The following is a 56438-nucleotide window of genomic DNA, read 5'->3' as shown; positions in this document are numbered from 1 at the left end:
AGATCCCCCCGCCCGGCGGCGCGCAGCCCCGCCAGGACGGCCGGCACCGCCGCCAGGTGCGAGCCGGAGAGGACCGAGAGGCCGACCAGGTCCACATCCTCCTCCACGGCGGCGGCCACGATCTGCCCGGCGGTCAGCCGAATGCCTTGATAGACCACCTCGAAGCCGGCGTCCCGGGCCCGGACCGCGATCTGCTCGGCACCGTTGGAGTGCCCGTCCAGACCGGGCTTGCCGACCAGCAGCCGCAGCCGTCCACCGCCCAGTTGCCGGGCGGTGGCGACGACCCGGGCCCGGACCGCCGACAGCGGGCCGTCCGCGCCGGAACCGACCGCCCCGGCTAGGCCGGTGGGGGCCCGGTACTCCCCGAAGACCTCCCGCAGCGCGCCCGCCCACTCACCGGTGGTCACCCCGGCACGTACGCAGTCGAGCGTGGCCCACATCAGGTTCGTGGTGGACGCGGCGTCCGCGCGGAGCCGGGCGAGCGCGGCGTCCACAGCCACCGTGTCCCGGCTGGCCCGCCAGTGGCGTACGGCGGTCGTGGCGGTCGCCTCCACCGCCGGGTCGACCTGTTCGATCGCGGCGGCGCCGGCCGCGGTCAGCGGGGAGGGTTCGGTCTCGGTGAACCGGTTGACGCCAACCACCACATCGGTGCCGGCCTCCATCCGGCGACGCCGGTCGGCGAGCGAGGCGACCAGGGCGCTCTTCAGGTAGCCGGTCTCGACCGCGGCGACCACACCCCCCATCTCCAGCACCTTCTCCAACTCGACCCGGGCTCCGGAGACGATCTCGTCAACCAGCGCCGTCATCAGGTGCGAACCGTCGAACAGGTCGGGGTACTCCAGCAGGTCCGACTCGTACGCGAGCACCTGCTGCATCCGCAGCGACCACTGCTGGTCCCATGGGCGGGGCAGACCAAGTGCCTCGTTCCAGGCGGGGAGTTGTACCGCCCGGGCCCGGGCATTCCGGGAGAGGGTCACGCCGAGCATCTCCAGCACGATGCGTTGGATGTTGTTCTCCGGCTGCGCCTCAGTCAGCCCCAGGGAGTTGACCTGGACGCCGTAGCGAAACCGACGCTGCTTCGGGTTCGCCACGCCGTACCGGTCGCGGGTGATCTCGTCCCAGAGCGCACCGAAGGCACGCATCTTGGCGATCTCCTCGACAAAGCGCACGCCGGCGTTGACGAAGAAACTGATCCGCTGGACCACATCCCCCATCCGCTCGGCCGGCACCTGGCCGGAGTCCCGGACGGCGTCGAGGACGGCGACCGCGGTGGCGAGCGCGAAGCCGACCTCCTGGACCGGGGTGGCGCCGGCCTCCTGAAGGTGGTACGAGCAGATGTTGACCGGATTCCACCGGGGCATCTCCCCCAACGTGTACGCGATGAGGTCGGCGGTCAGCCGCAGGGACGCTGCCGGCGGGAAGATGTAGGTTCCGCGGGACAGGTATTCCTTGATGATGTCGTTCTGGGTCGTGCCGGCGCAGCGGTCGAGCTGCGCCCCCTGCTCGGCGGCGACGGTGCGGTAGAGGCCGAGCAGCCACATCGCCGGCGCGTTGATGGTCATCGAGGTGTTCATCTCGGCCAGGGGAATGCCCTGGAAGAGGGCCCGCAGGTCGCCGAGGTGCGCCACCGGCACCCCGACCCGGCCGACCTCCCCGGCGGCGAGTTCGTGATCGGGGTCGTACCCGGTCTGGGTGGGCAGGTCGAAGGCGACCGAGAGCCCGGTCTGCCCCTTCGCCAGGTTGCGGCGGAAGAGCGCGTTGGTCGCGGCGGCCGAGCTGTGCCCGGCATAGGTTCGCATCACCCACGGACGGTCCCGCTCGGGCAGCCGACCTGGGGGGGCCTTCTCGTCCATGGCGGGAGTTTAAGTTACTGACGGGTAAATCGGGTTGTGGAAAATTCCACAGCGACCACCACACCCCGGCGCTCGACCGATTGCGCGGGGGCAGCACACTTGTTGCATGGACAACGAGCTCGCGATCGTCGCGCGGGGGCTACGCAAGGCGTACGGGAAGAACGTGGCCGTGGCGGGGGTGGACCTGGAGGTCCGCCGAGGTGAGGTGTTCGCCCTCCTCGGCCCGAACGGCGCCGGCAAGACGACCACCGTGGAGATCCTGGAGGGCTACCGGCGGCGCGACGCCGGCGAGGTCTCGGTGCTCGACAGCGACCCGGCGGCCCCCGCCGCGAGCTGGCGCAACCGGATCGGCATCGTCCTCCAGGGCGTCGGTGAGTTCGACGAGCTCAGTGTCTCCGAACTGGTCCACCACTTCGCCGGCTTCTACGCCGACGCCGACGATCCGGAGAAGGTGATCGCCCGGGTCGGGCTGGCCGGCAAGGCCCGGGCCCGCACCCACACCCTCTCCGGCGGACAGAAACGCCGCCTGGACGTGGCGCTCGGCATCATCGGCCGGCCCGAGCTGCTCTTCCTCGACGAACCGACCACCGGCTTCGACCCCGAGGCACGGCGCGAGTTCTGGCAGCTAATTCGGGATCTGGCGGCGGCGGGGACGACGATCGTGCTGACCACGCACTATCTCGACGAAGCGGAGGCGCTCGCGGACCGGGTGGGGGTGATCGCCGGCGGCCGACTGATCGAGGTAGCCGCACCCGAACACCTGGGCAACCGGCAGCAGGCCCAGGCGACGGTCTCCTGGCGTACGCCCGAGGGGCTTACCGAAAGCACGGAGAGCGCGACGCCCACCGAGCTGGTGACGGAGTTGGCCACGCGCTTCGGCGGTGAGGTGCCCGGGCTCACGGTTACCCGGCCAACCCTCGAGGACATCTACCTGAAGATGATCGGACACCGATGACCACCACGTTGAAGCCCGCCACGGCCGCCCGAGCAGCCGGCCACCAGCCCGGCCCACTCGCCCTCGCGCTGCGGCAGGGCCGGCTGGAGCTCACCCAGTTCCTGCGCAGCCGGGAGTCCGTCGTGTTCACGATGGGATTCCCGGTCGTCATGATCCTGATCTTCGCCGCGGTCTTCGACGGCGAGATAGCGCCCGGGGTGAGCTATCCGCAGTACTTCATCACCGGCATGATCGCGACCGGTCTGATGACGGTGAGCTTCCAGAACCTCGGTATCTGGATTCCGATCGAACGAGACCGCGGGGTACTCAAGCGCTACCGCGGCACACCGATGCCGAAGTGGGTGTACTTCGCCGGCAAGGTGATCATGGTTGTGGTGATCAGCGTCGTCGAGACAGCGCTGCTACTCGCCGTCTCGGTCGCCGTGTTTGACCTACAACTACCGGGCACCGCCACGAAGTGGCTGACCTTCGGCTGGGTCTCCGTCCTCGGTATCACCGCCTGCACGCTCTGCGGCATCGCGGTCTCCTCGTTGGCGCGGACGTCGCGCAGCGGATCGGCGGTGGTCACCCCGATCGCCCTCGTCCTCCAGTTCACCTCCGGGGTGTTCTTCGTCTTCACCGAGTTGCCGAGCTGGATGCAGCAGGTGGCCGCGCTCTTCCCGCTCAAGTGGATGTGTCAGGGGCTCCGCTCGGTCTTCCTACCGGGCGCCTTCGCCGGGCAGGAGCCCGGTGGCTCGTACGAGCTGGGTCGGGTCGCCCTGGTGCTGGCCGCCTGGTGCGTGATCGGGCTGCTGCTCTGCCTCGGCACCTTCCGCTGGACCACCCGCCGCGACGGCTGAGGGCGAGCCCGGATCAACCGATGGAGGCGGGCCCCTTCGGATCACTGCCACGAAGGGGCCCACCCGGCCGGTCGGCTCGGGCTAGCCGTACGAGTAGAAGCCCTGGCCGGTCTTGCGGCCCAGGTCACCGGCGGTGGCCATCCGCTGGAGCAGCTCCGGGGGGAAGAACTTCTCGTCGGCAGTGTCGGTGTAGATGTTGCGGGTGGCGTTGAGCAGCACATCCACCCCGGTCAGGTCCACCGTCGCCAACGGGCCCATGGCGTGGCCGAAGCCCAGCTTGCAGGCATTGTCCAGATCCTCGGCGGAGATCACGCCGGATTCGACCAGGCTGACCGCCTCCATCGCCAACGCGCAGATCAGCCGGGTGGTCACGAAGCCGGCGATGTCCCGGTTGACGACCACGACCGTCTTGCCGATCTCCTCGGCGAACGCCCTCGCCGTGTCGATGGTGGCGTCGCTGGTCTTGTAGCCACGGACCAACTCGCACAGCTTCATCATCGGCACCGGCGAGAAGAAGTGGGTGCCGACCACCGACTCGGGGCGTTCGGTGGCGGTGGCGATCTGGGTGACCGGGATCGCCGAGGTGTTGGTGGCCAGCACCGCATCCGCCTTGCAGATCTTGTCCAACGCACGGAAGACCTCGTGCTTGAGCTCAAGCTTCTCAAAGACCGCCTCGACGACGATGTCCGCATCGGCGGCCGCCGCCAGGTCGGTGGTGAGGGTGATCCGGCCGAGCGCCGCCTCGACATCGGCCGACGAGATCTTCCCCTTTTCGGCGAACTTCTCCAGCGACCGCTGGATGCCCGCCAGGCCCCGCTTCGTGGCCGTGTCGTCCAGGTCCCGCAGCGTCACCTGCCAGCCCGCCTGCGCCGCGACCTGGGCGATTCCCGAACCCATCAGTCCAGCACCGACGACCGCGAGTCGACCCGCCATCTGCTTACTCCCTCACTGCGATTGGTGTCTGCCTGCACCCTAACCGGCACACCTGAACGCAGCTTAAGGGCAGGGCGGCGGTCGACTGCGAACCCGTGAGGCCCACCGTGACACCCTCACCGTCCGAGCGAGATGCCCGCGTCGGCAGCGCCACCCCGCTCCACCTCGACGCCGAGGGCCCGCAGGTCCGCCACGAAGTCCGGGTAGCCCCGATCCACGTGGTGCACCTGGGAGACCTCGGTGATCCCGTCGGTGCAGAGCCCGGCGATCAGCAGGCCCGCTCCGGCCCGGATGTCGGTTGCCCGGACCAGCGCCCCGGAGAGCCGCTGTCGCCCCCGGACCACGGCGTGGTGACCATCGGTCTGAATGTCCGCGCCGAGTCGCATCATCTCGTTGGCGAACATGAACCGGCCGTCGAAGATGTTCTCGGTGATCAGGGAGGCACCGTCGCTGACCGCCGCCAGCCCGATCGCCATTGGTAGCAGGTCGGTGGCGAACCCGGGGTAGGGCAGGGTGACCACATCCACCGCACGGGGGCGCTCCTCCATCCGGACCCGGAAGGCGTCCCGCCGGGTCTCCACCAGTGCGCCGGCGGAGACCAGCTTGTCCAGGGCGATATCGAGGAAGGCCGGGGAGGCGCCGGTCACCGTCACGTCGCCCCGGGTCATCGCCGCGCCGAACGCCCACGTACCCGCGACAATCCGGTCGCCCACGGTGGCGTGCCGCACCGGATGCAGCCCCGGCACGCCGACGACGGTCAACGTCGAGGTGCCGGCACCGTCGATGAGCGCACCCATCTGACTGAGCATCGTGCAGATGTCCACAATCTCGGGCTCCCGGGCGGCGTTGTCAATGACCGTGGTGCCCTGGGCGAGCACCGCCGCCATCACCAGGTTCTCGGTGGCGCCAACACTCGGGAAGTCCAACACGATCTCGGCGCCGCGCAGCCCGCGCGGAGCCGTGGCGACCACGCAGCCGCCTTCCCCGGAGATCTCGGCGCCCATTCGGGTGAGCCCGGAGATATGCATGTCCAACCCGCGCGAACCGATCGCGTCGCCCCCCGGTTGGGCCACCCGGACAGATCCCCGACGCGCCAGCAGCGGACCGAGGACGCAGATCGACGCGCGCAGCCGACGAACCAGATCGCAGTCCGCGTCGATGTCGGGACGCTCCGGCACGTCAATGATCACCGACCGGGAGCGGGGAACCCCGCCGTACGCCACCATCGGGTCCACCGGATCGTCCGCGTCGAACCGAACCCCGCAGCCGAGCCGACGCAGCACCTCACCCATGATCGCGATATCGGTGATCCGGGGGACGTTGGTGATGACACTCCGGCCCGGCGCCAGCAGTGCAGCCGCCATGAGTTTCAAGGCCGAGTTCTTGGCGCCCACCACGTGCACGGTGCCGGCCATCTGGATGCCACCACGCACCCGAATGACATCGTCACCCGGCACCCCACCGGCATCGCCCGGGCCGGTCAGCCAGGCGGGGTCCGGCCGGTCCGGGATCATCAGATCCGGTGTCCGTAGGCTGTGCGTCATGGCCGTCCACCTCACGCGCATCTACACCAAGGCCGGCGACGCCGGCACAACCAGGCTGAGCAACAACGAGCAGGTTCCGAAGACCGACCCCCGGATCGCCGCGTACGCGGACGTAGACGAGTGCAACGCGGCGATTGGCGTGGCGCTCGCCCTCGGGCAGCTCAACGAAGAGCTGCGCACGATCCTTGAAGCTATCCAAAACGACTTGTTCGACGTGGGGGCCGACCTGGCGACGCCGGTCGAGCCGAACCCGAAGTACCCGCCGCTGCGGGTCACCGAGGCGTACGTCGAGCGCCTTGAGGCCTGGTGCGACGAATACAACGCACGCCTGAGCAAGCTCGACTCCTTCACCCTCCCCGGCGGCACCGCCGGCGCGGCGCTACTGCATGTTGCGCGGACGGTAGCCCGGCGCGCCGAGCGTGCGGCTTGGGCCCTGATCACCCAGGACCCCGACCGAACCAGCACGCTCCCGGCAAAGTATCTCAACCGGCTCTCCGATCTACTCTTTATCCTGTCAAGGACGGCAAATCCGGCCGGAGATGTGCTATGGGTACCCGGCGGCAAACACTGACCGATCAACCGTCCGACGCGCCGGTGTGGGAGCCGGCGCGCCGCACCGAGGTCTGCATACCCGACCTGCCGGATACCATCCGCGCCCAAGGACAGCGGCTCGACGGGGAAAACAGCAGAATTGTTCGGCCGGGTTCTCCCCGTGCCATTCGGCGGGGTTTCCCGGCGCCGGTCGGCGGGTTTCCCGGTTCCGTTCGGCCGGGGTTCCGTACCGCTCGATTGATGCTCCGCACCGGCGCTGCGTCCCGGGCAGCTCCGTACCGGCCCGCGACGGGCGCGCTAGGCCGCCGGCCAGTCCTGGGCGGTTAGATTCGGCGAGGCCGCCCCCGGAGGAGCGGCCTCAAGCCAGGAGAGAAACCCGGTGACGGTCGAGCGCGCCATAGCGATCTCGACCGGGGCGCGGTGGCTGGTGCAGCGGAGAATGATCCAATCGGCGGGCATCGAGAACCGCTCCTGCCCTTCCGGCAGCCGACGGCGTTCCACCGCGAGGCCCTTTCGGGAGAGCGTCCGCCGGGGACGGAGGGCGAGACTGAACATCCGGTAGAGGCGAAGCTCGTCCCCCACAAAACGGCCGAAGCCGGGGGCCCAGCCCCGGCCATCGAGCATCGCGGAGGTCCGAACGCTGAGCCGGATAACTCCCCCGCTGCGGGTGACCAACGCCCGCCGGACGAAGAGAATCAGGAGCGCGCCGACGACAACGGCGATGCCGATCCCGACCCCTTCGACGATCCCCATCGCCGGGTGGCGCTCAGCTACCCTGCGCGGCCCGGACCGGGCTGGCGCTCTCGGCCAGGACGGTGACGCCCTTGTTGCTCACGGAGAGGAAACCGCCAGCCACCTCGTAGGAGAGCTGGTCGCCTCCGGGGACCTTGATCCGAACCTGGCCGGACTCCGCGAGCTGGCCGAGCAGGGGAGCATGCCCTGGCATCACACCAAGCTCACCCTCGGTCGTCCGGGCCATGACCATCTCGGCCTCGCCGGACCATACCGTCTCCTCGACGGCTACGAGCTCGACGTGAAGCTGCTGTGCCACGCTGTCTCCTTGCTGCGGCGGCGGGTTGCCGAAATTCTAGTCTCGCCATCGGGGGACCGGTAACGCGGGTGGCGAGACGTACGCCACTCGGGTTCGGATTTGGCCCGATGCGGTCAGATCTTGTTCTGGAAGTCCGGGTGCTCCAGCAGGAACGCGTCGAGCTGCTCATCCTGCAGCGCCTGGAAGAAATCCTGAACGGCCGGCTCGAAGCGTTCACCGCGGTATTGCCCGCCGTCCATGATGCCACCACCCGGTAATTTGATCATCTGAATGTTGCCCGGCCGGAGGTCCTTCAGAGCGAGGCCGAAATCAATCACGCTATGCCCCCGACCGTTGAAGACCAGTGACTCACCGGCCGCCCGAAGCACCGAGTCCAGCTTGATCGGGTTGGTCACCACATCAGCGCTGAGGGCCTGGCTCGCCATGGCCTTGACAAACTGTTGCTGGTGCCGCTGGCGGCCGTAGTCACCGTCTGGCACACCGTTCTTGGGGTAGCGCTGACGGACGTAGTCCAGCGCCTGCCAACCCTCGAGGAGTTGCTCCCCCTCCGGGTAGACCGCCTGCTCACCGACGTACCCCCCACCGCCGGGGCGCAGTTCCCGGTGTGTGCCGTCGGGGTGGCGATGCTCCGAGCGGACCTCACGCTCAATGTCCATGGTGACGCCACCCATCGCGTCCACAATGTTGATGAAGCCACCGAAGTTGATGATCGCCCCGGCGTCGAACCGCTGGATGCCGGTGATCGACTGGACCGTCTTGGCGAGCAGTTCGAAGCCCTGCGCCGTGCTGGGGTTCTCCCCCGCAACCCGGCTGCCATAGGACATCGCCGCGTTGAGCTTGTCCGCGCCGCCACGGAATCCGGCCTTGTCGAAAGCGGGAATCTCGACGTAGAGATCCCGAGGCATCGAGAAGAGGTAGGCCTGGTCGAGCCCTTCCGGCACATGCAGCACCATGATCGAGTCAGCCAGCGGTAGCTGCTCCTCTTTGCGCGGGTCAACGCCGACGAGCAGGATGTTGAGCGGGCCCTTGATGTCGCTCGTGCGCTCACTGGCTCCCGCCGCCTGGTCCCCGAACAGGTCCGCCTTGCCCACCGCGCCCTCGTACCGAGCCACCAGCGCCTCGACGCCGACCAGTGCCACGCCACTGACGAACATCAAGACAGCGCCGAAGACGGTGCACACCTGGGCCCACCGCGGCACGCCCGCCCACACCGACGGCTTCTTCTTACCGCCTTTGCCGGCCTTACCCACGATCATCTCCGTTCGTCAACGTCTGTCGGGACGGGCGTACGTCAGCGAATGATTGCACGAATGCGCGCACGGTCAGCGCGACGCGCGTGAACGGTACCGCGCCACGCATCAAGATCACCTACCGTCGATACGAGGCCCGCGATCACAAGGGCGGCAACGGATGCACCGAAAGGCCGCCCCGGCGTCAACCAGAGCGGCCTTTCGTCGCTGCTCGCGCAGTCCGCGGCGGTAGCCGCAGCGGGGCAATCAGCCCTCCGCCATCAGCTCCTTGGCCTTGTTCTCCAGATCGTCCAGGCCACCGCACATGAAGAAGGCCTGCTCGGGGAAGTGGTCATACTCACCCTCACTGATCTTCTTGAACGCCTCAATGGTCTCCTTGATCGGGACCGTCGAGCCCTTCATGCCGGTGAACTGCTCAGCGGCGTAGGTGTTCTGCGACAGGAAGCGCTCGATCCGACGCGCCCGGCCGACCGTGAGCTTGTCCTCCTCGGAGAGCTCCTCAATACCCAGGATCGCGATGATGTCCTGCAGGTCCTTGTACCGCTGCAGAATCCGCTTCACCTCGGTGGCCACCGTGAAGTGCTCCTGGCCGACGAACTCCGGGGCGAGAATCCGAGACGAGGACGCCAGCGGGTCCACCGCCGGGTAGATGCCCTTGTCGGAGATCGATCGCTCCAGGTTGGTGGTCGCGTCCAGGTGGGCGAAGGTGGTGGCCGGCGCCGGGTCAGTGTAGTCGTCGGCGGGCACGTAGATCGCCTGCAGCGACGTGATCGCCTGACCCCGGACCGAGGTGATCCGCTCCTGGAGCTCGCCCATCTCGTCGGCGAGCGTGGGCTGGTAACCCACGGCGCTCGGCATCCGGCCGAGTAGCGTGGAGACCTCGGAGCCGGCCTGGGTGAACCGGAAGATGTTGTCGATGAAGAGCAACACCTCCTGCTTCTGCACGTCCCGGAAGTACTCCGCCATGGTCAGCGCGGAGAGGGCGACGCGGAGGCGGGTGCCCGGCGGCTCGTCCATCTGGCCGTAGACCAGCGCGGTCTTGTCGATCACGCCGGACTCGGTCATCTCGGCGATCAGGTCGTTACCCTCGCGGGTGCGCTCACCCACCCCGGCGAAGACCGAGGTACCACCGAAGTTCCGGGCAACTCGGGTGATCATCTCCTGGATCAGCACCGTCTTGCCCACGCCGGCGCCACCGAACAGACCGATCTTGCCACCCTTGACGTACGGGGCGAGCAGGTCGATGACCTTGATGCCGGTCTCCAGCATCTCCGTCTTCGGCTCCAGGTCCGCGAAGGCCGGGGCCTTGCGGTGGATCTGCCAGTGGTCGTCCGGGCTGAGCGTCTCACCCGGCTCCAGGTTGAGGCACTCACCGATCGCGTTGAACACGTGGCCCTTGACCGTGTCACCCACGGGCACCGTGATCGGCGAACCGGTGTCACGCACCTCGACCCCGCGGACCAGGCCGTCGGTCGGCTGCATGGAGATGGCGCGGACCAGGTTGTCCCCCAGGTGCTGGGCGACCTCCAGGGTCAGCGTCTTCTTGCCGCCGGAGAGGGTCACGTCAACATGCATGGCGTTGAACAGGTCCGGCATCGCGTCGCGCGGGAACTCGGCGTCGACGACCGGGCCGATGACCCGGACCACGCGACCGGTGGCCGCGTTGGTGCCGGCCGGCCCATCAGCAGTAGCGGAAACAGTCATCACACTTCACTTCCCGACGCGGCCAGCGCGTTCGCGCCGCCGACGATCTCGCTGATCTCCTGGGTGATCCCGGCCTGGCGGGCCGAGTTCATCTCGCGGGTGTACTTCTCGATCATCTCTTCGGCGTTGTCGGTGGCGCTCTTCATCGCCCGCCGCCGCGACGCCGACTCGCTCGCCGCCGACTCGACCAACGCCGCGTAGATCCGCGTGTTGATGTACTTCGGCAGCAGCGCGTCGAGGAGCGCCTCCGCCTCCGGCTCGAATTCGTAGGCCGGCAGCGCACCCTCGGAACGGGGCCGGTCCTCGATCTCCATCGGTCCGAGGATCCGCGGTACCGGCACCTGGGTCATCAGGGACTTGAACTCGGTGGAGACGATGTGCAACTCGTCCACACCGAAGACCCCGTCCGGCCCCGGATCCCCATCGCCGTCGTCCACGCCGGCGGTGAACGCCTTGATCAGCGTCTCACCCACCTCCCGGGCATCGGCGAAGGTCGGCTGCTCGGAGAAACCGGTCCAGCACGCCGCCATCGGCCGGTTGCGGAACCGGTAGTACTGCACACCCTTACGACCGATGACGTAGAGCGAGGGCTCCTTGCCGTCGGCGCGCAGCCGGGCGAGCAGCGACTCCGCCGTCTTGATGGCGTTGGAGCTGTAGCCGCCGGCCAGGCCCCGGTCACTGGTGACCAGCAGCACACCGGCCCGCCGCACCCGCTCCCGGGGGGTGAGTAGCGGATGGTCGATCCGCGTGTTGGACGCCAGCGCCGTGAGCACCTCGGTGATAGCCCGGGAGTAGGGCAGGGAGGCCGCCACCTGCTCCTGGGCCTTGGCGATCCGGCTCGTCGCGACGAGCTCCATCGCCTTGGTGATCTTCTTCATCGACTTCGCCGCGCGGATGCGTTGGCGGAGTACGCGTACCTGGGCGGCCATCGGTCAGCTTCCAGCCGGACGGTCGGTCGGCTCGTCCTGGAACCGGGTAACCGTCTCCCGGTCCTCCGCACCAGCCAGCGGCTCGGCGGCCGGCTCGTTGATCCGCCGCTCGTCCTCCTTGCCCAGGAAGAGCTTCTTGAAGTCGCTGATCGCCGCGTCCAGGGAGGCGATGACCTCGTCACCCCAGGTGCCGTCGGCGATCTGCGCGAGGATCCCCTCGTGCTTGTGCCGCAGGTACTGCAGGAACTCGGACTCGAAGCGACGGATCTCGCCGACCGGGATGTCATCCAGCTTGCCCTCGACACCGGCCCAGACCGAGACGACCTGCTCCTGCACCGGGAAGGGCGAGTAGTTCGACTGCTTCAGCAGCTCGACCAGGCGGGCACCCCGATCCAACTGGGCGCGGGAGGCCTTGTCCAGGTCCGAGGCGAAGGCGGCGAACGCCTCCAGCTCACGGTACTGGGCCAGGTTCAGCCGCAGCGAGCCGGAGACCTTCTTCATCGGCTTCACCTGCGCGGCACCGCCGACCCGGGAGACCGAGGTGCCGACGTTGATGGCCGGCCGAACGCCCTGGTTGAACAGGTCCGTCTCCAGGAAGATCTGGCCGTCGGTGATGGAGATGACGTTGGTCGGGATGAACGCCGAGATGTCGTTCGCCTTGGTCTCGATGATCGGCAGACCGGTCATCGAGCCGCCGCCCATCTCGTCGGAGAGCTTCGCGCAGCGCTCCAGCAGCCGGGAGTGCAGGTAGAAGACGTCGCCCGGGTACGCCTCGCGGCCCGGCGGGCGACGCAGCAGCAGCGACACGGCCCGGTACGCCTCGGCCTGCTTGCTCAGGTCGTCGAAGACGATGAGGACGTGCTTGCCGCCGTACATCCAGTGCTGCCCGATCGACGAGCCGGTGTACGGGGCGAGGTACTTGAAGCCGGCCGGGTCGGACGCCGGGGAGGCCACGATGGTGGTGTACTCCATCGCGCCCGCCTCCTCCAGCACGCCCTTGATCGAGGCGATCGTGGAGGCCTTTTGGCCGACGGCGACGTAGATGCAGCGGACCTGCTTCTTCGGGTCGCCGGAGCGCCAGTTGTCCCGCTGGTTGAGGATGGTGTCCAGGGCGACGGTGGTCTTACCGGTCTTCCGGTCACCGATGATCAGCTGACGCTGGCCCCGGCCGATCGGCGTCATCGCGTCGATGGCCTTGATGCCGGTCTGCAGCGGCTCATCGACCGACTTCCGGGACATCACGTTCGGGGCCTGGAGCTCCAGCTCCCGGAAGCCCTCGTTCGGGATGTCGCCGAGGCCGTCGATCGGCTCACCGAGCGCGTTGACCACCCGGCCGAGGAAGGCGTCGCCGACCGGGGCCGAGAGCACCCGGCCGGTGCGCTTGACGCGCTGCCCCTCCTCGATGCCGGCGAAGTCGCCGAGGACGACGACACCGATCTCCCGGACGTCGAGGTTCAGCGCCACACCGATCGTGCCGTCTTCGAACTCGAGCAGCTCGTTGGTCATGGTCGAGGGCAGGCCCTCGACGTGGGCGATGCCGTCGCCGGCGTCAGCGACGGTGCCGACCTCCTCGCGGGACACGCCGGACTTGTAGGAGGAGACGTAGCGCTCCAGGGCGCCGCGGATCTCCTCCGTCGAGATGGTCAGCTCGGCCATCCTCTGCTTCCTTAAGTATCAGGGGCCCGGGATACCTAGTACCGACCGGTCCGAATGACGTCTGGTCAGGGCGCTGGCGCGGCAGTTCCGGCTCAGCGCTTAGCGAGCGCGTTACGGGATTCGTTGAGGCGGCGCAGGACGGTGCCGTCGTACAGGTCGGAGCCGACCTGGACGCTGACCCCACCGAGGACCTCGGGGTTGACCGACTGCTTGACGGTCACCTCGCGACCGTAGATGGCGGAGAGGCGGGCGACCAGGCGCTGCTCCTCCTCCGCACCCAACGGGGCCGCGACGGTCACGTACGCCACCTGTCGGTCTCGCTGGTCGGCGGCGAGCTCGACCAGCCGGGTGAGCGCCCCGACGAAGGAGCGCCCGCCGAACCCGCCGAGCGCCACCTCGACCAGCCGGACGGTGACCGGGCGGGCCTTACCGGCGAGCAGCTCACCAGCGAGGGTGGCCCGCTGCGCGGCCGGGGCCGCCGGGTCCGACAGCACGTTGGAGAGCGCCGACTGGCCGGCTACGACCTGACCGAAACGGAACAGCTCGTCCTCGACCTCGCCGAGGTCGCCCGCCTTGTCGGCGGCGGCCAGCAGCGCGGCCACGCCGAGCCGCTCGGTGCCGTCGAGAAGTTCCGACGGGGCCGACCAGCGGTGGGAGACCAGACTGGTCAGCAGGTCGAGTGCGTCCCCGCCGACCTTCCCGCCGAGGATTCCGGCGAGTAGGTCGGCCCGGTCCGCACCGGAGCGGGCCGGGTCAACGAGGGCCCGGCGCAGCCGTGGCTCACGCCGGAGCAGGTCGGCTACGGAGAGAAGGTCTTCGGCGGTGGCGGCCACCGCCGGAGACTCCGCGCCCCGGACGTACTCGTCGAGGCGGTCGGCCGCGATCTTGTACGACTCCCGGCTGGTGGCGGCCTGCATCAGCGGGCCCCCGCGCTCTCGAGGCCGTCCAGGAACCGGTCGACCGTGCCGGCGCGGCGCGCCTCGTCGGCGAGCGACTCACCAACGATCTTGCCGGCCAGATCCACCGCGAGCGTGCCGACCTCGGTGCGCAGCTCGCGCACGATCGTGGTCCGCTCGGCGACGAGCTGCTCCTTGCCCGCGGCGATGATCCGGTCGGACTCCTCCCGCGCCTTGGCGAGGATGTCCTGCCGGACACCCTCCGCGTCGGCCCGGGCGTCGTCCCGGATCCGGGCCGCCTCGGTACGCACCTCGGCCAGCTGGGCCCGGTACTGCTCGAGCAGCTGGTTGGCCTCGGCCTGGGCAGCCTCGGCACGCTTGAGGCCACCCTCGATCGCGTCCACCCGCGCCTGGTACATCGTCTCCATACGCGGCATGACGAACTTCAGCAGCACGAAGACGAGTAGGGCGAAGGCGATGGTCCCGACGACGAGCTCTTGCCAGATCGGCAGGATTGGATTGTGCGAGCCTTCGGCGGCGAGATACATGTCAGACCTCCGGGTCGGGGAAGGGCGCTCGTCAGCCGCCGATGGCGAAGGCGAGCACCAGGCCGAAGAGGGCGAGCGCCTCGACCAGGGCGAAGCCCAGGACCAGCCAGGTGCGGTTGAAGCCGGCGGACTCCGGCTGGCGGGCGCTGGCCTGGATGTAGGCCGCGAAGACCAGCGCGACACCGATACCGGGGCCGATGGCGGCGAGGCCATAGCCGACGGTGTTGATGCTGCCTTCGAGGGCGAGAACGTCCATTGCGGGTATTCCTCCTAGCTCACACGTGAGGGCTCACGCGTTCGGGGTTTGTACCAGAAGCTTGGTCGGGCCGGGCAGCCCGCCGAGCGGGATCTCAGTGCTCCTCGGCCAGCGAGGTGCCGACGTAGTTGGCGGACAGCGTGACGAAGACGTACGCCTGCAGCACGGCCACCAGCGCCTCGAAGAAGGCCATCACGATCGCCATGACGAAGGAGAAGACCGAGGTCACCTGAACGAAGAGGTTGTCCGCGGAGAGCATCACGAAGCCACCGACGGTGAAGACCAGCAGGAGCAGGTGACCGGCGAACATGTTGGCGAAGAGCCGGAGGGCCAGGGTAACCGGCCGCACGACGAAGTTCTGCAGGAACTCGATCGGGATCAGCAGGAAGTGCATCGGCCACGGCACGCCCGGCAGGATCAGGCTCATCTTGAGGTACTTGAGGAGACCGTGCTTGCGGACCCCGACAGCGAGGTAGAGCACGTAGGAGATCGCGGAGAGCACGATCGGGAAGGCGATGTGCGCGTTCGGCGAGATCTGCAGCCCGGGAACGATGCTGAAGATATTGGTGACCAGAATGAAGCTGAACAGCACCGTGAAGTAGGGGGCGAACCGGATGCCGGCATTGCCCATCTGCTCCCGGGCGATGTTGTCCCGCACCAGGCCGTAGACCGACTCGGCCAGCCACTGCCCCTTGCTGGGGACCAGCTTCGGGTTCCGGTAGGCGGCCATGTAGAAGATGATCACCAGCCCGACGGCCAGCCAGACCATGAGGGTGAACTTCGTGACCCACGGTCCAGCCACCGCTGGCGGGTAGAAGTCATTGACGCTGGGGGGCCAGGGAAGGTCCTGGGCGACGACCAGCTGTCCGCTCACCGTGTCATCCTCCACACTCGACAGACCGGCGCGTGCCGACACTCAGGCACCGAGCCTCTTCATGATCAGGTAGATCGCTGCGGCTGCGCCGAGCATCATGCCAACGGCGATCCCCACGCCGGTCGGCACGCCGAGGAAGCCCTCTGCCAACCAGCCGAGAAATCCCCAGACCAGGATGCCGGCGAGAAGGTAGCCAAGCACGGCACCCGCCACACCCTCCGACGAGTGCGCGTCGGACGGTTCGCGGTCTGGGTTGTCGGCCATTACGACGCGTACATTAGCAGCCGCAAGCCGCAGGAGTGTGCGGCACCCCCCACACTGCAGGACGGCGTGCGGGCGGCGGCTGGCGCATCAATCCGGGCCAGCCTACTCCTGTCCGACACGCCGCACAGGACATCAAAACGTCGGGTGGACGCCAGTCGTCCGCCTGGGGCCCGCCAACCGTTACTCAGCTCCGCGACGAGTCGACTGTGGGTAACGGAACGCGGAGCGCCCAGGTCAGGTGGGCGGCCGTCCAGACCACCACAGCGACGATGATGGCCACCCCCAGGTCCGGCAGCCCGGCCCAACCAGTCGCGGCGACCGCCGCCATCACCACGCCCAGCACCACGATCTTCGTGACGTAGGTGACCAGCCCAACCGACATGATCAGCTGCGGGCTGACCGCGTCCGCCCAGGCCACCGAGAGACCGGAGACCAGATAGCTCACGACAACGAGCGCGATCCCCGCCGCCACCGCGACCGCGGAGGTAGCACCCCGGACGGCCGCCGCGACCGGTACGGCGGCGACCGCGAGGAGGGCGCACGCGGTCAGGGGCAGCCGCAGGTACGGCAGCCGCGCGCGAATCGCGCCCGGCTCGCCCGCGGCCGGATCGGTCACCCGCGGCTGGTCGTGGTCCCGCCCCCGGGCGGTCGGCGTCGTCTCGGTGCTCACAGCACCACAGTCTATTGCTCCCCGCGCCGGTGGCCGCGCGACGCCAGGGGAGGCGGTGCGACGGGGCACACCGGTGGGCTACTCCGCCCCGCGGGCGAGAACCCGCTCCGCTCCGGGGCGCGGGCTCCTACTCCCCGGTCCGGGCCCCGGTCACGTCGAAGGCGGTTACCTCGCTCGGTGGGACAAAGTCCCGAACCGGTTGCCCCCGCAGCGCGACGGACATCAACTCCGCCACCCCGTCGGCCATCCGCGCCTGGACCGCGTGCCCCACCGCATCACGCGGGTCATCGGGGTTGGTGGCGATCGCCGCCACCGCGAGCTGCGGCGTGAACGCGACGAAGGACTCCGTGCCGTACCCCTCCGAACTGCCGGTCTTACCGGCGACCGGACGTCCCAGCTGGGAGCGAAACTCCTCCGCGGTCCCCCCCTCACAGCCCCGGTACATCGATTGGTCCCCGACCGGGCAGCGGGCGGCGTCCACCGCCGCCCGGGCCACGTCCCGGTCCACGACCTGCCGGCAGTCCGGCGACCCGGCCGCCACCGGCCGGCCGGCCGCATCGGTGATCCGCACCACCGGTAGCGGCGCGCACCACCGGCCCTCGGCCGCGATGGTGGCGTACGCGTTCGCCAGGTCCAACGGAGTAGTGGCCGAGACCCCCAGCGTGAACGGGCCCCACGCCCGAGCACCGTGCCGGGCCAACTGCTCGTCGCTGGACGCCCGGAACACGATGCCCAGCCGCTCGGCCATCTCCACCACCCGATCCGCGCCGGCCTGCTCGGTCAACCAGGCAAAGTACGTGTTGACCGACTTGCCGAAGGCGCTCCACATGGTGTGCTCGCCCTTGACCAGCGGGCTGGCGTTGCGGGGGCACCACTTCCCGTCGCAGCTCACCGGACCGCTGACCGGGAAACGGGTGACGATCCGGTCGGGCGCGTCAAACACGGTGTTCAACGGCAGCCCAGCCTCCACCGCGGCCAGCAGGGTGAACAGCTTGAAAGTGCTTCCGCCCTGGTAGCCCTGGATCGTGCCGCCGCCCGCGACCAGCTGGTTGACCGTGTTCGGGCGGTTCTTCCACCCGGCCGGGTTCGGCTGCACGCCGTAGGTACGGTTGACCGCCATCGCGAGCACCCGCCCGGTGCCGGGCTGCACCACCGCGGTCGGCAGCGCGTGCGGGTGCTCCGCCGAGTAGATCCGCCGCACCTGCTCGATCGCGGCCTGCTGCACCGCCGGGTCCAGGGACGCCACAATCTGGTAGCCGCCCCGGCGCAGGGCGAGCTGCCGCTCGTCAACCGTCGATCCGAACGCCTCCTGCGAGTTCCACCAGCGGGTGAACCAGTCGCAGAAGAAGCCCCAGTCGTTCTGCTCCGCCGGCACCGCCGCGCAGTCGTTCGGCGTCTCGGTGGGGCGCAGCCGCAGTGGTTCGGCCGCCACCCGGGCCGCCTCGTCCGCCGCGAGCTGACCGGCCTCGACCATCTGGTCCAGCACGTACGCCCGGCGTTCCAACGCCGCATCGACATCCCCGTTGAGCGGGTCGTCGGTGTGCGGGGACTGGACCAGTCCGGCGAGCAACGCCGCCTCGGCCAGGCTCAGGTCCGCCGGGGACTTGGTGAAGTAGCGCTTACTCGCTGCCGCCACCCCGTACGCGCCGGCACCGAAGTACGCGATGTTGAGATACCGGGCGAGGATCTCGTCCTTGCCCAGCTCCCGCTCCAGCGCCAGCGCGTACCGCACCTCCTGCACCTTGCGCGCGGGGGTGACCTCGGTGGCGGCCCGGCGCTGCTCCTCGGTGAGACGGGGGTCGCTGGACAACACGTTGCGGACGTACTGCATGGTCAGGGTGGACGCCCCCTGCTGGACCACCCCGCCGCGCTGGTTGGCGGTGAACGCCCGGACCACGCCGCGCAGGTCCACCCCCCGGTGCTGGTAGAAGCGGGCATCCTCGGCGGCGAGGATCGCCTGACGCATCACCGGGGCCACCTCGTGCAGCGGCACATCCACCCGGTCCTCCTGGTAGAAGGACGTGATCAACGTACTGCCATCGTTGGCGTACAGGTTGGACCGTTGGGGGGTGGGCGGCGTCCGTAGGGTGTTCGGCAGCTCGGTGTAGGGCGCGGCGAGCGCCGAGAGGCCGACTCCGTACACCAGGGCGGCGGGTAAGGCCGCCACCGCGAGCCCGAGACCGGCCAGCAGGCCGGCGAGCAGGACTGTCATCAGCTTGTTCAGGTGTGCCCGGGTCATCAGCTCTCCCCGCAGGAGCCGGCAGGACCCGTCCAGAATGACCCGAATGCACCTCTTGTCCGTCTTGTTCGTCGACGGGTAACCCAGGTGGGTTACGGCAACAACGCCGCCGTCAGCGGACGCACCGTCTGCTCCACCTCATCCGCGACCCGGCCGAAACACTGGTCGCCCCGGCCCCACGGATCGTCGAGGTCATCCGCGGCCAGCGGCTCGGCCCCAGCCCGAACGGCGTCGATCGCCTCAACCAGCGCCACGCCCCGCGCGTAGACGGCAGTCGGGGTCGCTGCGGCCGCCGGCAGACCAGCCAGGTCCACCGCGGGCAACAGACGACCGAACTCACCCAGCACGAAGGTGCGGGAAACCGCGTCCGGCCGCAACGCCGACACGAACTCCTGCTGGTCGGCGGTCGCGGTGAGCACCAGGTCAGCGCCGTCGATGTGCTCCGAACGCAGCTTGCGGGCCGCGAAACCGTCGATGCCACCGCCCCGCCCGGTCACCTGTCGGGCCGCCGGCGGGTTCATCTCCTCACCGGCGTGCCAGCCGCCGGTGCCGGCGCTGTGACTGTGCAGCAGCTCGTCGGCGAGCCCCGGTGCGGTATCGCCGCGCCGGGCCAGCTGCTCCTGGACCGCCAGGACCAGCAGCCGCTCCGCCATCGGCGAGCGACAGATATTGCCCATACAGACGTGGAGAACGGTAAACGGCGGCACTCAGGCCACCCGGCTTGAGTCGATTTCCGGCACCACATCCCGCAGCCGGTCCAGCTCGATCGCACCGGCCCGGAGCAGCTGGGGCACCGCCCCGGTCAGGTCCACGATCGTGCTCGGCACCGGATCAACCGCCGGACCCGCCTCCAGATACGTGCGCACCGAGTAGGCGAGCTGTCCACGGGCCGCCTCCGCGGTGGTGGCCGCGGGCAGTCCAGCCGTATTCGCCGATGCCACCGCCATCGGGCCGGTCTCCCGGAGGACCTCCAGCGCGACCGGATGCAACGGCATCCGCACCGCGACCCGGCCCGCGGTCTCCCCCAGATCCCAGCGCAGACTGGGCGAGTGCTCGACCACGATGGTCAGCGGACCCGGCCAGAAGGCCGCCACCAGGTCCCGGGCCGCGCTGGGTAGCGAGAAGACCAGCCCGTCCAGGGTGTGCCGGGAACCGATCAGCACCGGTGGCGGCACCTGCTGACCGCCCTTGGCGTCGAGCAGGGCCTTGACCGCGTGCGGAGCGAACGCGTCCGCCCCGATCCCATAGACCGTGTCGGTCGGCAGGACGACCAACTCGCCGTCGCGGATCGCCTTGATGGCTGCCGCGATGCCGCGGTCCCGGTCAACGGGCGACCGGCAGTCGTAAAGCATCACGAGCAGCAGTCTGCCACGCCCGGGTCCGGGCGGTGTGCCGGCCATACCGGGGCGGCGGGAGACACGCGCTCCACCCCCACCCCGGAGGTGGGCGAGTTCACCGGCCTACCCGCCAATGCCACCGGGCTCTCGCGGGCCCCCGACGTCCCGACACCGGGTAGCGGTGGCGAATCGGGGGCGGCCGGCGAGGTCGGCGTGCTCGGCGATCGAGCCGTACCGGCCAGCCCCGGCCAGCAGCCCGGGCACCGCCGCGCCCTGCGTGTCGTCGTGTTCGATCCCGAGCCGGCCCCCGGGCCGTAGCAACAGCGCGGCCCGGGACACCACCGGCCGGATCACGGCCAACCCGTCCGCGCCAGCGAAAACCGCAGACGCCGGATCATGCCGGCTGACCTCCGGCGGCACCACCACGTCCGCCGGCACGTACGGCGGGTTACACAGCAGCACGTCCACCCGACCCAGGAGATCGTCGAGCAGGTCCGGCGCCGTGACGTCGGCGGCCACCACCTCAACCGGCCGATCGCCGGCAGCGGCCCGGCTGGTCGCGTTGCGCCGCAGCCACGACAACGCCGCCGGGGAACGCTCCACCGCGACCACCCGGGCCGCCGGGACCTCCTGCGCCACCGCCAGGGCGATCGCCCCGGAGCCGCTGCACAAGTCCACAACCAGCGGCGCCGCCTCCCGGCGTGCCTGCTCCACGCCCCACCCGGCGAGCAGCTCCGTCTCCGGACGAGGCACGAAGACATCCGGCCCGACCGCCACCTCGAGATGCCGAAAAGGAGCGCTGCCGGTGAGATGCTGCAACGGTTCCCGGCCGGCCCGACGGGCCACCAACGCGTCGAACCGGCGACGCTGGTCCAGGCTCAGCCCGTCGGCCAACGCCAGTCGTCCCCGCGGCACCCCCAGCACGTACGCGGCCAGCACCTCCGCCTCCGCTCGGGGTCCCTCCACCCCGGCGTCGGCCAGCAGCCGGGTGGCCCGGGCGACCGCCAGGGTGGGTCGCTCCCGATTCGTCCCCTCGGGCGGCTGTTGCGACAAAGTGCTCACGCCATAATCATGAGGCGTCACGCAACCAACCACGAGCCGGTGCGGTCAGACGCACACAGACAGGAGGTCGCGGGTGGGTTGGCTGGACCAAGTCGGCGACCAGGTTGACACCCTGACCCGGGCACGTGAGCTACAGGAATCGAGCCGCTCCGCCGAGGCGTACCGCATCCTCTCGGACGTGCTCGCCACCACCAACGACCGGTACGCCCGGGCCGACGCCTTGGTGCAACGCCTCTCCGCGGTGGTCAACCTGGGCCGGACCGCGGAGTACACCCGGGCCATCGAGGAGGCCACCACCGCCGTCCGGGATCTCGCCGAGCCGTACCCGCACGGACACCTGCACGCGCTCGCCGCGCTCGCCGCCCACCACCAGGGCGCGCTGGATCGGTGTGTCATGCACCTGGTGCGGGCCGCTCGCGCGCTGGGCGCCGTCAGCGACCCCGACCGGGACACCGCCTGGGGCTGGCACGACCTCGCGATGGCCTACTCCTACCTCAGCTTCCACGGATACGCGCTGGGTGCGATCGAGCTGGCTCGACAGCTCGGGCTCGCCGCCGGCATCCCGGCGGAGACCTTCGCCGCCCCCGGCATCCGACTGCGCAACGCCGTCGCGCTGGACCACACCGGCGACAGCGACGGCTGTCTGCGGGTGCTCCGCGATATCGGCAGCGACCTGAAGCAGTTCCTGCACGCTGGACAGGCCGGGCGGCTCCGCCCGAGCAGCCTCGCCGCGTACGGCTACGCCGCAGCACGGCAGGCCGCCCTGGGTGACCGGTTGGAGGCGGGAACGGACGCCGCGCCGGCCCGACTGCTGGGCCACGGCGGCGACAGTGCCCGGGCGCGAGACATGCGCCAACTCGGCGAGGTCTGCCTCGCCATCGCGGCCGACCGGCCGATCGAGGCGGTCAGCCGAATAGACACCGTGCAGGTCTCCACCGAGACCCTGGGCGCGGCCGAGCCGGATCGGCTCCGCAGCATCGCGCTGGGCCGGGCCGGTGACCACGTCGCCGCGCATCGGGTCGACCGGCGGGCGTTCCGGCTCGCCGCGCAACGCAACGACCGACTTCGAGACGTCTACATCGACGGAATCGCCGCCCGCATCGATCACGAGGAGATGCGCCGCGAAGCCGCCCGCTTCGAGGGAGAGGCACTGACCGACCCGCTGACCGGGCTCCCCAACCGACGCCGGCTGGAACGGTACATCGCCGCCGTGATGGCCCAGGGGAAACGGGTGGTGATCGGCGTCTGCGACCTGGACGGGTTCAAGGCGGTGAACACCTACCACGGACACCACTCCGGCGACCTGGTCCTGCAGCGCATCGCCGGAGTGGTCAACCGGGTGATGCGGCGGGACGACTTCGTAGCCCGCTACGGCGGCGACGAGTTCGTCGTGGTGCTACCCGGTACGGACATGGCCGAGGCCCAGGAGGTGGCGCGCCGGATCAAGTCCGCCGTGCGGACCGAGGACTGGGAAGCGCTCGTGCCCGGCACCCCGGTCGGGGTCAGCATCGGCTTCGCCGAGGTCGCCGCCACCGGTCCCGACGTACCGGACGCTCTGAGCGTCGCCTTCGAGGCCGCCGACCGGGAGATGCTGCGCGCCAAAACCCGCCCCCGCGCCTCCTGACAGCCACCGGGCGGGCCCGCGTTTCGTCCGCGGGGTCTGCCCGCGGCGGGCGGATCAGCGGCGCCCCAGCTCCACGTCGCCCGCCAGCCGGGCCGCCCGGTCCGCCTCAGCGAGCGCCGCCAGCACACCGTCCAACTCTCCGGCGAGGGCCAGGTCCAGGTTGTACGCGGTGTAGCCGATCCGGTGGTCGGTGATCCGGTTCTGCGGGAAGTTGTAGGTGCGGATCCGCTCCGAGCGGTCCACCGTCCGCACCTGCGCCTTACGCGCGTCGGAGGCGGCGGCGTCGGCCTGCTCCTGCGCCACTGCCAGGAGTCGGGCCCGCAGGATCCGCATCGCCTGCTCGCGATTCTGCAGCTGGGACTTCTCGTTCTGGCAGGAGACGACGATGCCGGTCGGTAGGTGGGTGATCCGGACCGCGGAGTCGGTGGTGTTCACCGACTGACCACCGGGACCCGATGATCGAAACACGTCGATCCGAAGCTCGTTCGGGTCGATCGTCACGTCGATCTCCTCGGCCTCCGGCAGCACCAGTACGCCGGCGGCGCTGGTGTGGATGCGTCCCTGCGACTCGGTGACCGGCACCCGCTGCACCCGGTGCACCCCGCCCTCCCACTTGAGCCGGGACCACACCCCGTTGCCGCCCTCCGGCACTCCCTTGCACTTGATCGCGAGCGAGACGTCCTTCACTCCGCCCAGGTCGGAATCCTGCGCGTCGATCACCTCGACCAGCCAGCCACAGTGCTCGGCGTAGCGGGTGTACATCCGCAGCAGGTCGCCGGCGAAAAGCGCCGACTCCTCGCCCCCCTCCCCCGCCTTGATCTCGACAATAACGTCCTTGGCGTCGTGCGGGTCCCGTGGGATCAGCAGCTCGGCGAGGCACTCCTCCAAGGCCGGCAGGGTTGCCGCGATCGCCTCGGCCTCGGCGGCGAAGGCCGGCTCCTCGGCCGCCAGTTCCTTCGCCGCTGTCAGGTCGGCTCGGGCCTGCGCCAGCTCGGTGGCGGCCTTGTGCAGCGGCACCAGCTCCGCGTACCGACGGCCCACTCGGCGGGCCGCGTTCTGGTCGGCGTGAATAGCCGGGTCGGCCAGCCGCCTCTCCAGCTCCGCGTACTCGTCGAGGAGGGTGGCCAGACGCTCGCTACTCATGGACAGCTACTCCTTCGACAACGGCGCTGGACGGCGATGCCCCGGCCGCCGGGGCGGAATACGGACGACGCCCGCGCCCGGACTGAAACCGGACACGGGCGCCGACTGGGGCGTTACTTGCCCTTCTTGGCCTGAACCTTGGCGTACTTCTGCTGGAACTTGGCCACCCGGCCGGCGGTGTCCAGAACGCGCTGCTTACCGGTGTAGAACGGGTGGCAGGCGCTGCACGTCTCCACGTGGATGGAACCGCCCTTGGCGGTGCTGCGGGTGGTGAAGGTGTTACCGCAGGAGCAGGCGACCTCCGTGGTCACGTACTCCGGGTGGGTGTTGGGCTTCATGTCGCCTCGGTCCTCTCGTTGGTGGTCGCCGGGTCGCCCGGCCGCGGGTGTACGACGGATGGGCGTGAACCGGAACCGGTGGCCGACGAACCAGTCTGCCACGGGGGCAGGTTGGCTCGGCAGGCGGGCCGCGCCGCGGCACCGGCAGCGTAAACGTCGGCCCGTACCCCCGCATTCCCGATCCGCCGCCGAGCATTCGCCCGGACGGGTCCGCTCCGGGCGTGCGGACGATCCGCCGCGACGTCGCCACTGTTGACCGGCGCCGGGGCACGACCCACTCGGCCGTACCCCGGGCCGACCGGGGCTCACTCCCCGGGCGTCGACTTCGCGATCTGCATCAGGAACTCGATGTTGGTCCGCGACTGCTTGAGCCGGTCCAGCAACAGATCCAGCGCGGCCTGCGAGTCCAGCGCGTGCAGCACCTTCCGGAGCTTGTGGACGATGGCCAGCTCCTCCGGCGCGAGCAGGATCTCCTCCTTACGCGTGCCGGACGGGTGGATGTCGATGGCCGGGAAGGTCCGCTTGTCGGCGATCTTCCGGTCCAGCTTCAACTCCGCGTTGCCGGTGCCCTTGAACTCCTCGAAGATGACCGTGTCCGCCGTCGAACCGGTCTCCACCAGCGCGGTGGCGAGGATGGTCAGCGAACCGCCGTTTTCGATATTGCGGGCCGCACCCAGGAACCGCTTGGGCGGATACAACGCGGTGGAGTCGATACCACCCGACATGATCCGGCCGCTGGCCGGCGCCGCCAGGTTGTACGACCGACCGAGCCGCGTCACCGAGTCCAGCAGCACGACCACGTCGTGGCCCAGCTCGACCAGCCGCTTCGCCCGCTCGATCGCCAGCTCGGCGACGGTCGTGTGGTCCTGCGGCGGACGGTCGAAGGTTGCCGCGACGACCTCGCCCTTCACCGACCGCTGCATGTCGGTGACCTCTTCCGGACGCTCGTCCACCAGAACCACCATCAGGTGGCACTCCGGGTTGTTGTGGGTGATCGCGTTCGCGATCGCCTGCAACACCATCGTCTTACCGGCCTTGGGCGGCGAAACGATGAGTGCCCGTTGACCCTTGCCGATCGGCATCACCAGGTCGATCACCCGCGTGGTGAGGATGTGCGGCTCGCTCTCCAACCGCAGCCGCTCCTGCGGGTACAGCGGGGTGAGTCGGTAGAACTCCGGCCGGCGCTTCGCCTCCTCCGGTTCCATCCCGTTGATGGTGTCCAGCCGGACCAGTGGGTTGTACTTGTCCCGCCGCTGCTCGCCCTCCCGCGTCGCGCGAACGGCGCCGGTAATCGCGTCACCGCGCCGCAGACCGTACCGCTTGATCTGGGACATAGAGACATAAACGTCATTCGGCCCGGCCAGATAACCGGTAGTCCGGACGAAAGCGTAGTTGTCGAGCACATCGATGATGCCGGCCACCGGGACCAGCACGTCGTCCTCGCTAACCTGGGGCTCCCGGCCGCCATCGCCGTCCCGGTCGCCACGGCCGCGCCGACGGTCCCGGAAGCGGCTGCGCCGACCACGCCGGCCGCCGCCCTCGTTCTCCTCCTCGCCGTCGTTGTCACGCTGACCCCGGTCGTTCCGGTCGCCTCGCTCCGCGCGGTCACCACGGTCGGCACGCTCGCTCCGCTCAGCACGCTCGCCCCGCTCGGCACGCTCGCCCCGCTCGGCACGCTCGCCCCGCTCGGCACGCTCGCCCCGCTCGGCACGCTCGCCCCGCTCAGCACGCTCGCCCCGCTCAGCACGCTCGCCCCGCTCAGCACGCTCCCGGCCACCGCGGCCCTCACCGCGCTCCCGGCGTTCGCCGGCCTCGGTCCCCTCCGGTCGCGTCTCAGCGCGGGCCTCACCGGCCTCACTGGCCGCCCGGCCACGTCGGCCACGGGCGCGGCCGGTGGTCGGCGTGGTTGTTGACGACTCGGCGGGACGCGACTCGGCCTCCGGCCGCTCGCCCGACTCCCGTACCTCCGCGTGGACCTCCCCCCGGGCGGGGGCCGCAGCAGCCGCAACCTCGGCCCGCGGTCGAGGGGTTCCGGTGGCTGCCCCGCCACTCTGGCGCTCGGTGATCGCGCTGATCAGCTCACCCTTGCGCATGCGAGCCGTGCCCGAGATGCCGAGCGACGCGGCCAGGCTCTGAAGCTCCGGCAGCAGCATCGCCGACAGACCTGTGCCGCTACGCCGACGACGGGTGGGAGCAGCGGTCGTGGCATCGCCAGCGACGTTGGAAACATCCGACGTCACGTCGGTGGTGTCGCTCAATGGAATCCTTCCCTCGATAGGCCGGGGCTGCCCGGAATCGACAAACAGGTGGCCGGGCGGCCTCGGTGCACCCGCCTCGCATGGACGCGTCGCGGGAGATGGTGGCACAGCAGCCGGTAGCCTTCCCGACTCACCGAGGTGATGAGGACGGGCTCGCCGTCTGCCGCGACCGATGCGCACTGCGGTGCGGCGTGTCTAAGCAGGGGTGACGGGCAGACCGCCGATAGCTTCGGGGGTGCGCCGACCCGCAGGAAGATCGCGTGCTTCGCGGCTGTGCTAAGTCTAGAGCGTAATCAACTCTTCCGACCTGCGGCAACAGGATCCCGCTCCGCGTGTCCCAGTCTACCTTGCCCAACCCGGGCGCCGCGCACCTCTACCGGCAACGACCAAACCTGCCAGTCTGGCCCCGTTACCAGGTCGGCGGGGGGATCGCGCAGCGCCAGCACGGTCGGTCCGGCCCCGGAGACCACCGCTGGCACATCCGCCGCGCGAAGTTCGGCGACCAACGCGGCCGTCGCCGGCATGCTCTCGGCCCGATAGTCCTGGTGCAACCGGTCAACCGTGGCCGGTAGCAGCAGCTCCGGCGCGACGCTGAGCGCATGGACCAGCAGGGCGGCCCGGCCCGCGTTCTGCGCCGCATCCTGGTGCGGCACCGTGGCCGGCAGGGCGGCCCGCGCGGCGGCGGTGAGCCCTCGCTCCGTCGGCACGAACACCGTCGGCCGGACCCCGACGGCGGTCGGAAGCGACACCGCCCGAGCACCCTCCGGCTCGGTCCAAGCGACGGTGAACCCGCCCAGCAGGCAGGGCGCCACATTGTCCGGATGGCCTTCGAGCCGGGCCGCGAGACGGAGCACGGCCGCATCGTCCAGCCGCTGCTGCCCGTCGGGCACCAAGGCCCGGGCCAGCAACACCCCGGCTACGATCGCCGCCGAGGACGAGCCGAGGCCACGCGCCTGGGGGATCCGGTTGACGCACTCCACCGCCAGCCCCGCCGGCTGGCCGCCACACTCGGCAAAGGTGGCCCGCATCGCGCCCACCACGAGGTGCCGCTCGTCGCTGGGCAGTTCACTGGCGCCCTCGCCGAGCACCCGCACCGTGACGCCGCCGGCGGTAACCTCGGCACAGACATCGTCATAGAGTCCGAGGGCAAGCCCGACGGCGTCGAAACCCGGCCCCAGATTGGCGCTGGTGGCAGCGACTCGCACCCGGACCGGGCCGGGCAAGAAGTTGGTCGACACGCACTCATGCTAGGACCGCACACCGATGTTCCGAACCACCGCCCCCGGCCCGCCTGTCGGGGCGATAATGGGGGGCCGTGGCCGGTCAGCGCGGAGCCGACTCCGGCTCGGCAACCGGCTCGGTCAGCGAGAGCTGGCGGGTCGCCACCCGCCAGCCGATCGCATAGACCAGGGTGACCAGACCGCCACCGGCCAGCACCACCCGTTCGTCCACCACGTCAATCACCGACGCCACCACCAGCTGGCTCACCGAGATGGCGAGAGTCGCCAGCATCATGTCGGTGGCGAAAACCCGCCCGCGTAACCGGTCCGGGACCTCACCCTGGAGGGCGTAGTTGGACATGACCCAGTTACTGCCCCCAGCGAAGTGCGCCACAAAGACCAACACGAGCACCAGCGGGAACCAGTTCACCGCCGAGGTGCCCAGATAGGCCAGCCCGTACAGCGACATGGACAGCGCCAGGCCCGGCAGCAGCCAGGCCCGGTTTGCCAGGACCCGTCGCATCAGGATCGGACCGACCAGAGCTCCCGCCCCACGGACCGCGAAGAGCAGACCGACACCGATCGGGCCAGCCGCATAGGTCGCTGCCAGCAAGGGGAAAACCGTCAATACACCATTACCAAGACCGACTGCCGACTTCACCGTGACCAACGCCAGCACCCGGGGCCGGTGGCCGATGTAACCAAGCGCCTCCCGGACAGCCGCCCAGGTCTGCTGTGCCGGCCGATCCTGCTCTCGGGGCGCCTGCAACGGCCGGCGGATCAGCACGGCCAGGATCGCCGCCAGGACCAGACCGCCGGCAGCCGCCCAGAAGGCGACGTACGGTCCGGTGGCGCTGCTCAGCACACCACCCAGCGACGCCCCGACAATCGTCATCGTGCCCCACGCCGAACCCGCAACCGCGTTACCCGCAGCCAACTCGTCCCGGTCCAACACGTTCGGCAGGGCGGCCTGCGCGGCCGGCGAGTAGAACGCCTTGGCTACCGCCACCACCCCGATCCCCACCAACGCCAGCCAGGCGGTGCCGGCATCGCGTACCCCGAGGAGCAGCAGGACGCCGAGCAGCGCGGCGAGGTTGGCTCCGATCATGATCCGACGGCGGTCGAACCGGTCCGCCACCGCCCCGGTGTACGGCAGCAGCAGCGCCACGACGCCGGTGTCCATGGCCAGCAGCAGCGCACCCCACACGCCGCTGCCGGTCAACGCCGGCAGGAGCACCAGCAACGGAACCATGACGAACCAGTCCACACCGAAGACCATCAGCTCGGCCAAGAGCAGTTTGCGGAAGTTCCGGTTACGACGCAGAACCGAGAGGACGGACGGCATCACCGAACCCTATCCACCGCGGTGCCGCGCTTGGTCATCGTGCGGACCGCAGGGTCCGGAAACGGCGCGGACGCCCTCGGCCAGCCGTCGAGGGCGTCCGCGAGCCGGGGGAACTACTCCGCCGGCGGAAGCGGCGAGGTACGGCTTCTGGGCAGTCGCAGCACCTCAAACTGGTCAGTTCCCTCAACCAGCGCTGGTGAGGGCGTCGGTTGGTCGGACACCTCTCCGGCGGTGTCGGCGTCACCACCCGGACCCGCCGACTCCGCTACGCCGGGACCGCTGACCGCTGGGGAGGCCGCACCGGGCCCGGTGGCCGCCGGCTCAGCTGCGGCGGGCGTGCCGCCCGATGCGTCCGCCCCGGCCCGCGGCCCCCGCAGACCCGCCCGCCAGTCCCGGATCGACTCCTTGGCGTTCTCCACCATGACGTACAGGGTCGGAACCAGCACCAGGGTGAGCAAGGTCGAGCTGAGCAGACCGCCGATCACCACGATCGCCAGGGGCTCCGAGATGAAGCCGCCCTCGCCGGTCAGGCCGAGGGCCATCGGCAGCAGCGCGAAGATGGTCGCGACCGCGGTCATCAGAATCGGGCGCAGCCGCCGCCGACCGCCCTCGACAACCGCCTCCCGGATCCCCAGGCCCTGCGCCCGGTACTGGTTGACCAGATCGAGCAGGACGATCGCGTTGGTCACCACGATGCCGACCAGCATGAGAACACCGATCAACGCCGGCACCCCCAGCGGGGTGCCGGTAGCCAGCAGCAGCCCGATCGCGCCGGTCGCCGCGAACGGCACGGAGACCAGCAGGATCAGCGCCTGAGTCAGGCTACGGAACGTCACAACCATGATCAGGAATACGATCGCGATCGCGGCGAGCACCGCCAGCCCCAGATCCGCGAAGGCCTCCTCCTGGTCCGCGCTGACGCCGCCGATGACGAAGGTGGCCCCGGGGACGTCGATCGCATCCAGCCGCTCCTGCAACTCCTGGCTGGTCGCGCCGAGGTCGGAGCCGGTGGCCGTGCCGGTCACCGAGACGCTGCGCTCACCGTCGATCCGGGTGATCTGCTGGGGGCCGAGAACCTCACCGACCTCAGCGATGGCGCCCAGCGGGACCGCGCCGACCGGCAACGCCCGCAACTGCTCGGGCGACACCGGCGGTGGGGCGGTTTGCAGGACCACGTTCCGCTGCTGGCCCTCGATCGTCAGCTGCCCCAGCGGGGCGCCCCGGAATGCCTGCGCGACGAGCTGCCCGACACCCGCCTCGGTGAGCCCGGCCGCCGCGGCCTTCGCCCGATCAACCTTGACCTCGATCTGCCCGACCTGGGTCGCCACGCTGGTGGTCACATCCTCGACGCCGGGCAGCCCCGTCATCGCCGCCAACGCCTCGTCGATGGCCTGGCTCCGGATCGCCGGATCGGTAGCCTGCACGACCACCTCGAGCTGATTCGCGGCGGCTCCACCCTGCCCGGCCCCGAACCGGAACTCACCCGCCTCGGCACCGAACCCGTCGAACCTCTCGCGCAGGACAGCACGCATCTGCTCGGCGTCGGTATCGGTGAGGGTCAGCGACCAGGACGCCACATTGTTGCCACCGGCACCAGCCCACGGGTTACCCCCCGCGCCGGCCGTGACCTGGTAGGTCTCGATGCCCTCGGTCTCGGCCAGCACCTCCTCCACCTGTCGGGCCGCCGCGTCCGTTCCCGCCAGCCCGGTGCCCGCCGGCAGTTCCTGGGTGATGGTCATCGTGTCCTGGCCGGAGTCGTCGAGGAAGTTCGTCTCCAGCTGGCGGGAGAGGCCGAACGTGCCGAAGAGGACCAGAACGCCGAGGCCGAGGGTGATCCACCGGGTCGACCGTTCCCGGGTGGCGAAGCCGATGACCGGCAGGTACGCGCGCTGCAGCGGGCTACGCAACTCCTTCTCCTCCGCGGCCCGGCGCACCGCCGCCTCGCCCGCCGTCTGAGCGGCCGGCTGGAGGAACCAGTACGCCAGCACCGGAATGAGGGTCAGTGACACCAGCAGTGACGCGAGCAGCGCCACCGTGACGGTGATCGCGAACGGCGTGAAGAGCTGCCCAATGAATCCACCGACCAGCGCGATCGGGGCGAAGACGGCGACCGTGGTGAGGGTGGAGGCGGTCACCGCACCGGCCACCTCACGGACCGCGGTACGGATGGCCTCCTGCTTGGACTCGCCGTACTCAAGATGCCGTTTGATGTTCTCCAGCACCACGATCGAGTCGTCGACGACGCGGCCGACGGCGATGGTCAGCGCGCCGAGGGTGAGCAGGTTGAGCGAGTAGTCGCCGATCCAGAGCGCAATCAGTGCGACCAGCACCGACAACGGGATGGAGACCGCGGTAACGACGGTGGAGCGCACCGAGAGCAGGAAGACCAGGATCACCAGGGCGGCCATCACGAGGCCGATCAGCCCCTTGGTGGCGAGACCCTTGATCGACTTTTCGACGAATGGGGCCTGGTCGAAGACGACGGTCAGCTCGGCGCCGGAGGCGGTACGCAGCTCCGCGAGTCGGTCCCGGATCTCCTGGGAGATCTCCACCGCGTTCCCGTCCGGCGTCGCGGTCACGGCGATACCCAGACTGTCCTGGCCGTTGGTACGCGTGATCGCGGTGACCGGCGTGAGCCGCTCCTCGACCGTCGCCACGTCGCCGAGGCGAACCGGGTCGGCCGGCGCCACGGTGAGGATGACGTCGCGCAGCTCGTCCAGGGTGCCCAGCGGGGTGCCGACCTGCACCGGGAGCGTCCGTTGGCCGTCGACAACCGCGCCGGCCGGGACAGCGACGCCGTTGGCCTGCAGTGCCCTGGCGAAGGCGTCGGGCCGAATCCCGGCCTTCGTGAGCTTCGCCACATTCGAGGTAATCACCACCACCTCGTCGCGGGTGCCCGTCAGGTCGACCGCACGGACACCCTCGATCGCAGCCAGTTCCGGCAGGACCGTACCGCGCAGCCGTTCGCCGAGCGCCCGCTGGTCGGCCCCGCCGGAGGCAGCGAGCACCACCGCCGGCAGGTCATCCGTGCCGCCGGCGATGACCTGCGGGTCAACCCCGTCCGGTAGCCCGGCGACCCGGTTGACCGCGCTCTGCAACTGGTTGACCGCATCGTCCACATCGGTACCGAACTCGTACTCAACCTGGATGGTCGCCGACCCCTCGCGCGAGGTCGAGGTGATCTTCTCCAGCCCGGTGACGCCCTGCAGACTGTTCTCGATCGGCACGGTTACCTGCGACTCGACAGCCTCCGGACCGGCGCCTGGATGGGCCGCCACGATGAAGGCGGCCGGGAACTCCAGCGACGGTAGGAGTTGCTGCTTCAGCGACGGCACGGCGAACGCTCCGAACACCGTGGTGACCACCGCGACAAGGGCAATCAGCCCTCGATTGGCGAGACTGAATCTGGCGAGCAGCGACATCGGCTGGGCTCACTCCTGATGCGGGAATTGGGTGCGGGTGAGTCGAGTGTCCCGTACTGGTTCGGCACCGGTGCGGCGGGGTTCAATGGCTGCCGCCCGCGAGTTCACCCGTCAACGCCCGCGAGCCGTCGTCGGCGCCGCGAACGAATCCCGTCCCGGCCCTCAGGCCAGATCGAGCGAACGGGCCGCGGCCAGCGGGTCATTGGCGATGGTCACCGGCGCGGGGGCGGTCGAGATCGCCCACTCCGGGTCTTTCAGGCCATGACCGGTGACCGTGCAGACAACCGTGGAACCCGGCGGCACCGTACCCGCGGCGGCCTGCTGGAGCAGTCCGGCGACACTCGCGGCGCTGCCCAGCTCGACGAAGACCCCGACATCGCGAGCGAGCAGCCGGTACGCGGTCAGGATCTCCCGGTCGGTGACCGCGGCGATCAGACCGCCCGAGGCATCCCGGGCATCCAGTGCTTTCGACCAGCTCGCCGGATTGCCGATCCGGATCGCGGTGGCGATCGTGGCCGGTTCGCGCACCGCCTGGCCGGTGACGATCGGCGCCGCACCAGCGGCCTGGAAACCGTACAGCTTCGGGGTCCGGGTGATATTTCCGGCGGCCTCTTCCTCCGAGTAGCCGAGCCAGTAGGCGGAGATGTTCCCCGCGTTGCCGACCGGCATGCAGTGAATGTCCGGTGCCGCGCCGAGCGCCTCGACGATCTCGAACGCGGCGGTCTTCTGGCCGTGTAGCCGGTCGATGTTCACCGAGTTCACCAGCGCGACCGGATAGTCCTGAGCGAGCTTGGCGGCCAACGACAGGCAGTCGTCGAAGTTGCCACTGACCTGGAGCAGTCGGGCACCGTGCACCAACGCCTGGGCGAGCTTGCCCAGCGCGATCTTTCCCTGTGGCACCAGCACCGCGCAGGTCAGGCCAGCTCGCGCCGCGTAGGCCGCGGCCGAGGCACTGGTGTTACCGGTCGAGGCACAGATGATCACCTTGTTGTCGGCCTCGACCGCCTTGGAGACCGCGACGGTCATTCCCCGGTCCTTGAAGGAGCCCGTCGGGTTGGCGCCCTCGACCTTCAGATAGACCTCGCACCCGGTCCGCGCCGACAGCACCGGCGCCGGCAGCAGTGGGGTGTTCCCCTCGTGCAGGGTGACGACCGGGGTGGTTGCCGTGACCGGCAGCCGCTCTCGGTACGCGTCGATAAGACCCCGCCACATGTTGTCTCCTCCGCCTCTCCCGGCCTCCACCGGGACTGAGCTATGCGCTCCCCTCGACCCGCAGCACGCTGGCCACCGACCGGACCGCGTCCAGCCCACGCAACGCCTGGACCGTCGCGGCGAGTGCGGCGTCCGGCGCGACATGGGTGACGATGACCAGGTCGGCGTCCTCGTCCCGGCCGGCCACGCCGCTACCCGCAGCGCCCTGCCGAACCGTTGCGATCGACACACCGTGCTCCGCGAACACGCCCGCCACCGCCGCCAACACCCCGGGGCGGTCGGTCACGTCGAGGCTGATGTGGTAGCGGGTGAGCGCCTCCCCCATCGGCCGCACCGGCAGGTCGGCGTAGGCCGACTCACTGGCCGCCCGGACCCCGGCGAGCCGGTTACGGGAGACCGCCACCACGTCACCGAGCACCGCGCTGGCGGTCGGCGCCCCACCCGCACCCGGCCCATAGAACATCAGCTGCCCCGCCGCCTCGGCCTCCACGAACACCGCGTTGAAGGCGTCACCCACGCCGGCGAGGGGATGGGTGAGCGGAATCATCGCCGGATGCACCCGTACGCTGACGGTCTCCCGGCCATCCGCGGCGGTGCCCCGGGCCGCGATGCAGAGCAGCTTGATGGTGCAGCCCATCGCCTTCGCACTGGCGACATCGGCGGCGGTGACCTCGGTGATGCCCTCCCGGTGCACATCCGCCGCACCAACCCGGGTGTGGAACGCCAGTGAGGCGAGGATCGCCGCCTTGGCCGCAGCGTCGAAACCCTCCACGTCGGCCGTCGGGTCAGCCTCGGCGTACCCCAGATCAGTCGCCTCGGCCAACGCCTCGGCGAAGCCGGCGCCGGTGGTGTCCATGGCGGAGAGGATGAAGTTGGTGGTGCCGTTGACGATGCCGGTCACCTGGGTGACCCGGTCCCCGTGCAACGACTCCCGCAGCGGGCGCAGCAGGGGAATCGCGCCGGCCACGGCCGCCTCGTAGTAGAGGTCGCCCCCACCCCGCGCCGCCGCGTCGTGCAGCGTCCCGCCGTCCTCGGCGAGCAGCGCCTTGTTCGCGGTTACCACGCTCTTACCCGCCCGCAGCGCCTCCACCAGCCAACTCCGCGCCGGTTCGATGCCGCCGACGCACTCGACCACCACGTCGATGTCGTCCCGCTTGACCAGGTCGAACGGGTCAGCGGTGAAGACGGCCGGATCGACCGGCAGCTCCCCCCGGTCCCGGCCGATCCGCCGGACGGCGATGCCGGCGATCTCCAGCGGGGCACCGATCCGGGCGGCGAGATCGGCGGACTGCGAGTGCAGCAGCCGAACCACCTCGCTGCCGACCGTGCCACAGCCGAGCAGCGCCACGCGCACAGGTGATGTCATCCCACATCCAAAGCGAGCAGGTCCTCTTCGGTCTCCCGGCGGACGATCAGGCGAGCCCGGCCGTCGCGCACCGCGACCACCGGGGGGCGCGGCACGTGGTTGTAGTTACTGGCCATGCTTCGGCAGTACGCACCCGTGCCGGGCACGGCGACAAGATCTCCAGGCTGCACGTCGGCGGGCAGGAATTCATCCTTCACCACGATGTCCCCGGACTCACAGTGCTTTCCCACAACGCGGGCAAGCACCGGCTCGGCAACGCTCGCTCGGGACGCCAGGGTCGCCGAGTATGACGCGTCGTAGAGCGCGGTTCGGATGTTGTCGCTCATGCCGCCGTCAACACTCACATAACAACGACGCCCATCCGTCGCGTCGCCACCGGTTCCGACCGGCACCGACTTGACCGTGCCCACCTCGTAGAGCGTGAACATGGCCGGGCCGACGATCGCCCGGCCCGGCTCGATCGACAGGTGCGGCACCGCCAGCCGCTCGGCGGCACACTCCCCGTCAACGATTTTGCGTAGCCGCTTCGCCAGGTCGGCCGGCGTGGCCGGGTCGTCCTGCGAGGTGTACGCGATCCCGAAACCGCCACCCAGGTCCAGCTCCGGTAGCTGCACCCCCCGCGCGTCGCGAATCTGCGCCTGGAGCGCCAGCACCCGGCGGGCGGAGACCTCGAACCCGCTCGCATCGAAGATCTGCGACCCGATGTGCGAGTGCAGACCGCGCAATTCCAGCACATTCTCGTCGAGGATGCGCAGCGCGGCGGCGATCGCCGCGCCGTCCGCCAGCGAGAAGCCGAACTTCTGGTCCTCGTGCGCGGTGGCGATGAACTCGTGGGTATGCGCCTCCACGCCGACGGTGACCCGGACCAGCACCCGCGGGCGGACGCCCCGCGCGCGGGCCAGGGCGGTGAGCCGGTCGATCTCGTGGGCGGAGTCGACGATGATCCGCCCCACCCCGACCTCCAACGCCCGGCTCAGCTCGGCGGTCGACTTGTTGTTGCCGTGGAAGCCGATCCGCTCCGCCGGCATCCCGGCCGCCAGCGCGGTAGCCAACTCGCCGCCGCTGCACACGTCCAGGTGCAGGCCCTCCTCGGCGACCATTCGGGCGACCGCCCGGCAAAGGAACGCCTTACCGGCGTAGTAGACATCCTCGGTCGGGAAAGCGGCACGGAAATCCCGACAGCGGCTCCGCAGGTCCTCCTCGTCCAAGAGGTACACCGCGGTGCCGAACTCGGCCGCGAGTTCCCGCACCGAGCGGCCCGCGACGGCGAGCGCGCCGTCCGCCGCCCGGCTGACGGTGCGCGGCCACAGCCCGGGCAGCAGGGCGTTCACGTCCCGTGGGGCACGCAGCCACGCCGTACCCTGACTGCCGATCTCCCCGTGCAGGGCACCGGCCTCGTGTGCACGCATCTATCCGTCTCCGCTTCCCGACTGCGGGGCTCGCAAGCTCACTCCTCGCGCTCGCACTATCTGTCTCCGCTTCCCGACTGCGGGGCTCGCAAGCTCACTCCTCGCGCTCGCATGTCACATCCGCTCTGGGGCCGTGACGCCGAGCAGCCGCAGGCCGTTGGCGATGACCACGCGGGTGGCGTCGTTGAGCCAGAGCCGGGCGCGGTGCAGGTCGGTGATCTCCTCGTCGCCCCGGGGCAGCACCCGGCAGTTGTCATAGAAGCGGTGGTACGCCCCGGCCAGGTCCTCCAGGTACCGGGCGATCCGGTGCGGCTCCCGTAGCTCGGCGGCGGTGGCCACCACGGCGGGGAACTCGGCCAGCGCCTTCAACAGCTCGTTTTCCTTGTCATGGTCGAGCAGCTCGGGGTGGAAGTCCGCCGCGCCGCCCCGGGCCAGCCCGACCTCCGCGGCATTACGACCCACATTCGCCGTACGCGCCGCCACGTACTGCACGTAGTAGACCGGGTTGTCGCGGCTGGCCCGGGTCCACAGCTCGATGTCGATGTCGATCGGGGAGTCGGTGGAGTAGCGCGCCAACGCGTACCGGGCGGCGTCCACACCGACCGCGTCGACCAGGTCCTCCAGGCTCACCACGGTGCCGGCCCGCTTACTCATCCGCACCGGGGCCCCGTCCCGGACCAGGTTGACCAGCTGCCCGATAAGGATCTCCAGGTTGCGGCTCGGGTCGTCGCCGAAGCAGGCGACCATCGCCTTCATCCGCCCCAGGTAGCCGTGGTGGTCCGCGCCGAGCATCAGCACGACCCGCTCGAAGCCGCGCTCCCGCTTGTCCAGGTAGTAGGCGCAGTCCGCGGCGAAGTACGTCCACTCGCCGTCGGACTTGCGCAGCACCCGGTCCTTGTCGTCGCCGAAGTCGGTGGTGCGCAGCCAGGTGGCGCCGTCGGCTTCGAAGATGTGGCCCTGCTGCCGGAGCCGCTCCAGGGCGAGCTCCAATTCGCCCCGGTCGTGCAGGTCCTTCTCGTTGAAGTAGGTGTCGAACTCCACGCCGAAGTCACGCAGCGACGACTTGATCTCAGCGAACATCAACTCGACGCCCTCGACCCGGAACACCTCCTGGGCTGCGGCGTCTTCAAGCGCCAGCACGTCCGGCCGCCGGGACTGGACCTGCTGCGCGATCTCCGCGAGGTACGCGCCGGCGTACCCGTCCTCCGGCGCCGGCTCCCCCTTCGCGGCGGCCAGCAGGGAGCGCGCGAACCGGTCGATCTGCGAACCGGCGTCGTTGAAGTAGTACTCGGTGGCGACGGCAGCCCCGGTGGCGCGCAGCAACCGGCTCAACGCGTCACCGACCGCCGCCCACCGGACGCCGCCGATGTGCACCGGACCGGTCGGATTCGCCGACACGAACTCGAGGTTGATCGACTGACCGGCGAGCCGGCCGCTGCGGCCGTACTCCGCGCCGGTCTCCACGATCACCTGGGCCAGCTGGCCCGCGGCGGCCGCGTTGAGGCGGATGTTCAGAAAGCCCGGGCCGGCGACCTCCACCGACTTGACCCCCACGGCCCGGCCGAGCTGCTCGGCCAGCGCGGCGGCGAGCTCCCGCGGCGGGACCCCCACCTTCTTGCTGAGCTGCAGGGCCAGCGTCGAGGCGTAATCCCCGTGCTCGACGTTGCGGGGTCGCTCCACCACGGTCTGCTCCGGAAGCGTGGAGCGGTCCAGGCCCCGCTCGGTGAAGACGGCGTGGGCTGCGGTGAGGACGACCTCGGCGAGTTCTGCGGGAGTCACCGAACCATGCTATCGGGGGTAGACTCAGAGCCCGCGGCGGCGACCCAGCATGTGACCCCGGCCCGCCAGATCCCCGACCGACCGACCTGACGAGGCACGATGAGCATCAGCACCCCGGGCGGCCCGGAGCGCCACCCGACCGTTGCCAGCACCACGAAGAAGTCAGCCGGGGGCAGGCCGGCCAGTGGCAAACCCGGATCCGGCAAGCCAGCGGGGGGCAGACCGGGGTCCGGCAAGCCAGCGGGCAGCCAGCGCGGCGGCAAGAAGCCACGCAAGCCGATCACTCCGGTCAAGGTGAGCCAGCAGCGCAACTGGGGGCCGATCGCCCTCTTCGTCGCCGTCGGCGTGCTCGCTGTCGCGATCGTCGGCTACGGCGGCTGGGCGGCATTCCAGGGCTCCAAGCCGTGGGACGAGCGGGCGAACGACATCGCCGACATCGTCAACTTCCGCGAGCAGGACCCGGCGCTGGTCGCCGGCGGCAACCACCAGCAGGGCTCGATCGAGTACTCCGTCCTGCCGCCGGTCGCCGGCCCGCACAACGACGCCTGGCAGAACTGCATGGGCGACATCTACGACGCTCCGATCGCCAACGAGCACGCCGTGCACAGCCTGGAGCACGGCGCGGTGTGGATCACTTACCAGCCCGACCTCGACGCCGGCCAGGTCGAGAAGCTGGCCGAGCGGGTACGCGGTAACGAGAAGCTCTTCCTCAGCCCGCACGAAGGGCTGGACCAGCCGATCTCCCTCCAGGCCTGGGGATACCAGCTCAAGGTCGACAACGCCGATGACGGCCGGATCGACGATTTCATCAAGACGCTGAGGGTCAATGCCTCCATCGAGGGCCCCACCGCCCTCTGCGCCCAGGGCGTCACCGCCACCGGCACCACGCCGCGGGAGCTCGGCCCGCAGATGCCGCAGTAGCCAAGGAGCCGGGATGTCCGCCCTCACGACCCTCGACGAAAAGCCCGACGGGGCTCCGCGCGCCGACAGCGCCCGTCGCCCCGCTGCCCAGTTCGGCACGGCGGTGGTGGCGATCGCCATCGTGATCGGCCTCCTGCTCGGCTATGCGGGCGGCCTACTCACCCCCGACCTCAATCGACCGGGGGATACCTCCGCCGAGGCGGGCTTCGCTCGGGACATGACCACCCACCACGCCCAGGCGGTGGAGATGGGGTTGATCGCCTTCAAGCACGGCACGGACCGGGAGGTCCAGACGATCGGTAACGACATCGCCCTCGGCCAGCAGGGTGACATCGGCATCATGCAGGCTTGGCTGCGGTCATGGGAGCTGGACCCGACCGGCTCGGAGCCCCGGATGGCGTGGCTGCCGGACGGCACCGAGATGATCCGCGACGGGCTGATGCCAGGGATGGCAACTGCGGAGCAGATGACCCAGCTCCGGGAGGCCCGGGGCACGGAGTTGGATGTCCTCTTCCTCGAGCTCATGATCACGCACCACATCGGTGGCATCCACATGGTTGATGCGCTGCTCGACCAGAGCGACGAGAAGGACGTGGTCCAGACCGCGCAGACGATGAAGAACACCCAGCAGACAGATCTGACCAACCTGCGCAACGCACTCGAGCGCATCAAGGGCTGATCAGGCGGTTGGGCCGTCCCGCGACCCGCACCACCACCGGGTGGTGGTGCGGGTCGTTTGTCATGGTCAGAGGCGTGTTCGGCGGCCGTGGGCCCACCGCGTCCGCTCCCACGCCCAACGGTCGGCAGCGGGATCGGGTCGCCCAGTTGAACCGTTAGGTCCGATTCGTGAAGTTACTCCCTCTACGGGCGAATACATCTCAAAGAGAACTTTCTCCGCACATATCGTGACCAGTTGTGATTCGGGCTCGTTGCGTAAGACGTGGGTGTTGCACTGAGAGACGCACGGCGTTCGGTCACCAGCTGGTGCCGGCGCCACACAATCGGCGGTGACGGGGCGGTGGCGGCCGTCCGTCGCGGAGTGCGGCAGAGCGAGCCAGGAGCGCTCAGCCGCGAACAGGAACTCGAGCTGATCGACACCTTGCGGGGCAGCTACCCCGACGCGTTCGGCTTGGACGAGGGGCTCTGGACGCGACAGGGTCTGCACACCATCATTCAGAACCGGTTCGGGTTGCCGCTCGACCCCGGCGTCGTCGGGGCATACCTGCGGGCATGGGGACTCGGCCCCCGGGAGCCACGCGAGCGCGCCTGCGGGCTCTGCGTCGGCGCGGTGGAGCGCTGGGTACGCACCGAGTACCCGGCGATCGTCCGGGCCGCTCAGGAGCACCTAGCCGACGTGCACTGGATCGGCCGGATCCGGCTCCGCGGCACGATGCCGGCGGCGGACATCATCTCCGCGGTCTCGTCTCGGGGGCGGGTCCAATTCATGATCACTACGCCGTCGGTGGACCCCCCGCTCCCCCGCGACTTCGTACTCCGACTCAGCGGAGCGGAGCAACGCACCGTCCACCTGATCGTGGACGGCTCGTGGCCCCGCAATGAGTGGCCACGCCGGCTACCCCGCCGCATCGCGCTACACCCGCTGCCCAGCTGCGGTCGCGCCGTCGCCGCGTGACCACCGGCCCGGCCGGATGCGGGCGGTTGGAGCGCATCCGTGCGTACCGATTCGGTGATCGCGGGAAGGGTTTGCTACTCTTCTCCGGTCGCTGAGCCCCCGTAGCTCAGGGGATAGAGCACCGCCCTCCGGAGGCGGGAGCGCAGGTTCGAATCCTGCCGGGGGCACCATAGTTGACCAGCGCGAAAGCCCTCTGAACAGGCAAAATTACGTCAGGGGGCTTTGTCGCGTGTCCGGCCATGTCCGGCCGTCAGCGGCTCTTGGCGGGTGCCTGTACCACATTCGTACCCAAGTTTGGCGTCGATCAGTCGTGGCCCAGCGCCCGCTCGATCCGCCGCCTGAGAGCTACGTCACCACCGTCTAGGCACTTCGCGTAGATCCGGAGCAGCACCTCTACCGACTGCCCTGCCCACTCAGCTACATCTGTCGGAGGCACTCCCCCGTTGAGCCAGGTCGACACGGCAGCATGTCGCAAGTCATACGGGGTTCGTGCCAGTGGCGAGGCACGCACCTCGGGCGTGAACACGGCTGCTCGCGCCCACCGCCACACCCGGTTGATCGTCCCCTTGGGCAACTCCTCCTTGTTGCGCTCTCCAACGAACAGCCGGCCGTTGGGCCCGAACCCGAACTGGCCAACGTGCGCGTTGATGATCGCGGTCAGTTCGGGCGGACATGGAACCGTACGGGACTCGCCCCGTGCACGCTGCTTGAGCTGTCGCCGGTCGCGGTTCCTGCCGCTGTCGGTCCACTCTTTACCCGCGTGCGGTTCAGCGCCGTCGAGAAAGAACTCCCCCCACCCCTCGTCAGGCAGGCTGAGATTCGGCTTGGCGAGACGCACAGCTTCCTCCGGTCTCATTGCGGCGAAGTAGAGGCAGGCATAAAAGGCAACCATGCGTGGACCGATGCGGCCCTGCTCCCTAACCCCCTCCAGGAGAGTGCGCGCTTGAACCGGGTTAGCTACGGACCGTCGGTCAACAGTGGTTACGGTTTTCGGTGGTTTCCACTTCAACTGCGGCAGTGGGTTTGCCGGTAACAAACGCCTCTCAACCGCGTACTCGATCGTGGTGTTGAATATCTTCCGACGGCGACTGGTGACACTCGCTGCGGCCGGTGACCCGTCAAGCCGCACAGTCAGGCCATCCAGTACCGGCCGCAGGACCTCGGGACGGCTGAGGCTCGCTACGTCACGAGTGTTCCGCTTCACCCAATCAAGGACGGCCCGGACCTCTTCGGGCATGTCCTCCCGGCGCGCGGTGTTGAACGCCCAGCGTCCTAGGGCATAGCGCAGCAACTTACCGTCCGGGCGGCCTCTCGCACTGGACAGCATGAGCACGGTAAGCGCCGTCAGCGCTTCCGCGTGAGTGCGGCGGGTTGTGGCCGCCACGTTCGGCCACTTCATATCGGCAAATGCACAGGCCAGGTCGTACCACGAACTCACGGCAGTGTTTGGACGCATCGAAAGAGGGCGGCCCGACTCGATGTCAAAAGCCTCACCCTTGCGGGTCGCGGTGACCAGTTCTGACCGCAGTCCGTCCGCAAGAGCCTTCGTCTTGAATACCGCCTTATGCCGCCGATCGGCTACCCGCCAGCAAACACGATAGGTTTTACCCCTTTTCCCCTCATAGGTCTGAGTTGACCAAATACTCACGTCATAGCTGATATTCAAGCGACCTCCTCATAGAGTGATTCAAGCCAGGCTTCATAGTCGCAGCGCTCAATTCGCACCTCACCATTCGGCAACTTGCGGGCGCGTGGCCCTTTCCGCTTTGTTCGCCAGTCGTAGAAGGTCGACCGCGTAATTCCGAGGTCGACGCATACGTCATCGACGGTAAGGTGACGGGCCGAACGAGCCGCCACGCGCGTGGGCTGCTTTGGGGTGGTCGTCGATGGGGTGTTGTTCACTTGACTACGCCACCCGTCGCTACCTCCAGATCCAAGTGGAGCCGTATCGCTTCATCCCGCAGTTCGCGCACTGCCTTGATGACACGCTGCATGTCGGCCACGCCCCAGGTCGCGCCGCCGAGCGGAACCCCGACCAGGCGACCGATCTCCAGGACCACGGCTCTGGCCTCTCCACCGCGTTCGTGCTCCTCGTAGACGGCTTGCGTCGCAAGACACTCGACCCGCCTAAGGGCGCTCAAGGTCTCCTGCAATCTCTCGCTCACGCCATCTCCTCGTGCTCCCGCTCGTGGTCCTGCTGGAACTTGCGCTGTCGGTCAAGCTCGGCCCGGAACGACCGAACTCGGGCGATGTCGGTGGGTAGGCCAGATTTCGCCGCTCTGCGGGCAAGTCGGCCGACGTAGGCCCGAATCTCGCCGACCGCTAGACCGTGCTGGATGCAAACGGTGCACCTCATCGCCTCACCAGCCGACGACTCATCCCCGTCAAATGCCAAAGGCCACCGGGACAGATGTAGGCCCGGTTTTCCCGGACCACTCCGCGTCGGGTTCCATGCTTGTCGGCAAGCCGGTTGCGCTTGGCCCGCACCCGGCCAAGCGCCTTACGGGCCAGGCTGCGGCTGCTGAATCCTCGCTTGTTGCAGTCCCCGCACCAGATATGCGGAACAATTGTCCTGTTGCTCATCAAATTCACCTCACTTGCTGTATTTGGTGCAGGGGCACAACTCCAGAACGCACTTGCCGCGGCCGGTGCCGACGGCGCTATGAACCGCGGAGGCATGCATGCATACGGGATTGGTGCAGAAGTCCTTGGTCGGGCGCTTCGCGGCGGTAGCGTTAGCCAGGAGTAGCCCGGGGCTGTAAAGCTTGACTGTCGAGAACTTGCCGTTTATGCCGATCTTGGCGGCGTACTTGCCGGCCTCGTTGTCGGAGGCGAATGGGCCCCAGTTGATGCCGAGCCGGCGCTGTCCTCCAAATCGATGCGTCAGGGCCACCCAGTCGCGCATGTTCAACAGCTCGGAAACTTCCTTGATCAAGGCCCTGGCCATGACCTCTGCGCTGTCGTATTCGTCGCTCTCCAAGATCGCGACGATCGCCTGAACTTCATCCCGTCGTGGTGTGATCCGCATACATCCCCCCGAGTGCGAGCTAAGCCGGCCAGACATGACCAGCCCAGCTCACAAGTTCACAACTAGTTACAGTCAGGCGGCCGGCTTGTACACCAGGCGCAGCCTGGCGGCTTCGGCCAGGCGGGAGGTGGTGTAGTCATAGGTGCCGCCCGAGCCCATGACCCTCCAGCGCCCCCCGCTCTTGTAGCGCGTCGGCGAGGCGGTAGCGACGGTCGCGGTGACCACACTGCCGTTGGGCAGGGCATTCAGCTCCGCGACCGAGGTGATCAGAACCGGCTCGGCAGTCTCGGCAGGTTGGCCGCGGCCCTTGGCAGCAGTCGGAATCTCGTCGAGCAGACCGCGAAACACAGAGACGATCTGGTCAACGATCTGGTCACTACCCTTGCGGGCGCTCTCGATGCTCCGGCGGACCAGTTCCACCTCCTCGCGCTTGAATGGCAGATGCAAGAAGTCCTCGAACCTCACCCAGATGTGAGCATCGTCGACTTCGGCAACCTCCGCAAGATCACCGCTGCGGATGTAGATGACGTCCAGCCCATCCTTGGTGATGCGTACAACGTCACCCGCTTCGAACTCAATCGGCTCACACAGCACGATGGCCGGCAGGTAGTCGAGCAAGTAGTTAGCCGGAAAGGTGTAGATAGCCGATGCATAGGTGTCGATGTCGATCTTGGTAAACACATCCCCATCGCGGTCCTGAATCGCCACCCCCACGGGGAGGGCCACCAGGTCGTCGATGCCCGTGATGGCGACGACAAGGGTGTCGGTCTCCACTGCACGCCCCTCTCACTGTGCTCTACATTTCGCTCTCAGTTTCACAACCCTATCTGATCACAGTTTCACATTCAAGTAGGAGCAGCCTCGCCGAACCGGTCGCCCGTGTTGTTCTGGGCAAAGGTGTAGTACTTGGTCTGCACGAGATCCTTGCTCACGCCGCATCCTCTCAGGTATTGATCCACACCAGGTCGCGGTCGGCCAGGTCGTAGACCTCGTCCCACCAGTCGTCAAAATCCTCGACCTCGGTGGCGTGCGCCATCTCGTTGATGGCGACCACCAGCAGGGAGTCCTCACCGTGTGCCTTGACCCACTCGCTGCCCCGTAAGCGATCCACGATCAGGTCGCGCTTCCTCTCGAAGCTCCACGGCTTATGGAAGAAGTCGGACAGGTCGATCCTGTAAAGCCACAAAGCCACACCTATCTCCTCTGCTCACAATTTCACATCAGGGTCGGGGGTGAGGGTGGACCAAAGCCACCACAACCCTGTGTCAGGCCAGCATCCGCCGGCCACCGCCATCATCAACTCGCGGACCACCCAGCTCGGCCCGATTGCCGGCCTCGGCCCCGTCGGCGATGCCCTGCCCGGTCAGCGTCCGCTGCTTGGCGAGGCGCAGCTTGCCGTACTGCCGCTTCTTGGCGGCCTCGACCTGGCTCAACCGGTCAGCGAGCACCAGGGCGACGGAGGCCCCGGTGATCACCTGCTCCTCGGCCCGCTGCTTAGCGCGCTCGGTCTCCTGATGCAGCCGGGACGCTATGGCCTCCGTAAATCCGGTCAGCCACGCCTTGCGGTAGGCGGTGGCATTCTCCCCCAGCGGCACCTCAGCGCCGGCCAAGCCATGCGTCGCCTGCACTAAGAGGCTGGTGAACAGCATGTCCACCCGCTCCAGGTCAGAGCCGTAGCCGAACAAGTGCACCCGATACTGGCGCTTACCGTCCGGATAGCGGGTCTGGTAAACAGCCTTGCAGCCCAGCTCGATGGCGATGGCACCCAGTAGCCGCTGCTTGTCCAGGGCATACGCACCATCGATCACCACCACCGTGTCGCCGATCACGTCAGTGGTCGGATTGGTCGCGGCGAGCATGGCCCGGTCGACGCCGTACTTGGCGATCAGCCCGGCTGCCTTGGCGGTGGACGCTTCGGCCTCGGCTGCCGTGGCTGCCGGGTCTTCGGCAAGGGCAGCAGTTTACGGATCTTGGCGAGCATCCCATTGGTGGCCTGAGTCATGTGCTACCTCTCTGCTTGTCTTCGGTGAGTGCCTGTGGTGGGTCGTGAGCCCTCGCCGTCCCAGCCGGACCACAGGCGGATGGGTCACGCCCTCCGGTCCTGGCGCAACTTGTGGGGGGGCCGGGAATCCTGCGCGTCGACCCCCGAGCCGTTGATCACCTCATGGTGCGGTGGGTCGTTCGGGATTTCAGTGGCCGGTAGTTCGGCGGCCTGACCTTCCTTCAACTCACCCCGCTCGAAGGCGGCCAGCTCGTCCTGCACATTGATGCGCGCGTCCTCGATCAACGCCTCGCTATGCGCCCGCTTGATCCCGGCTGCATCTTCGGGGGCGAGGATGAAGGTCTGGACAGGGGAAGACCAAAGGGTCCAGCCCTGGCTAGTGCGGAGGCGGTACTGTCGCTCGGCTCGCCGGCCGGTGGTGACTATCGCCCGGGTCTCGACCTCCTGGACGGCCAGCGTCAACACGCCAGTCTTTCGGTTGGCAGCCATAAGACCCGGCTCACGGTTGACGCCGGCTGTCCTGAGGGTCTCCGCGCTCTGCCACGTCAGGAGCACTCGTATGGTGCTGCCGGAGTTAATGGCACGGACGATATTGGCGGCATTCATCTTGCCACGTGCAGTCATGTCTCAATACCCCTTCTTGCTTCATCCTTAGATTGATATCTTGTGCTCGCATTTGTGACCAATTGCTTCATCTCAAGTTCACAGAAGGATAGGTGGTAAATCTCCTACTCGGCATCGGTCAACGGCCGACCTCCCCCGCCCTGGTTTCGCGGACCAGGTTCTCGGTGGTGAGGGTTGCTCGGCCAGATCGGCACACAGGTCTCCGATGGGGACGGCCCGCCCAGTTCATGATGCCCTCTCCCAGATCCAGTTCTTGCCGGTGCCGTTGAAGCCGTCCCGGCGCCCCTGGACAACGCGCTCCCCGCCGCGGTTCTTGATCCACACCTGGCAGTAGCAGGTAAGGCTGCGCAACTCGCGCTCGACATACTGGGCTGCGAGGCTCGGAGAGATGAACTCCATGCGCCCATAGCGCTCCTCGCCTCCATTGATGGATTTCACGATGATATGAAACATCAGACCAGCTCCCGCCCGTCGATGACCTCAACCTCAGCACCCAGCTCGGCGGCGGTAGCCAGCGTGTCCGCCGACAGCCCGTCCCACGCCTCGCCGGTCATGACGAGCGCACCAGACTTACCGTTGTGCTTGACGGTGAACAGCACCGCCGCGCGAACGTCGAGCACTTTCTCGGTGATGGCGCAGAAGATCGCACGAGACACCGCGTGGCGCAGCGTCTCCTCCCGCAAAAGCTTCTCCTGCTCAGCCGGGTCGTCGGACAGTAGAGCCTTGGCCAGTCGGGAACTCATGTCGGTCTCCCTCGTGTTGGGATGGGTGGATGTCATGCGTGCCCGCACCGGGTCGTGAACCCCCGCCGTCCTGGCCGGCGTGCAGGCCCGTGGATCAGTACGCCTCGGCAAGGAGTTGCGCCGAGCTACGAATGAGCTGAAGCAGGTCATCCCCGATCAACTCGACCTTGGCCACGTCGCCGATCGAGTTGGTCACCTCCAGCACGAATCGATTATTGTCGATCTTGCGTGCCAGGTAGACCTCGCCGTCATCGACGGTTGGTATGTCCATCTCGTGAGCCATGGTCAGACCTCCTCGATTTCAACGTCTTCGCGGGTCAGGCCCACGAACCCCCAACGGCTCAGCCCGCCGAGGCTGTTAACTAGGCTCCCGCCACAGTCGATCTCCTCGATGAGGGCCATCTCGTCAACCTCCACCCCCAGCAGGTCGGCCAGTTCTACGGCGGTCAGCTCCACCTCATGCTTGGAAACCTCGGTCCAGGTCACGCGGTACATATCTCTCCCTCAGGCAGGCGGGGTAGTTGCGTGCCTGCACCGGGTCGTGAACCCCCGCCGTCCTGGCCGGCGTGCAGGCCGGCGGGTCATGGGGCCAGCTTGGTGATGGGAAGGGAGCACATCCGCACCATCGAGTAGCGCTTGGCCGCCACCTGATTGCGGCCCGCGATCACCGCACGGACAGGAACTCGGTACACGTTCACCCGGTAACCGCAGTCCTGGAGATGCGCACCCCACCCCCCGAACCAGGCGACCAGGTCGGCCCGGCTTCCGAACCCAAACAGGTAGGAATCATCGAATTGCCCCGACTTCGGGTTCTTCGACCAAGCGCGATCGACTTGCGGGGAGGGGTGGGTTTCCGTATTGCAGTGCGCCTTCGTCATCAATTGATGCTCATCCGCCTGTGCCTCCGTCATTGCCCCGTCCCATCGGTTGTACGGACCTTGTCCCCACGCCGTCTCAACCCGATACACCAGCATCGTGTTCATGTCCCTCCCTTTGTGATAGTTGGCTTTACGTGTCCATGCCGGGTCATGAACCCTCGCCATCCCTTGACGATGACGCATGGACTCAGGATCACACTTGATCAGCCGCTTTAGCCGTTGTGGAAGACCTGAACCTTGCCCCCCACCCACACCGACCAGTAGTCGTCTATGAACAGGTCCCGGGCGGCGCGGTCCCAGTCGATGTAGTTGCACGGCCAAGTAGCGTCAGCGTCGAGCACCCCCAGGTCGTCGGCCAAGTCTTGGGCGTACTCCACCTCGCTCTCCCACTCGCCGCAGTACGCCTCCCGGAACCTCTCGATTAGTCCCGAGTCATCAAGGTCAACGCCTTCGTGCTGGACGTAAGTGGCCAGTGCCGAAACGTCCTCATGCATTTCGAGCTGACCGATCACTTCGGCGACCTGCTGCGCCTCCGACGGGGAGCACTCCCCCCTCAAAAGGCCACAGAATCCATCATGATCAAAGACCCATAGCCCCTCATGCCCCTCGTTCAACTCCTCCGGGTCCCCACCTTCTGGCGACCAGCGGTAGGCGTCCGGCGACGGCAGCCCGGTCAACCCCGCACCCCCGTCGCGGTGCACTTGCTCGATATCGAGCGCCCCGACTTCGCTGGCGTCGTACCACTGCCCTACCAATCGACCATGGTTGTAGCAATCCAGGCAGCCAACCCAGACTTGCAGCTCGGTCCGCTTCGCGGTAAGCATGGCGTCTCCTTGCAGTAGTCATCGCGTGATGGTGTGACTGGCGCCTATAACTCAAGTTCACATGTCGGCAAGTTCCACCACCTCGGTCAGGTTGGTGTACTCGCGCCGCAAGTCCGTGGACAGCGCCAGCATGTTGTAGAAGAACCGGGCCGAGCTTTCATCGCCCCGGTGGTCCGCCCAGATCAGGTCTCGCTCAGCGTCAAACACCATCTGCTTGGCCTGTCGCAGCGCAACCTTGACGGCACGGAGCAGGCAGGCATACTGGTCATCGGTCAGCGTCACAGTCTTCATCGGGTCTCCCCTTTTGGTTTAGGACGGAATGAATCGTCAGTCAGTCGGAATCGCGAACAATGCCCCGTACCCTGTCAGCAACCACACGTCCGGCCGGGTCCAGCTCTGGGTCCGGGTATCCGGCACGGATGTCGGCCAAGGCGACCAGTGCGGCCTCCAGCTCCTCGGCGGTGAGTTGCCTGGCAATCGGCCCCAGCCCCTCTGGCATTTCGCCCTCTCAGGCCGCACTATTCCGCAGGAAAGCGGACCAGCCGCCCAAGTACCCGGCGTCGACCAGGTCGACCACCTCGGCGTCGGTCAAGGACCAGGGGTCCACTGCGCCGGCCGACAGCTCGTGCAGTTCCTCCCGGGCGTCCTCAATCACGTAGCCCAGTGCCACCGCCGTACGTCCACGCATCGATCTACTCCCTCCATGTGATGATTGACCTTGCGCATCCATGCCGGGTCATGAACCCACGCCACCCCAGACAGCAACGCATGGACCACTTTTCACACTTACTCAGCCACTGCGCCCATTTCGGGCTACGATCCAGGATGTGGCCTGGATGGTCGCAGGATCACAACGGGCCCGGCGAGCGGAAGTCCGGTAAGCGTGCTCAAGCGCCTCATACACGCCTACCCGACTAACCAGCCGCTCATGATCAGTGCGGGCAAAGCGGCCACCGAAGGCGACTCGCACCGCCCACACATCCACCGTTACCGCCCCCCGGTCGCCGAGGATGTTAAGCGCGAACCGGCGAACCTTCGGCCCGGCAAGCGTGCCTAGTGGATCATCCGATTCCAGCGCACACGACGCCCGCTTAACGTTCGCCCCAATGCATGCCACCGGCACGCCCCCCATGAGCAGTGCGGTAGCACCGGCCACAGTCCGCGCCCAAGTCGTCCGTGGCGAAAGATGAGAGACTACGGCGGCAACATGCTCACGGGAACGCCCGGTCTGCGCGGCCAGATCATCGACGACCCTCGCCGCTTCGTCGTACCAGCGGGCACCGGCATCCCTTTCAGAATCGCTCGCCCGATCCCAGACCGCCACGATCCGATCGGCGCAGGCTCGGACGCTGGTGCCTAGCCCGCGAAGCCGTTCGTCATGGGAAGTCATCCCCCTACCCACGTCACCGCCCCTCTAAGTACTCATGGCCGGACCCACACCCGGCGGCCCCATGAGCCACACCACCCTGGGTCACAGGATCACACTTCACCAATTCTCGACGCGCACCCCAAGCCGAGGGCCCAAGGTAAGCCGTGCGTACGGCTCATGACCTAGCCGCCACTTGCCACGCCCAACCCGCTCCATCCGGTACAGGTCAATGCTGGTGTCCTCCCCAACACAAGGGCGCAAACAGTCGGTCGGTTCGCCAAGGTGGAAGATCCCGTCATCATCCAACTCCATTGCCCGAGCGCGGCCATCCCGTAGCCAATAGCCGGACTCATACCGCTCCACCAGGGAGCGCCCAGCGTCAGACAGCGAGGCCCAGGTCTCCCCGTCGGTGTCAATACCCCCGGAGCTGTAGCGCCCCGCGCCGCCATTCCAGACGCCAGCTACTCTCATCACTTCACCTTCCGATTGATGTTACGGTCTTCGACGCCTATCAAATACCAAAGGTGTCAACTTCACACCACCTCCTGAAGTTCACCCAACGGCGCGGGGATCATGTGACCACCACGCCGAAGGGAAGACTTGCGAGCGGATTTGCTTACTCACTGCGCCACCCGCTCCGCTCGCCTGCCGGTTCGGCGCTGTACCCGGTGGTTAGTCAGAGACTGATGATCTCCGCCACCTAGGCGACAATTCCGATCCGAAGCGACTGACCGCCCCCTTGCCACACAGAGAGGATGCCCCCTTAACGTGTGCCGTAGGTTTGTGCACGACCTAGCGAAACGTCGTTTGCCCGTCCGACTGCCTAGACGGAGTGCGCCACCCCTCAGCATCCCAAGGGGTCCGCTTTCCCCGTGCGCTTGCTCACGGGCCTTTCATCCGACCCAATTGATCGGCTTGTTGCTGTGCTGGGAAGAACCGTAGTCTGCCCCATCCGCTCTGTCAACTTGTGACCGTTGCTCCGTGTTGGTCGACCGCCTATGCGGTGAGCCGAGAGCGTCGAACCCGGTTGACCTCGCAGTGGAATGAACCATAGTCGTCATGAATGTACATGTCAACATGTGTTCCTCCCCGTCCGAGTAAACCGCTGTCCCGGTCCCCTCGAACAACTGCAACATTAGGTCACAGCATCACATGATGGCACCGCCATTTGGCTAACCCAAGCTGACCGAACGGATGAGTGCACGGAAAGTATCAATCCAAGCCCACTAAGTAGTGGGACCCATTAGAACGAAGGGAAGACGCGCGCCGGGCGCGCGATGGGACACGACGGCCCGGCACTGCGTCAAGGGGCTGGATTGAATCTAAGAACATCACTACTAAGTCGAGTGCGCGCTACGGATCACACGGACAGCCTGCCTTTCGGCGCTCTGTGTGCCTCTCAGGCCAGATCCCTATCGATCGTTCAGCCGGACATCTCGCCTAAACCAGTCCACGCGTGAGCTGAGTCACGGCCTTCGTCTTGGCGGACACCTCAGCCATATCACCACTTCATACCCCTACCGGGTACGGGTGATAATTGTCGAGAGTGGAGAGTAAGAAGTGGATACCGGTAGGGGGTATGAACCCCGGAGCCGGGTAGCCGTACCGCCGTGTCTTAGCGGCTGGAATCTTGCCACAGTTCCAAGGTCGTTCTGGGGGCACCCAGCGGCGGCCCGGACTCACCCATTCGTTGAGATATTGTGATCTAGTCCACATCGATATTGCCAATCGGCTCCCTGAACCCGTCTTAGTAGTAGAACAGTTGGCTGGCAGGCTTCGGAGCCCGAGACTGGCAAGCTAACCTAGGCCCCGAAGGGGCCATGGGGGTTCACCTGATCACCTAACCGCTAGTCAACCTGGTAGGCCCGCTGACGCGGGCGACAACATTTTCTTGGAGACGCCCTCCCACCTGCCTGCCTGTGAAGTTGTCACCAATGACTTGGTCCTGGGTCCGCATGTCTCCGGGCGTACGCGGTTGGGGCCAAAATTCCATCTGGAGGGAGTCGAGATGCCCGGTTGGGAAGGTTCAGACCGGCGGCACCGACTCCCTCCCGACTGGGGGGCGAGACGCAAGCGGGTGCTGCGACGAGATAGTCATCGCTGCAGAGCCAGGAGCGCTTGGGGTGAGCGGTGTCGTGATACCGCTGTCGACGTTGATCACATTATCAACAACGACGACCACTCCGAGTCCAACTTGCAAGCTATCTGTCAGTGGCACCACGACAAGAAGTCCGGCGCTGAGGGTGCCCGAGCGCGGGCAGCCGCGATCCGTCGCACCGCCAAGCGGTTCACCCGCGCCGAGGCCCATCCGGGCCTCCTATGACTGCGCGCTCCGGGCAGCCACCCCTGTTGGGTGCGGGAGGCTAGAGCGCTGCAACACAATGCGCGTTCCCTCCCCATGGCTCGCCACCTCGCCACCTCGCCACCTCGCCACCTCGCCACCCCGAGACGGGAAAGACGGGGTGGCGAGCCTCCCTGGGGCACTCCACTGCAAGCGAAGGGGGCTGCCCGTGACCGCCGCCGACAAAGAGCCGCCGAAGCATGGCGTCTGGGCAACCATCTGGGCCGCCTGGTTGGCGCTGCTGGCGATCAGCTTCGCAATCCTGGAGGGCATCGCGCTGTGGCGCAAGGCTCCGGGGGACACACTCTCCGAGAACATCCGAATCTGGATCGGCACCAAGCGCGGCTGGAAGTCGGCCGGTGTACTCGGCTTCATGGCTGGCCTACTCGGCTTCATGATCTGGTTCGTTCCACACATCGTGTGGGAGGTCTGGTAAGGCTGCACTCCGGCTCCCCTCGCCGGCCCGCCTTCTGGGGCCGGCTCCGGCACGCCCAGGGAGAGCAGCCCCAGGAACACACGGAACAGGGTGGCAAGAACCCCACAAGCCATAGCTCAGTGATAGAGCGTGGAGCCCATAACCCCGATGTCCCTGGTTCGAGTCCAGGCGCCCTCTAGAAGGAGGCGGCCTCCATGCCAGGCCCGGTGCCCAACCGCTCCGACGACCTAGCCCGCCCGCGCGAGCGCAAGGGCAAAGAAGTTCTGCCGATCACCAGGGGTGAAGCCCGGCCGGTCAAGGTCCCCAACGCCGACCGCTCTTGGCATCCCATTGCCCTGAAGCTGTGGGAGGCGCTGAAGACTAGTGGCCAGGCGGACTTCTACCAGAACAGTGACTGGGCCTTCGCCTACTCGCTTTGTGAAGACCTTAGCTACTACAAGCAGTCCAGGAAGCGGTCCGGCCAGATGCTCCAGACGATCTACTCCGCCTTCGAGCGCCTGCTCGTCGCCGAGGGGGATCGCCGTCGTGTCCGCATCGAACTTCACGAGCCCGTCGATGACGGGCCTTCTGCTTCTGACCAGGTAGTAGCCAATTATCGCCGCCAGCTCGGTCTGGACTGAGGGGACCGTGGTTGCGCTCCAGCGGACCACCCTCCGAGGAGAACTATCCCCACTTACTTCGAATCTCCCGTGGCCGGGGGTGCCCTCCATGGGGAGGTGAGCGATGACCGTCGCGGTCACACCGCCTCCGCCGACGGAGGCCGAGCTGGAGCTGCTCGAACCGACCTACCTGGGCCCGACGTGGCAGACCCGTGCCGATGGCTCGTGGCTGTTGCCGGAGCGCACCCTCGGGTGGCAGATCGCCGGCTGGTGCGCCGAGTACCTCCTCGCTGAGGATGGCGGCCCCTGGCGGTTCACCACGGAGCAACTTCGCTTCCTGCTCTGGTGGTACGCGGTCGCCGAGAACGGCCGGTTCATCTACCGCACGGGCGTGCTGCAACGACTGAAGGGGTGGGGCAAGGACCCGCTGCTCGCGGTGATGTGCTTGATCGAGCTATGCGGCCCAAGCCGGTTCTCCCACTGGGACGAGGGTGGCGACCCGGTCGGCAAGGCCCATCCACGCGCGTGGGTGCAGGTCACTGCGGTCAACCAGGCGCAGACAACCAACACCATGTCCCTGATCCCGGGCCTAATGTCGGACTATTTCAAGCAGGTCTACTCCATCAAGGACGGAGCCGTCCTTATTCGAGCAAATCGAGGCAGATGCCGCCTAGAGGCGGTTACATCGAGCTATCGGGCACTCGAAGGCAAGCGAACCTCCTTTACCTTGCTGAACGAGACGCAGCACTGGGTCAGGGGCAACAACGGTCACCTCATGCACGAGACAATCGACGGCAACTCCACCAAGCAGGACTCGCGCTACCTGGCGATCACCAACGCCTTCCTGCCTGGTGAGGACTCTGTCGCCGAAAAGATGCGTGACCACTTTGAAAAGATCCTCGAAGGCAGGTCGGTTGATGTCGGCTTCCTCTACGATTCGATCGAGGCGGACCCGAAGACCCCGCTGACGCCCGAGGCCCTGAAGATCGTCATCCCGAAGATCCGGGGCGACGCGATCTGGCTCAAGGTCGAGAGCATTATCCAGTCGATTCAGAACACCACCATCTCGGTCGCTCGGTCCCGGCGCATGTGGCTTAACCAGGTTGTCGCCGACGAGGACGCCCTCTACGGCTACGAGCAGTGGAAGCCCCTAGAGCGCAAGGACGCGACCCTGATGCCAGGCGACGAGATCGTCATGGGCTTTGATGGGGGCAAGAGCGACGACGCCACCGCGTTGGTCTGCATTCGAGTTTCCGACATGACCGCATTCGTGCTCGGGGTGTGGGAGAGGCCGGACGGCGCACAGGGCGCGGGCTGGGAGGTCCCCCGGCATGCGGTCGACAGCCAGGTGCACGAGACGTTCCGTCTGTTCAGCGTCCGCGGCTTCTATGCCGACGTGGCGCTATGGGAGTCCTACATCACCGACTGGGCCGAGACCTACGGCGAGGGCCTGGACGTGAGGGCAACTGAGCGCTCCGCTATCGGCTGGGACATGCGCGGTTCGCAGAAGCGCAACACCCAGGCACACGAGCGGCTGATGTCATCCATCTTCGACGGCAGGGTGCATCACGATGGTGACCTGACGCTGCGCCGACACCTGCTCAACGCACATCGACATAACACCCCGTACGGCGTCTCGTTCCGCAAAGGCGACGAACGCCGCAAGATCGACGCCTACGCCGCGCTGATGCTCGCCCACGAGGCGCTCTACGACCTCCGCACTCGCGGCCGCAAGACCAGGCCCAAAACCGGCCGCTCCTACTGGATGTAAGGAGGTGATCCTGTGATCGGTGATCCATCGCCGCGCCGGCTTGCCGCCCAACTCCTGCTGATCCTGGACCGAGACGCCGACCGTCTGGAGCGCATCGACAACTACATGCAAGGCCGGCATGACGACCCGTATATGCCCGAGAACTCAGACGATGAGTACAAACTCCTTGCTAAACGGGCGATCTCCAACTGGATGCCCCTGCTGGTAAAGACACCTACACAGGCGCTATACGTCGACTCCTTCCGCCACGGGGACAAGGCGCCCTCCGGAAAGAGCCCGAGTTGGAAGCACTGGCAGCGTTCCCGGCTGACCGCCCGGCAGATCCCCGTACACCGAGGCGCGCTCACCTATGGCCACTCGTTCACAGTCACCGAGAAGACGCCGCGGGGCGTGAAAACCCGCGGCCTGAGCGCCATGAGGACCGCTGCCCTGTTTGAGGACCCGGCCAACGACGAGACTCCGCACGCCGCGCTGACGGTTACCCGCAAGCCGGCCGACGGGTCGCCGGGCAAGGCCACGCTGTGGGACGGCACCCACGAGTACGCAGTGGCGTTCAGTTCGTACACCGACCCGAAGTCCATCCGGGTCGAAAAGGGCATGCGGCACGGTGCAAGTGAATGCCCAGTCACCCGGTTCGTCGCCTACGTCGATTTGGAGGGCCGGACAGTCGGCGTGGTCGAACCCATGATCCCCGTGCAAAATCGGATCGGTCAGACGATCTTTGACTTATTGGTTGCCCAG

General features: G+C 68.0%; 59 protein-coding genes and 1 tRNA gene (2 of these 60 cut by a window edge). 12 read left to right on the top strand and 48 right to left on the bottom strand.

All coding sequences use genetic code 11. The annotated features are described in order from the left end of the window. Positions 1 to 1853, bottom strand: partial view of a protein meaA gene (locus B118_RS0102040; protein WP_028192307.1) — the 5' portion only. The gene continues 160 nt to the left of window position 1, outside the view; 1853 of the gene's 2013 nt are visible here — the first part of the coding sequence; it begins with the start codon at positions 1851 to 1853; its stop codon lies off the left edge, out of view. Between the two features lie 106 nt (positions 1854 to 1959). Between B118_RS0102040 and B118_RS0102035 the strand changes: the two genes are divergently transcribed. Continuing rightward, on the top strand, positions 1960 to 2808 hold the full coding sequence (locus B118_RS0102035; RefSeq protein ID WP_018809982.1) for an ABC transporter ATP-binding protein: 849 nt from the start codon (positions 1960 to 1962) through the stop codon (positions 2806 to 2808). Beyond that, the gene (locus B118_RS0102030) at positions 2805 to 3647 is read left to right on the top strand and encodes an ABC transporter permease (RefSeq protein ID WP_018222861.1); all 843 of its coding nucleotides are present in this window, start codon (positions 2805 to 2807) and stop codon (positions 3645 to 3647) included. The genes B118_RS0102035 and B118_RS0102030 overlap by 4 nt, the downstream gene beginning before the upstream one ends. Positions 3648 to 3728: 81 nt before the next feature. Here B118_RS0102030 and B118_RS0102025 read toward each other — a convergent pair whose 3' ends face one another. Beyond that, entirely contained in the window at positions 3729 to 4580 is an 852-nt protein-coding gene (locus B118_RS0102025) for a 3-hydroxyacyl-CoA dehydrogenase family protein (protein WP_018222860.1), read from the bottom strand. A gap of 116 nt (positions 4581 to 4696) precedes the next feature. Beyond that, on the bottom strand, positions 4697 to 6124 hold the full coding sequence (murA, locus tag B118_RS0102020; protein WP_018222859.1) for a UDP-N-acetylglucosamine 1-carboxyvinyltransferase: 1428 nt from the start codon (positions 6122 to 6124) through the stop codon (positions 4697 to 4699). Between murA and B118_RS0102015 the strand changes: the two genes are divergently transcribed. Next, a complete protein-coding gene (locus B118_RS0102015) occupies positions 6123 to 6695 on the top strand; it encodes a cob(I)yrinic acid a,c-diamide adenosyltransferase (RefSeq protein WP_018809984.1) in 573 nt (190 codons plus the stop codon). The two genes, murA and B118_RS0102015, sit on opposite strands and share 2 nt — an antisense overlap. A gap of 278 nt (positions 6696 to 6973) precedes the next feature. On the opposite strand, the gene B118_RS0102010 is transcribed toward B118_RS0102015, so the two are convergent. The 16 genes from B118_RS0102010 to prmC form a co-directional block, all read right to left on the bottom strand. Further along, positions 6974 to 7429: a DUF2550 domain-containing protein gene (locus B118_RS0102010; RefSeq protein WP_018809985.1), complete on the bottom strand. Its 456-nt coding sequence runs from the start codon at positions 7427 to 7429 to the stop codon at positions 6974 to 6976. Between the two features lie 13 nt (positions 7430 to 7442). Beyond that, positions 7443 to 7727, bottom strand: a complete 285-nt coding sequence (locus tag B118_RS0102005; protein WP_018222856.1) for a F0F1 ATP synthase subunit epsilon — start codon at positions 7725 to 7727, stop codon at positions 7443 to 7445. A 113-nt stretch (positions 7728 to 7840) separates the two neighbouring features. Beyond that, positions 7841 to 8983 (bottom strand): LCP family protein, encoded by a 1143-nt coding sequence (locus tag B118_RS0102000; protein WP_018222855.1) that lies wholly within the window; start codon positions 8981 to 8983, stop codon positions 7841 to 7843. A 240-nt stretch (positions 8984 to 9223) separates the two neighbouring features. After that, positions 9224 to 10681 (bottom strand): F0F1 ATP synthase subunit beta, encoded by a 1458-nt coding sequence (gene atpD, locus B118_RS0101995; RefSeq protein ID WP_018809986.1) that lies wholly within the window; start codon positions 10679 to 10681, stop codon positions 9224 to 9226. Beyond that, positions 10681 to 11610, bottom strand: coding sequence for a F0F1 ATP synthase subunit gamma (locus tag B118_RS0101990; RefSeq protein WP_018222853.1), 930 nt, complete (start codon positions 11608 to 11610; stop codon positions 10681 to 10683). Before B118_RS0101990 ends, atpD begins: the two co-directional genes overlap by 1 nt. Before the next feature lie 3 nt (positions 11611 to 11613). Continuing rightward, positions 11614 to 13266: a F0F1 ATP synthase subunit alpha gene (atpA, locus tag B118_RS0101985; protein WP_018809987.1), complete on the bottom strand. Its 1653-nt coding sequence runs from the start codon at positions 13264 to 13266 to the stop codon at positions 11614 to 11616. A 92-nt stretch (positions 13267 to 13358) separates the two neighbouring features. Then, entirely contained in the window at positions 13359 to 14183 is an 825-nt protein-coding gene (locus B118_RS0101980; protein WP_018809988.1) for a F0F1 ATP synthase subunit delta, read from the bottom strand. Beyond that, on the bottom strand, positions 14183 to 14710 hold the full coding sequence (locus tag B118_RS0101975) for a F0F1 ATP synthase subunit B (RefSeq protein ID WP_018222850.1): 528 nt from the start codon (positions 14708 to 14710) through the stop codon (positions 14183 to 14185). Before B118_RS0101975 ends, B118_RS0101980 begins: the two co-directional genes overlap by 1 nt. A 31-nt stretch (positions 14711 to 14741) precedes the next feature. Continuing rightward, positions 14742 to 14966: an ATP synthase F0 subunit C gene (gene atpE, locus B118_RS0101970; RefSeq protein WP_012014841.1), complete on the bottom strand. Its 225-nt coding sequence runs from the start codon at positions 14964 to 14966 to the stop codon at positions 14742 to 14744. Positions 14967 to 15060: 94 nt separating this feature from the next. Further along, on the bottom strand, positions 15061 to 15882 hold the full coding sequence (gene atpB / locus B118_RS0101965) for a F0F1 ATP synthase subunit A (protein ID WP_018222849.1): 822 nt from the start codon (positions 15880 to 15882) through the stop codon (positions 15061 to 15063). Beyond that, on the bottom strand, positions 15883 to 16104 hold the full coding sequence (locus B118_RS0101960; RefSeq protein ID WP_018222848.1) for an MATE family efflux transporter: 222 nt from the start codon (positions 16102 to 16104) through the stop codon (positions 15883 to 15885). Between the two features lie 184 nt (positions 16105 to 16288). Continuing rightward, on the bottom strand, positions 16289 to 16774 hold the full coding sequence (locus B118_RS0101955; protein WP_018809989.1) for a hypothetical protein: 486 nt from the start codon (positions 16772 to 16774) through the stop codon (positions 16289 to 16291). Positions 16775 to 16901: 127 nt separating this feature from the next. Then, positions 16902 to 19013, bottom strand: a complete 2112-nt coding sequence (locus B118_RS0101950) for a transglycosylase domain-containing protein (protein WP_018222846.1) — start codon at positions 19011 to 19013, stop codon at positions 16902 to 16904. Positions 19014 to 19105: 92 nt separating this feature from the next. Then, positions 19106 to 19720 carry an arsenate reductase/protein-tyrosine-phosphatase family protein gene (locus tag B118_RS0101945; protein ID WP_026270395.1) on the bottom strand — a complete coding sequence of 205 codons (615 nt, stop codon included), beginning with the start codon at positions 19718 to 19720 and terminating at the stop codon, positions 19106 to 19108. After that, entirely contained in the window at positions 19721 to 20365 is a 645-nt protein-coding gene (locus B118_RS0101940; RefSeq protein WP_026185730.1) for an L-threonylcarbamoyladenylate synthase, read from the bottom strand. Positions 20366 to 20473: 108 nt separating this feature from the next. Continuing rightward, positions 20474 to 21412, bottom strand: coding sequence for a peptide chain release factor N(5)-glutamine methyltransferase (gene prmC, locus B118_RS0101935; protein ID WP_026270396.1), 939 nt, complete (start codon positions 21410 to 21412; stop codon positions 20474 to 20476). A gap of 73 nt (positions 21413 to 21485) precedes the next feature. Between prmC and B118_RS0101930 the strand changes: the two genes are divergently transcribed. Continuing rightward, entirely contained in the window at positions 21486 to 23036 is a 1551-nt protein-coding gene (locus B118_RS0101930; protein WP_018809992.1) for a GGDEF domain-containing protein, read from the top strand. A gap of 54 nt (positions 23037 to 23090) precedes the next feature. On the opposite strand, the gene prfA is transcribed toward B118_RS0101930, so the two are convergent. From prfA to argS, 10 genes are all read right to left on the bottom strand, one after another. After that, positions 23091 to 24179 carry a peptide chain release factor 1 gene (prfA, locus tag B118_RS0101925; RefSeq protein ID WP_018222841.1) on the bottom strand — a complete coding sequence of 363 codons (1089 nt, stop codon included), beginning with the start codon at positions 24177 to 24179 and terminating at the stop codon, positions 23091 to 23093. Positions 24180 to 24292: 113 nt separating this feature from the next. Then, positions 24293 to 24517 (bottom strand): 50S ribosomal protein L31, encoded by a 225-nt coding sequence (rpmE, locus tag B118_RS0101920; protein ID WP_026185729.1) that lies wholly within the window; start codon positions 24515 to 24517, stop codon positions 24293 to 24295. Positions 24518 to 24822: 305 nt separating this feature from the next. Then, positions 24823 to 26775 carry a transcription termination factor Rho gene (rho, locus tag B118_RS0101910; RefSeq protein ID WP_080678005.1) on the bottom strand — a complete coding sequence of 651 codons (1953 nt, stop codon included), beginning with the start codon at positions 26773 to 26775 and terminating at the stop codon, positions 24823 to 24825. A gap of 293 nt (positions 26776 to 27068) precedes the next feature. Further along, a complete protein-coding gene (gene thrB, locus B118_RS0101905) occupies positions 27069 to 28013 on the bottom strand; it encodes a homoserine kinase (protein ID WP_018809994.1) in 945 nt (314 codons plus the stop codon). 85 nt (positions 28014 to 28098) lie between these two features. After that, positions 28099 to 29340, bottom strand: coding sequence for an MFS transporter (locus B118_RS0101900; protein ID WP_018809995.1), 1242 nt, complete (start codon positions 29338 to 29340; stop codon positions 28099 to 28101). Positions 29341 to 29453: 113 nt separating this feature from the next. Continuing rightward, positions 29454 to 32762: an efflux RND transporter permease subunit gene (locus B118_RS0101895; protein WP_018222836.1), complete on the bottom strand. Its 3309-nt coding sequence runs from the start codon at positions 32760 to 32762 to the stop codon at positions 29454 to 29456. 162 nt (positions 32763 to 32924) lie between these two features. Beyond that, on the bottom strand, positions 32925 to 33974 hold the full coding sequence (gene thrC / locus B118_RS0101890) for a threonine synthase (protein ID WP_018222835.1): 1050 nt from the start codon (positions 33972 to 33974) through the stop codon (positions 32925 to 32927). A 40-nt stretch (positions 33975 to 34014) separates the two neighbouring features. After that, positions 34015 to 35328 carry a homoserine dehydrogenase gene (locus tag B118_RS0101885; protein WP_018222834.1) on the bottom strand — a complete coding sequence of 438 codons (1314 nt, stop codon included), beginning with the start codon at positions 35326 to 35328 and terminating at the stop codon, positions 34015 to 34017. 8 nt (positions 35329 to 35336) lie between these two features. Continuing rightward, a complete protein-coding gene (gene lysA / locus B118_RS0101880; protein ID WP_018222833.1) occupies positions 35337 to 36749 on the bottom strand; it encodes a diaminopimelate decarboxylase in 1413 nt (470 codons plus the stop codon). 114 nt (positions 36750 to 36863) lie between these two features. Beyond that, positions 36864 to 38528 (bottom strand): arginine--tRNA ligase, encoded by a 1665-nt coding sequence (gene argS / locus B118_RS0101875; RefSeq protein ID WP_018222832.1) that lies wholly within the window; start codon positions 38526 to 38528, stop codon positions 36864 to 36866. 99 nt (positions 38529 to 38627) lie between these two features. Here argS and B118_RS0101870 point away from each other — a divergent pair, with 99 nt between their 5' ends. The 4 genes from B118_RS0101870 to B118_RS0101855 all read left to right on the top strand — a co-directional run bounded on the left by B118_RS0101870 (position 38628) and on the right by B118_RS0101855 (position 41252). Continuing rightward, positions 38628 to 39449, top strand: coding sequence for a DUF3105 domain-containing protein (locus B118_RS0101870; protein ID WP_026185728.1), 822 nt, complete (start codon positions 38628 to 38630; stop codon positions 39447 to 39449). A 13-nt stretch (positions 39450 to 39462) separates the two neighbouring features. After that, positions 39463 to 40128 carry a DUF305 domain-containing protein gene (locus B118_RS0101865; protein ID WP_018222829.1) on the top strand — a complete coding sequence of 222 codons (666 nt, stop codon included), beginning with the start codon at positions 39463 to 39465 and terminating at the stop codon, positions 40126 to 40128. Positions 40129 to 40389: 261 nt separating this feature from the next. Beyond that, positions 40390 to 41082 (top strand): winged helix-turn-helix domain-containing protein, encoded by a 693-nt coding sequence (locus B118_RS0101860; protein WP_033660344.1) that lies wholly within the window; start codon positions 40390 to 40392, stop codon positions 41080 to 41082. A 95-nt stretch (positions 41083 to 41177) separates the two neighbouring features. Beyond that, a tRNA-Arg gene (locus B118_RS0101855) sits at positions 41178 to 41252 on the top strand. A 134-nt stretch (positions 41253 to 41386) separates the two neighbouring features. Here the strand turns inward: B118_RS0101855 and B118_RS0101850 are convergent. From B118_RS0101850 to B118_RS33820, 19 genes are all read right to left on the bottom strand, one after another. Next, positions 41387 to 42748, bottom strand: a complete 1362-nt coding sequence (locus B118_RS0101850) for a tyrosine-type recombinase/integrase (protein WP_026323039.1) — start codon at positions 42746 to 42748, stop codon at positions 41387 to 41389. Further along, complete coding sequence (locus tag B118_RS33555) at positions 42745 to 42939, bottom strand: helix-turn-helix domain-containing protein (RefSeq protein WP_080644912.1); 195 nt, start codon at positions 42937 to 42939, stop codon at positions 42745 to 42747. The genes B118_RS0101850 and B118_RS33555 overlap by 4 nt, the downstream gene beginning before the upstream one ends. A gap of 41 nt (positions 42940 to 42980) precedes the next feature. After that, positions 42981 to 43247 carry a hypothetical protein gene (locus B118_RS0101845; protein WP_028192305.1) on the bottom strand — a complete coding sequence of 89 codons (267 nt, stop codon included), beginning with the start codon at positions 43245 to 43247 and terminating at the stop codon, positions 42981 to 42983. Beyond that, positions 43244 to 43438: a hypothetical protein gene (locus B118_RS0101840; protein WP_018728494.1), complete on the bottom strand. Its 195-nt coding sequence runs from the start codon at positions 43436 to 43438 to the stop codon at positions 43244 to 43246. Before B118_RS0101840 ends, B118_RS0101845 begins: the two co-directional genes overlap by 4 nt. 237 nt (positions 43439 to 43675) lie before the next feature. Next, positions 43676 to 44110, bottom strand: a complete 435-nt coding sequence (locus B118_RS0101835) for a hypothetical protein (protein WP_028192304.1) — start codon at positions 44108 to 44110, stop codon at positions 43676 to 43678. A gap of 72 nt (positions 44111 to 44182) precedes the next feature. Then, a complete protein-coding gene (locus B118_RS0101830; RefSeq protein ID WP_028192303.1) occupies positions 44183 to 44884 on the bottom strand; it encodes a hypothetical protein in 702 nt (233 codons plus the stop codon). A gap of 169 nt (positions 44885 to 45053) precedes the next feature. Further along, positions 45054 to 45302 (bottom strand): hypothetical protein, encoded by a 249-nt coding sequence (locus B118_RS0101825; RefSeq protein WP_018728497.1) that lies wholly within the window; start codon positions 45300 to 45302, stop codon positions 45054 to 45056. Positions 45303 to 45375: 73 nt separating this feature from the next. Further along, positions 45376 to 45969, bottom strand: coding sequence for a DUF7168 domain-containing protein (locus B118_RS27830; RefSeq protein ID WP_238323848.1), 594 nt, complete (start codon positions 45967 to 45969; stop codon positions 45376 to 45378). 227 nt (positions 45970 to 46196) lie between these two features. Continuing rightward, on the bottom strand, positions 46197 to 46736 hold the full coding sequence (locus tag B118_RS0101815; RefSeq protein WP_026323040.1) for a hypothetical protein: 540 nt from the start codon (positions 46734 to 46736) through the stop codon (positions 46197 to 46199). A 225-nt stretch (positions 46737 to 46961) separates the two neighbouring features. After that, positions 46962 to 47189, bottom strand: coding sequence for a hypothetical protein (locus tag B118_RS27825; RefSeq protein WP_018728500.1), 228 nt, complete (start codon positions 47187 to 47189; stop codon positions 46962 to 46964). Beyond that, positions 47189 to 47479: a hypothetical protein gene (locus B118_RS0101805; protein WP_028192301.1), complete on the bottom strand. Its 291-nt coding sequence runs from the start codon at positions 47477 to 47479 to the stop codon at positions 47189 to 47191. Before B118_RS0101805 ends, B118_RS27825 begins: the two co-directional genes overlap by 1 nt. A 94-nt stretch (positions 47480 to 47573) precedes the next feature. Beyond that, positions 47574 to 47762, bottom strand: coding sequence for a hypothetical protein (locus tag B118_RS27820; protein ID WP_043540968.1), 189 nt, complete (start codon positions 47760 to 47762; stop codon positions 47574 to 47576). 2 nt (positions 47763 to 47764) lie between these two features. Continuing rightward, positions 47765 to 47965 carry a hypothetical protein gene (locus B118_RS0101795; protein WP_162173345.1) on the bottom strand — a complete coding sequence of 67 codons (201 nt, stop codon included), beginning with the start codon at positions 47963 to 47965 and terminating at the stop codon, positions 47765 to 47767. Positions 47966 to 48060: 95 nt separating this feature from the next. Next, complete coding sequence (locus B118_RS0101790) at positions 48061 to 48462, bottom strand: hypothetical protein (protein ID WP_026323041.1); 402 nt, start codon at positions 48460 to 48462, stop codon at positions 48061 to 48063. Between the two features lie 107 nt (positions 48463 to 48569). Then, the gene (locus tag B118_RS0101785; RefSeq protein ID WP_028192299.1) at positions 48570 to 49181 is read right to left on the bottom strand and encodes an antirestriction protein ArdA; all 612 of its coding nucleotides are present in this window, start codon (positions 49179 to 49181) and stop codon (positions 48570 to 48572) included. 57 nt (positions 49182 to 49238) lie between these two features. Beyond that, on the bottom strand, positions 49239 to 49472 hold the full coding sequence (locus B118_RS0101780) for a hypothetical protein (RefSeq protein WP_018728506.1): 234 nt from the start codon (positions 49470 to 49472) through the stop codon (positions 49239 to 49241). 40 nt (positions 49473 to 49512) lie between these two features. After that, positions 49513 to 49680, bottom strand: a complete 168-nt coding sequence (locus B118_RS31510) for a hypothetical protein (protein ID WP_018728507.1) — start codon at positions 49678 to 49680, stop codon at positions 49513 to 49515. Between the two features lie 9 nt (positions 49681 to 49689). Beyond that, a complete protein-coding gene (locus B118_RS31505) occupies positions 49690 to 49869 on the bottom strand; it encodes a hypothetical protein (protein ID WP_026323042.1) in 180 nt (59 codons plus the stop codon). Positions 49870 to 49971: 102 nt separating this feature from the next. Continuing rightward, entirely contained in the window at positions 49972 to 50571 is a 600-nt protein-coding gene (locus B118_RS33820) for a DUF7178 family protein (RefSeq protein WP_043540967.1), read from the bottom strand. Between the two features lie 2489 nt (positions 50572 to 53060). On the opposite strand from B118_RS33820, the gene B118_RS0101750 reads away from it, so the two are divergent. From B118_RS0101750 to B118_RS0101735, 4 genes are all read left to right on the top strand, one after another. Further along, complete coding sequence (locus B118_RS0101750) at positions 53061 to 53327, top strand: hypothetical protein (RefSeq protein WP_028192296.1); 267 nt, start codon at positions 53061 to 53063, stop codon at positions 53325 to 53327. Positions 53328 to 53521: 194 nt separating this feature from the next. Then, positions 53522 to 53947 carry a phage terminase small subunit gene (locus tag B118_RS0101745; RefSeq protein WP_020608442.1) on the top strand — a complete coding sequence of 142 codons (426 nt, stop codon included), beginning with the start codon at positions 53522 to 53524 and terminating at the stop codon, positions 53945 to 53947. A gap of 103 nt (positions 53948 to 54050) precedes the next feature. Next, entirely contained in the window at positions 54051 to 55697 is a 1647-nt protein-coding gene (locus B118_RS0101740; RefSeq protein WP_018728512.1) for a hypothetical protein, read from the top strand. Positions 55698 to 55709: 12 nt separating this feature from the next. Continuing rightward, positions 55710 to 56438 carry the 5' portion of a phage portal protein gene (locus B118_RS0101735; protein ID WP_018728513.1) on the top strand. The gene runs 693 nt beyond the window's last position, so only the first 729 of its 1422 coding nucleotides appear in the window; its start codon is at positions 55710 to 55712; its stop codon lies beyond the right edge, outside the window.

Source organism: Salinispora pacifica CNR114, from assembly GCF_000514775.1.
Lineage (GTDB): Bacteria > Actinomycetota > Actinomycetes > Mycobacteriales > Micromonosporaceae > Micromonospora > Micromonospora pacifica.
The sequence above is the reverse complement of the archived record's forward strand: the minus strand, read 5'-3'. Positions and strand labels throughout refer to the sequence as shown.

Excerpts from the sequence above, each read along its gene's own strand:
- B118_RS0101980 (WP_018809988.1), bottom strand. The coding sequence starts at position 14,183 with ATGCAGGCCGCCACCAGCCGGGAGTCGTACAAGATCGCGGCCGACCGC.
- B118_RS0101790 (WP_026323041.1), bottom strand. The coding sequence starts at position 48,462 with ATGAACACGATGCTGGTGTATCGGGTTGAGACGGCGTGGGGACAAGGT.
- B118_RS31505 (WP_026323042.1), bottom strand. The coding sequence starts at position 49,869 with ATGCGTGGACGTACGGCGGTGGCACTGGGCTACGTGATTGAGGACGCC.
- B118_RS0102030 (WP_018222861.1), top strand. The coding sequence starts at position 2,805 with ATGACCACCACGTTGAAGCCCGCCACGGCCGCCCGAGCAGCCGGCCAC.
- atpE (WP_012014841.1), bottom strand. The coding sequence starts at position 14,966 with ATGGACGTTCTCGCCCTCGAAGGCAGCATCAACACCGTCGGCTATGGC.
- atpA (WP_018809987.1), bottom strand. The coding sequence starts at position 13,266 with ATGGCCGAGCTGACCATCTCGACGGAGGAGATCCGCGGCGCCCTGGAG.
- B118_RS0102000 (WP_018222855.1), bottom strand. The coding sequence starts at position 8,983 with ATGATCGTGGGTAAGGCCGGCAAAGGCGGTAAGAAGAAGCCGTCGGTG.
- prfA (WP_018222841.1), bottom strand. The coding sequence starts at position 24,179 with ATGAGTAGCGAGCGTCTGGCCACCCTCCTCGACGAGTACGCGGAGCTG.
- B118_RS0101895 (WP_018222836.1), bottom strand. The coding sequence starts at position 32,762 with ATGTCGCTGCTCGCCAGATTCAGTCTCGCCAATCGAGGGCTGATTGCC.
- B118_RS33820 (WP_043540967.1), bottom strand. The coding sequence starts at position 50,571 with ATGACTTCCCATGACGAACGGCTTCGCGGGCTAGGCACCAGCGTCCGA.
- B118_RS0101840 (WP_018728494.1), bottom strand. The coding sequence starts at position 43,438 with ATGAGGTGCACCGTTTGCATCCAGCACGGTCTAGCGGTCGGCGAGATT.
- lysA (WP_018222833.1), bottom strand. The coding sequence starts at position 36,749 with ATGCGTGCACACGAGGCCGGTGCCCTGCACGGGGAGATCGGCAGTCAG.
- B118_RS27825 (WP_018728500.1), bottom strand. The coding sequence starts at position 47,189 with ATGTTTCATATCATCGTGAAATCCATCAATGGAGGCGAGGAGCGCTAT.
- B118_RS0101785 (WP_028192299.1), bottom strand. The coding sequence starts at position 49,181 with ATGCTTACCGCGAAGCGGACCGAGCTGCAAGTCTGGGTTGGCTGCCTG.
- B118_RS0101835 (WP_028192304.1), bottom strand. The coding sequence starts at position 44,110 with ATGCGGATCACACCACGACGGGATGAAGTTCAGGCGATCGTCGCGATC.
- B118_RS0101990 (WP_018222853.1), bottom strand. The coding sequence starts at position 11,610 with ATGGCCGCCCAGGTACGCGTACTCCGCCAACGCATCCGCGCGGCGAAG.
- B118_RS0101815 (WP_026323040.1), bottom strand. The coding sequence starts at position 46,736 with ATGACTGCACGTGGCAAGATGAATGCCGCCAATATCGTCCGTGCCATT.
- B118_RS0101940 (WP_026185730.1), bottom strand. The coding sequence starts at position 20,365 with ATGCTTTACGACTGCCGGTCGCCCGTTGACCGGGACCGCGGCATCGCG.
- B118_RS0101960 (WP_018222848.1), bottom strand. The coding sequence starts at position 16,104 with ATGGCCGACAACCCAGACCGCGAACCGTCCGACGCGCACTCGTCGGAG.
- B118_RS0101870 (WP_026185728.1), top strand. The coding sequence starts at position 38,628 with ATGAGCATCAGCACCCCGGGCGGCCCGGAGCGCCACCCGACCGTTGCC.
- murA (WP_018222859.1), bottom strand. The coding sequence starts at position 6,124 with ATGACGCACAGCCTACGGACACCGGATCTGATGATCCCGGACCGGCCG.
- B118_RS27830 (WP_238323848.1), bottom strand. The coding sequence starts at position 45,969 with ATGCTCGCCGCGACCAATCCGACCACTGACGTGATCGGCGACACGGTG.
- B118_RS0101950 (WP_018222846.1), bottom strand. The coding sequence starts at position 19,013 with ATGACCCGGGCACACCTGAACAAGCTGATGACAGTCCTGCTCGCCGGC.
- rpmE (WP_026185729.1), bottom strand. The coding sequence starts at position 24,517 with ATGAAGCCCAACACCCACCCGGAGTACGTGACCACGGAGGTCGCCTGC.
- B118_RS0102010 (WP_018809985.1), bottom strand. The coding sequence starts at position 7,429 with ATGGGGATCGTCGAAGGGGTCGGGATCGGCATCGCCGTTGTCGTCGGC.
- B118_RS0102025 (WP_018222860.1), bottom strand. The coding sequence starts at position 4,580 with ATGGCGGGTCGACTCGCGGTCGTCGGTGCTGGACTGATGGGTTCGGGA.
- B118_RS0101745 (WP_020608442.1), top strand. The coding sequence starts at position 53,522 with ATGCCAGGCCCGGTGCCCAACCGCTCCGACGACCTAGCCCGCCCGCGC.
- B118_RS0102035 (WP_018809982.1), top strand. The coding sequence starts at position 1,960 with ATGGACAACGAGCTCGCGATCGTCGCGCGGGGGCTACGCAAGGCGTAC.
- B118_RS27820 (WP_043540968.1), bottom strand. The coding sequence starts at position 47,762 with ATGGCTCACGAGATGGACATACCAACCGTCGATGACGGCGAGGTCTAC.
- thrC (WP_018222835.1), bottom strand. The coding sequence starts at position 33,974 with ATGTGGCGGGGTCTTATCGACGCGTACCGAGAGCGGCTGCCGGTCACG.
- B118_RS0101805 (WP_028192301.1), bottom strand. The coding sequence starts at position 47,479 with ATGAGTTCCCGACTGGCCAAGGCTCTACTGTCCGACGACCCGGCTGAG.
- B118_RS0101865 (WP_018222829.1), top strand. The coding sequence starts at position 39,463 with ATGTCCGCCCTCACGACCCTCGACGAAAAGCCCGACGGGGCTCCGCGC.
- B118_RS31510 (WP_018728507.1), bottom strand. The coding sequence starts at position 49,680 with ATGCCAGAGGGGCTGGGGCCGATTGCCAGGCAACTCACCGCCGAGGAG.
- B118_RS0101900 (WP_018809995.1), bottom strand. The coding sequence starts at position 29,340 with ATGCCGTCCGTCCTCTCGGTTCTGCGTCGTAACCGGAACTTCCGCAAA.
- B118_RS0102015 (WP_018809984.1), top strand. The coding sequence starts at position 6,123 with ATGGCCGTCCACCTCACGCGCATCTACACCAAGGCCGGCGACGCCGGC.
- B118_RS0101740 (WP_018728512.1), top strand. The coding sequence starts at position 54,051 with ATGACCGTCGCGGTCACACCGCCTCCGCCGACGGAGGCCGAGCTGGAG.
- B118_RS0101780 (WP_018728506.1), bottom strand. The coding sequence starts at position 49,472 with ATGAAGACTGTGACGCTGACCGATGACCAGTATGCCTGCCTGCTCCGT.
- B118_RS0101975 (WP_018222850.1), bottom strand. The coding sequence starts at position 14,710 with ATGTATCTCGCCGCCGAAGGCTCGCACAATCCAATCCTGCCGATCTGG.
- atpD (WP_018809986.1), bottom strand. The coding sequence starts at position 10,681 with ATGACTGTTTCCGCTACTGCTGATGGGCCGGCCGGCACCAACGCGGCC.